Origin of the sequence: Pseudomonas massiliensis, from assembly GCF_000826105.1 — a bacterium.
GTDB classification, from domain to species: domain Bacteria; phylum Pseudomonadota; class Gammaproteobacteria; order Pseudomonadales; family Pseudomonadaceae; genus Aquipseudomonas; species Aquipseudomonas massiliensis.
The window spans coordinates 797,042-854,037 of the sequence record NZ_CCYK01000006.1 but is presented as its reverse complement, the minus strand read 5'-3'; the positions used below and the strand labels follow the sequence as shown (position 1 = coordinate 854,037).

The following is a 56,996-nucleotide window of genomic DNA, read 5'->3' as shown; positions in this document are numbered from 1 at the left end:
CACGCTGATGCCGCTGCTGTCCTTGAGCGGGCGCAGGTCGAGGATGCACTCATGGGCGACCAGGCCGTTGCTGCCGGTGTAGAGCACTGGGTAATGCTCCTCCAGGCGGCGGGCGATGTAGTTAGCGTTGAGGATGGCGACCTGGGAGGCCCGCTTGAGCCCGGCGCCGCCCATCATGCGAATGTACATCCAGGTGATCGGCAGGATACTGGCACTGCCGAACGGAGCCGCGCACACCGCGCCCTCCTTGCGAGCCAGCTGCTCGTGGCCAGGCAGGAAGGGGGCCAGGTGCGCCTTGACGCCAATAGGACCAACACCGGGGCCGCCACCGCCATGAGGAATGCAGAAGGTCTTGTGCAGGTTCAGGTGGGAAACGTCGCCGCCGAACTTGCCCGGCGCGCACAGGCCGACCATGGCGTTCATGTTGGCGCCGTCGATGTACACCTGGCCGCCGTTGTCATGGATGATCTGGCAGATTTCGCCGATGCCTTCCTCGAACACACCGTGGGTGGAGGGATAGGTGATCATCAGCGCGGCCAGGCGGTCCCGGTGCTCCTCAGCCTTGGCGCGCAGGTCGTCGATGTCGATGTTGCCGCGGGCATCGCACGCGGTGACCACCACGCGCATCCCGGCCATGTGCGCCGTGGCGGGGTTGGTGCCATGGGCCGAGGAAGGGATGAGGCAGAGGTCGCGCTGGTGATCGCCGCGGCTCAGGTGGTAGGCACGAATGGCCAACAAACCCGCATACTCGCCCTGGGACCCGGCGTTGGGTTGCAGCGACACGGCGTCATAGCCGGTGGCGGCACACAGCATGGCCTCCAGTTCTTCGGTCAAGGCCTGGTAGCCCTGGCTCTGCTCGGCCGGTGCGAAGGGATGCAGATGACCGAACTCGGCCCAGGTCACGGGGATCATCTCGCTGGCGGCGTTCAGCTTCATGGTGCACGAACCCAGGGGGATCATGGTCCGGTCCAGGGCCAGGTCCTTGTCCGCCAGCCGACGCAGATAGCGCATCAGTTCGGTTTCGGAGTGATAACGGTTGAACACCGGATGACCGAGGATCTCTCCCTGGCGTAGTTGAGCCTCGGGCAAGGCGCTGTCGGTACCGGCGCGCAGGGCTTCGAACCGGGGCAGGGTACCCTTGGCGAACAGACCCCACAGGGCTTCCACATCGGCTTGACGACTGGTTTCATCCAGGGACAGGCCCAGGCGCTGCTCGTCCACATGGCGCAGGTTGTAGCCCGCGTCGCGCGCCTTGGCATGCAAGTTGGCGGTATCGGCGCCGGTGCGCAGGGTCAGGGTGTCGAAGAAGTGGGTTTGCTCCACCACCACGCCCATCTGCGTCAGGCCCGCCGCCAGGATCGCGGTCAGGGCGTGGGTGCGCTGGGCGATTCGGCGCAGGCCCTCAGGGCCATGGTAGACGGCGAACATGCTGGCGATATTGGCCAGCAATACCTGGGCGGTGCAGATGTTGCTGGTAGCCTTCTCGCGACGAATGTGCTGCTCACGGGTCTGCATGGCGAGGCGGTACGCAGGCTTGCCGAGGCGGTCGATGGACACCCCCACCAGGCGGCCCGGCATGTCGCGCTTGTAGGCGTCTCGGGTGGCGAAATATGCCGCATGAGGCCCGCCGAAGCCCAGGGGCACGCCGAAGCGCTGGGCGCTGCCGATGGCCACGTCGGCGCCGAAGTCACCGGGTGGGCTGAGCAAGGTCAGCGCCAGCAAGTCAGCCGCCACTGCCACCAGGGCCTGGCTGCTATGGAAACGCTCAACCACCGCGCGGTAGTCCAGCAGGTCGCCATTGCTGGCCGGGTATTGCAGCAGCGCGCCGAAGAAGCCGCTGGTGTCTTCCAGAAGGTGTTCGTCGGCCACCACCACCTCGATTCCCAAAGGTTCGGCGCGGGTACGCAATACATCCAGCGTTTGCGGGTGGCAGTGCGCGGAGGCAAAGAAGGCCTTGGCTGCGCGGTTTTTCGACAGGCGCTTGCAGAAGGTCATGGCTTCGGCGGCGGCGGTGGCTTCATCCAGCAGCGAAGCGTTGGCGATAGGCAGCCCGGTGAGGTCGCTGACCATCGTCTGGAAATTCAGCAGTGCCTCCAGGCGGCCCTGGGATATCTCTGGCTGATAAGGCGTGTAGGCGGTGTACCAGGCGGGGTTTTCCAGCAGGTTGCGCAAGATGGGGGCGGGGGTGTGGGTGTTGTAGTACCCCTGCCCGATCAAGCTGGTGAGCAACCGGTTGCGGCCGGCGATGGCCTTGAGCGCAGCCAGGGCCTGGGCTTCGCTCTGGCCCTGGGTCTGCTCGAGCACGCTGGTGCCCTTGATGGTGTCGGGCACCACGGCGGCCGTCAGCGCTTCCAGGCTGTCGAAGCCCAGGGTGGCCAGAAGGGCGCGCTCATCTTCGGCGCCAGGCCCGATATGGCGGCCAATGAATTCGTTTTCGGTAGTCAGGGCAACGTTGAAAGGCATGGTGGCGGCTCCTCAGGCTTGGGCGGCGATCAGCTGATCGTAGGCGGCTTGGTCGAGCAGGCCATCGAGCTGCGCGGCGTTCGCGGGGATGAAGCGGAAAAACCAGCCATCGCCCAAGGGCGCCGAGTTCACAAGTTCAGGGCTGGCTTCAAGGGCCTGGTTCACTTCCACGATAGTCCCACCCAGGGGCATATTGATGCTGCTCGCTGCCTTTACAGACTCCAGCACAGCGACTTCAGCGTCAGCGAGATGATCGCCGGTGTCCGGCAGTTGCACGAAGACCAGGTCACCGAGGGCCTCCTGGGCGAAATCGGTAATGCCCACGGTGACGCTGCCGTCGGCTTCGGCGCGCAGCCATTCGTGTTCCCGGGTGAAACGTAAGACGCTCATGCACTACTCCTGAAGGCCGATAAAGCCAAGGCTCAAGCCAGTTGGGCAACCAAGCCCAGCGGGCGAATGAGTGCGTATTGCAATATGGCTGCCAAGCCGGGCAACCCCTTGTTTTGCTGGGGCTGGTGGACAGCTGAGGCCGCTGTGAGGCTCGGCTGTCTCGAAAGCTTTACAGCTTTGGCTGCAAAGCCCAGCGTTCTCGGTGCGTACCGCTGTATCGAATTCAATACGTCGTAAAGAAATCGTTACGGCTTCAGGCGCTGGGTGCGTGAGGAATGCCGTACTTGCGCAAGCGATTGGCAATGGCCGTATGCGAGGTTTGCAAGCGGGCCGCCAGCAGGCGAGAGGAGGGATAGTCGGCATAGAGCCGTTCCAGCAGCGCGCGTTCGTAGTCTTCGACGGCTTGCTCCAGGCTCTGAATGTCCCGCTCATGGGTCTGGGCCACGGACGTTCCCGCGATGTCCAGGTCGCCAATGTCTACCAGGCTGCCTTCGCAAATGGCCGCGGCACGGAAGATCACGTTCTGCAGCTGGCGCACGTTGCCGGGCCAGCGGTTGCCCAGCAAGGCGGGATAGGTGCCAGGAGCCAGGCGGCAAACGGGGCGGCCGATCTGGGCGCAGGCCTGGCGCATGAACCAGCGCGCAAGCAAGAGGATGTCCTGGCCGCGGTCGCGCAGAGGCGGTACGTCCAGGTTAAGCACATTGAGGCGGTAGTAAAGGTCTTCACGGAAGCGCCCTTCGCTGACCATCTTGCCCAGGTCCCGGTGGGTGGCACTCAGAATCCGCACATCGACCTTCACCTCGCGTTCGCCACCTACCCGACGGAAAGTGCCGTCATTGAGAAAGCGCAGCAGCTTGGCTTGCAGGTAGGGTGACATCTCGCCGATTTCGTCGAGAAAGACCGTGCCCTGGTGTGCCAGCTCCATCAGCCCTGGCTTGCCCCCGCGCTGGGCACCGGTAAACGCGCCAGGCGCATAGCCGAACAGTTCGCTTTCAGCCAGGTTCTCCGGAAGCGCCGCGCAATTGAGCGCCAGGAAGGGGGCTGCGTGACGTGCGCTTGCGGCATGGCAGGCCCGGGCGACCAGTTCCTTGCCGGTGCCCGTTTCGCCCTGGATCAGCAAGGGCGCGTCCAGTGTGGCGATACGCTGGGCTCGGGCCTTGAGCTGGCGGATGGCGGTCGACTCGCCGAGCAAGGCTTCGAAGCCCTCGGCATGGTCGTGATGAAGGGCTGCCAGGCGTTCGCCGATGCGGTGCGGCGGGTAGAGGGTGAGCAGCGCGCCGGCATTGGGAATGGGCGTGGCGTCCAGCAGCAGGGTTTCGCCCTGGATGGCCACTTCCCGCAAGGGCAGCCGGAAGTCCTGTTCGAGCAAGGCGGCCAACAGATTGGCATCATCGAACAGGGCTTGTACCGACAAGCCCGCGGGTTCGCTGCCATGCAGCGAGACCATTGCCGGGTTGGCCAGCAGCACCGTGCCTTGGGTATCCACCGCCAGCACCGGATCACTCATGGCGGCCAGCAGTGCATCGAGTTGCAGGTGTCGACGCTGCCCCGGCAGCATGTCCACAACGGTCACCGTACGCACCCCGGCCACGCTGAACAGCGCGTCGCGCAGCTCATCGAGCACGGCCGGGCTCAGCGTCGGCGCGTCGATGTACACGTTGGGGGGCACCATCTCGACGGCATCCAGGTTCAGGTTGCGCGCGCCCAGCAGGGCGAGCACTTCCTGGGTAATGCCGACGCGGTCTTGGAAGCTGACATGAATGCGCATGAGCGAAGAGGTGCGAAGCCGCTGAAGCCGCGAATTATGCCCGCTGGCGTCGGCCGAAGGAACCGGGCCGGGCGCTCAGGTCTTGCCCAGGTGCCGTGCATCCACCGGGTCGCCGCAATGGCGTCCGAGTTTGTGCTGGATATCGGCGAACATCTCGTCGTACTGCCTGTGCAGGCTGATGGGCACGACCTGGGTGGCAGGCAGACCATGACGACGGGCCAGATGGTCGATGCTGCTGGCGAAGTTGAAGGCCAGGTCCGCCGCCAGGTCGAAGCTTTCGTCCACCGGCTGGCCGGCGATATGACCGGTTACCTGGAAATGCATCGAGGGCCCGTCCTGGCTGCTCGCTGGGGCATAGGTGATGATGAGTTCATAGGCTACGTCCGGCGGTTGGACGGGACTGTGCTCCAGATGCAGGCGGCCGGGCTCGAACATGGTAAGGGTCCTGGATGCAGACGCCCCGGGTTGTCCGGGGCGTGTGGTGCAGCATAGACCCTTATGGGGTGGGTCAGACCTTGAACTGATCCATCAAGCGCATCTGCTGGCTGGCCAGGGCGTTGAGCTGGCTGCTCACCTGCGCCGACTCGGTGGCCTGCTCAGTCAGCGTCTCGGTCACCTGGCGAATGGCCGATACGTTACGGTTCACTTCCTCGGCCACCGCGCTTTGCTCCTCGGCCGCGCTGGCGATCTGCAGGTTCATGTCGCTGATCACGCCCACCGCCTCGCTGATTCGCGCCAGCGCCGACGAAGCCTGAAGAATCTGCGCGGCGTTCTCCTGAGCCTTGCCCTGGCTTGAATGCATGGTCGAAACCACATCGCGGGTCGCGCTCTGGATGCGCTCGATCACATGGCGGATTTCCTCCACTGAATCCTGGGTCCGCTTGGCCAGGTTGCGCACTTCGTCGGCCACCACGGCAAAGCCGCGGCCGCTGTCGCCAGCGCGTGCCGCCTCGATCGCCGCGTTAAGCGCCAGCAGGTTGGTCTGCTCGGCGATACTGCGGATGACCTCGAGCACGGTGCCGATCTGTTCGCTGTTCACCGCCAGGGTTTCCACTTCGCTCACGGCCTTGCTGACTTCCACGGCCAGGCCGTTGATGTCCTGGGTGCTGCGCTCGATGATGGTCATGCCGTCCCGGGCCGACTGGTCAGCGCCTCTGGCCGCATTGGCGGCATTGGAAGCGCTGCTTGCCACTTCCTGGGCCGTGGCGCTCATCTGGTTGGAAGCGGTGGCGACCTGGTCGATCTCGCGGAACTGTACCTGCATCCCTTCGCTGGTCTGCCGGGCGATTTCCGAAGACTGGTCCGCCGTGGAGCGCGCCTCGGTGATGCTGGTCTTGATCTGCGCGATGGTCGGCTGCAGCTTGTCCAGGAAACGGTTGAACCAGCTGGCCAGTTCACCCAGTTCATCCTGACGGCTGTACTGGATGCGACGGGTCAGGTCGCCTTCGCCACTGGCGATGTCCTTGAGCATCAGCGCCACGTTAGTGATCGGCCGGGTCACGCCAGAGGCGGTCAGCCATAGCAGCACCAGCCCAAGCAGCCCAGCCAGTACAGCCACCATGAGGGCTTGCAGGGTGCCGCTGGTTTGCGCGCTGTCGAGCATGTCCTGCAGCTTGAGGGCGTCAGCCAGCAGTACCTGGCGGGGCAGGTCGATGGCTACGCCCCAGGCAGGGGCCCCTTCCACCGGGCTCACCGGGTACACAGCGCGGATAAGGTCGCCCCGGGCGACCACCTTGGCGGTGCCGCCCTGGACCAGTTGAAGAATCTCCTTGCCTTCTTCACCCAGGGTGACGTCTATGCGCTTGGCCAGGCTATCGGCTGCATCGCTGTTGGCCGCGAGGATACCCTTGCTCGAAAGCACCATGATATGCCCGGCGCCGTCGAACAATTCGGCCTTGGCCTTGGCGGCGCTGACCTGCAGCGAGTTCAACGCCAGGTCCACCCCCGCGACGCCTACCACCTTGCCGCCTGCTCGAATGGGCAAGGCGATAGTGGTCATCAGCATGGTTTTGCCATTGATGGTATCGGCATAGGGCTCAAGCAGGCACAACTTGCCGCTTTGCAGGGCGCAGGTGTACCAAGTGTTGTAGGGCAGGCCGCTGGCGTTGATTTCACTCTTGACCAGGTCTTCTTCCTCGATCGCGGTATTGCTATCGCTACCGTCATAACGGCTCCAGTAGCTACTGAAGCGGCCGGTTTCGTTGGAGCCATGGGCCTGGTCGTTGACGAAGCTGGCGTCCTGACCATCGAACGCGTCTTTTTCGAACACAGCCCACACGCCGAGTACGTCTGGATTACGCTTGAACCCCAGCTCCAGTGCGCGATTGGCTTCCTCACGCAAGGTGGCTTTATCCAGCCCATGGCGAGCCCCGGCGCTGCTCAATTGACCCACTTGCTCGGCCATGTCCTGGGCCAGGGTAAGGTCCGCGCTGTAGGTTTTCTGCAAGGTGGCCGCCTTCTCCGCGGCCTGTGCCAGTAACAGCTTCTCCACGCTCCGAGTCAGCATCTCTTCGCTGAAGGCGCCCACCATCTGGTTGTTGGTACGGGCCTGATACAGGTTCATGCCTACCACCGTTGCAACCACGGCGATCAGGCAAAGCCCGGCCAGCAGGACGATCTTCAAGCGGATGGAGAGGGACTGGAACATGGAATGGGCTCGCGATGGGTGGCACGGCAGAGGGCCGATGGCCCTCCCAAGCCGACATTCGGCTACCTCATCGCATCGGCTGGCCAGTAAGGATCTTGAATATTTTCCGACGATCGGTCACTGGTTTTGGGATCCTTTTAACGCTTCGGGCCTTGACCAGATCCAAAGATTGACCAATACCATGCCGCCGATGGCCGCGTAGATAGCCCAGTAGTGGCGCAGCGTCAGCCACATGATGATGGCACACGCGAGCATGCTTGCCGTGGCCGCCCATTTCGCCCGGCGGGTAATGACCTTGCCGTTGCGCCAGTTCCGAATGATCGGCCCGAACACGCGATGGTTTTCCAGCCAGGCGCTCAGCCGCGGCGAACTGCGAGTAGCCGCCCAGGCGGCGATAAGAATGAATTCGGTCGTGGGCAGGCCAGGGATGAAGATCGCGACTATGCCGATGCCCACGCAGACATACGCCAGGAGTGCGTAGAGCAGGCGGGCCAGACGGGAACGGGGCACTGGAGGCTGGGTGGTCATCGACACCGGACATCGGTCAGGCCGGGCCACGCCTGAAGCGGGCCCGGTGGTGAATTCAAGCCTGTGCATCAGCATAGGCCGCTTGCAGTAAAACGGTGAAGCGTGTGAAAGCCGCTAGAGCACCGGCGTCGGCCAGCCTTTCTTCGGCTTCGGACAGGCTCAGGGCGTCCAGGGTTTTCACGAAGGCCTTCCAGCCAGCGGCACGGCCGCCTTCGGGTTCGGCCAGGTGACGCGCGCCCTTTTCCGCGCAGAGGCCCAGGGCTTCGGCCCGCTTGTAGAGGAAAGCGGCGCCGAGTTTCGACCCTTCGGAGACAAAAATCCAGCCCAGGGCTTCAGCCACGGTCAGGTCGGCGGGTGCGCCTGGCACCGCGACAGGGGGGCGCATGCCAAGGTCGGACAGGTCTGCCAGTGCCTGGTCGGCCCGGCAGCGTCGGGGCAGGCCGGGAAACAGCGCTGTCAGGCGTTCATCGTTGTAGAAGGGCGCCAGCTCGGCCTGGAACAGGTACTGCGCGCTGAGAAATCGGCCAAAGCCTTGCAGGGTGTCGAAAGCTGCCTTGGCCTTGACCAGGGCGTCGAGGGTTTCGTGGGGCGCGCGCGTGACCTGGCTCAAGCGCTGGGAACGGGCGGCGCGAGTGGTTGGGTTGGTAGCGGCTGTCAGAGCGTTCATGGCGAGTCTCGTCAATGAGGAGGGGGCCGGGGGCGGCCCCGGGTTGCGTTAGATGTTCCACACCAGGTTCACCGAGAAATTCCGGCCTGGCTGGGTAAGTCGGTCCAGGTTGGCCGGGGCGGTCACCGCCGCCTCGCCCACGCTGTCGTAGCCGCGTACGTTGTCCCACAGCCAGTATTTCTTGTCGGTAAGGTTGTAAAGCCCCGCATTGAGGGTCAGGTCTTCGCTGATCTGGTAGTAGCCGGTCAGGTCCAGGGTGCCAAAGCCGGGGGTCCTGAAAGCGCTGCCGCCGTCCGGGGCGTTGAGGCTGCTTTCGTCCACCCTGTCCTTGCGCCTGACCAACGTCCAGCTCAGCAGGCCACCATAGCGCGGCTGCTCGTAGCCCAGGCCGAGCACACCGGTGAGCGGGTTGATGCTGTTCAAGGGTTGGCCTGTGTCGTCATTGCGGCCATGGGCCCAAGCCAGGGAACCCTGGGTGTAAAGCCCTTCGGGCGCGCCGAAGCGGTCCAGGTTCAAGCGGCCCTTTGCCTCGGCGCCGCGGATGGTGGCGTGCCTGATGTTAACGCTCTGGAACGTCTGCTCGTCGTAGCCGGCCTGGAGGCGATTCTCATCGATGAAGTCTCGGTACTTGTTATAGAAGACCGCCACTTCATAGCTGCCCGCGTCGAAATAGCCGCGCAGCCCGGTCTCCAGGCTTCGGCTCTTTTCCGGTTCGAGATTCGAATTGGGTTCGACCCGGTAGCCCCCTGCGCGGTTTTCGAAGCGGCCATACAACGCCTTGGCGGTGGGCGTGCGGAAGCCTTCCGCATATTGCGCATACCAGCGCGTTTCCTCGCTCAGGGCATAGGTGAGGCCAAGCTTGGGCGACAGCCGGTGCCAGGTCTTGCGCTCAGCGCTGACAGGATCGGTGGGGTCGAGGGTGCGCAGGAATTCCTCGGTCAGGTGAGGCGTAAGCCGCGTGTAGTCGTAGCGCGCGCCTGGCAGGAAGGTCCATTTGTTGTAACGGATCTCGTCTTGTGCGAACAGGCTGAACGTGTCCACGGTAGGGTTTGGAAAATCGCTCTCCGGCGCCAGGTAATCCGCGCTGCTGCCAGCGCCTGGCGTGCACCCCCGGCCAGCGGCGACGCAGATGCCATAGCCGCTGCGCAACCCGCTGACCTTCTGCCGCTTCAAGGTAGTGCCGTAGGTCAGGTCGTGTTCAGTGTTGCCTACGGAGAAGGCCTTTTCCAATTGGCCGTCGAACAACCACTGGCGATCCTTGTAATAGGTGTCCCGGTGCCGGAGCACTTGCCGGGTGAAGGGCACATAGAGCTCGTCTGTCTGCTCGTCCGTTTTGGCCAATTGGTAGTTCAGGCTCCATTTCGCCCGGTCGGCGAACAGGCTGTCCAGTCCCATGTCCTGGGTGATGCCGAAACGTTCCCGGCTGACGCTATCGTCAATGCCTCGCCAGCGGTACATGCCCAGGCCGGTGCCGTTGGCAAAGGGGCCGCCGTAGGCGCTTTTCATGTTTCCTTCAGTGGTGCGCTGGAATTTTTCATAGGTCAGCATCAGGCGACCGTCATCCGAGTAGTTCCAGCCCGCCTTGGCCAGTACGCTGGTGCTGGTGACATCTTCCGGGTTGGCCGCCGTGCGGCTCAGCCCGATACCGTGATTGCTCCCGTAAGACTCTGTTTCATGACCATCGCGTCGGCTAAGGTGAAGCAGGCCATCGAAATCACCGTGACGGCCAGCCACGGTGGCGGACTTGAGCCAGCTATTGTCCTGGGAGCTATAGCCGGCCTTGAGGCGGGCACCGACGTCCTTGCCCGGCTTGAGGATGTCCTCGGCATCCAGCGTGTAGTAACTCACCGCGCCGCCAATGGCGCTGCTGCCATAGAGCGCAGAATTCGGGCCCCGGACGATTTCCGCGCGCTTGAGGATTTCCGGGTCGACGTAGTCGCGCTGGGTCTGGGCATAAGGGCCGAAGAAATAGCTGTCGGGCACGCTGACGCCGTCCACCTGGGTCAACACCCGGTCGCCATCGATGCCACGGATATTGAAACCGGTCAGGCCGGCGCGCTGCCCGGTGCCGCCCACGCTCACGCCCGGCTCGTAACGCACCAGTTCCTGCAACGTGTCGACGCTATCGCGATCCAGTGCCCCACGGTCGGTAACGCTGACACTGGCCGGCACCTCGCTGGTGGCTTGGGCGCGCCGGGTGGCGCTGATGCTGATCGGCGCCAGTTGCACAGCGCCTTGTCTTTCCAGAACCACGGATGCCGGGGCAACCTTGCGAAAGGAAAGACCGGTACCCGTAAGCAGCCGGGCCAGCGCTTGCTCCGCTGGCAGTCGGCCGTGCACATCGGCCGAGGCGAGGCCTTCGCCGAGTTCTGCCGGCAAGCCGAACTGCCAGCCTGTCGCACTACTGAAGGCGGTCAGCGCGGAAGCAAGTGGCTGGGAGGGAATGGCGAAATCCCGCAGGTTGGATTCGGCCACCGCCGGGGCACAGAACGCAGCCAGGCAGGCCAGGGCCGCGCTGGGAAGAAGAGAAGGGTGCATGAAAGCTCCGTCTTGATGCGAATAATTGGCATTGGCAAAAAGACGAGACGAACCAGCCTGTAAATCGCGTAAAAAAACTTGTGCCGGCGTCTAGCGGCAGGGCCTGGGTCGAGCCACGGCGAAATTGAAGAACAGCGTGCGGATCAGTTGAGGATCATCAGCGCTGGCCATTCTCGCAGGCTGGCGGAAGTGACCTGGGCAAGGGCCCGCAATACAGCAGGCGGATCCTCGACGCTGTAGTTGCCCGTCACCCGCCGCTCATCCAGCGAGGCGCGCGTATTGAGAATCCAGCCGGGGTAATAGCGGCTCAGGTCGGCCAGCACCTCTCGCAGGGGGCGGTTGACGAACACCAGGCGACCATTGAGCCAGGCCAGGTCCTGCTCCGGTTGCAGCCGCGTCGGCGCCTCGAAGCCTGAGCGGCCCAGCCCGACACTCATGCCCGCGGACAAGCTCAGGCTTTCATGCTGGTTGCTGCGCAGGTCGACCCGGCCGCGTTGGACATGCACCCGGGCCTGGCCGTCCAACCAGCGCACCGTGAACGCACTTCCATTGGCCTGTGCCAGCAGGGGACCCGCGCGCAGTTCGAGCGGGGCGCCACGGCTGGGCACGTCGAACCAGGCCTCGCCCTGCAGCAGTTGGGCGGCGCGTGCGTTGGGGCCTGCCTGGGCGGCCAGGGCTGATTCGGTATTGAGCACCACCTCGGTACCATCGGCCAGGTTGAAATGCTGACGCTCGCCGATGCCGGTCATGTGATCGGCCTCCAGGCGCAAGGGCAGTTTGACCAGGGCCGCGACCCCGAGCACCAGTACGGCAGCGAGCGCCAGTCGGCGCCAGGGCAAGCCCGACACTCGCGCCTTTCGCGGCTTGGGCAGGGGAGTTGTTGGTGGCGCCGCCAGCCGGGACGCAGCCGTTTCCATCTCTGGGGCGGACCAGGCAGCACTGACCTGGGCATAAGCGTCCAGATGACTAGGATCCTCGGCCAGCCAGGCGTCAAAGGCCTGGCATTGGGCCGGCGTTGGGCATTGCAACAGGATCATCCAGTCCACCGCTTCCTGCAGGGCCTGTTCCGCTGAAGCGGGCCGGGAGGAAGTGGGCATCAGCGAGTCCTCATGAAGATGGTTTTGAGACGGTCATTGGCTGCCGAGTGGCCTCCAGGCATAACAGCATGATCAACTTCAGTTCTTTCTGAACGGTGCTGGCCGAAACGCCCAGGGCGTCGGCGATCGCCAGGTAGCTCTGGCCATGGACACGGCTGCGCACGAAAATATCCCGCTGGCGCGGTGTCAGCCGTTGCAAGCTGGCTTCCAGGCGTTGCAGCAGGCGCTGTGCGTGGGCGGCGTCTTCCGCGCTGCTGCGTTCTTCCGGCACGGCCTCCAGGGCTTCAGGTGGCAGCGTATCGTCCAGGGTACGGGCGTGTCGACGCTGGGCGCGGAGATGATCCAGGGCCAGGTTGCGGGCCGTCTGGAAAACGAACGGCTCCAGATGCTCGATAGGGCGCTCCGTCAAGGTGCGGGACACCCGGAGCCAGGTTTCATGAAGAAGTTCTTCGGCAATGCCCCGGTTGCGGACCATGCCTTGCAAAGTGCGCAGCAGGCTCAGGCGCTGGCCTAGGAAAACGGTGTTGAAGCGGGACTGTCTCACAGAACGACCTAACCGGGGCGACGGATGATAATGCTTCTCATCCACGCCCGAGGTCAAGCCAGTGTGTGAGCCCTTTTACTTGGCGTTACAAAGGGCCAGGCAGTTGTCCAACATGCGATTGGAGAAGCCCCACTCATTGTCATACCAGGCCATGACCTTGAGCATCCGGCCGCTGACCTTGGTGTGGTTGGCGTCGAAAATGGATGACAGGGGGTTGTGGTTGAAATCGCAGGACACCAGCGGCAAGGTGTTGTAGCCCAGCACCTTGGAGCCCTCCGCGGCGGCCTTGAGCAACTGGTTCACTTCTTCGGCGGTCACGTCACGCTTGACGTTCAGGGTCAGGTCCACGAGGGATACGTTGATCACCGGAACCCGTACCGCCATGCCGGTGAGCTTGCCGGCCAGCTGCGGCAGCACCAGGCCCACGGCCTCGGCGGCGCCGGTCTTGCTCGGGATCATCGAGTGGGTGGCCGAGCGGGCGCGGAAGGGGTCGCTGTGGTAGACGTCGATCAGGTTCTGATCGTTGGTGTAGGCATGGATGGTGGTCATCAGGCCCTGTTCGATGCCGATTTCACGGTCCAGCACCTGGGCCACGGGCGCCAGGCAATTGGTGGTGCAGGACGCGTTGGAAATCACCTGGTGGGCCGCGGTAAGAATGTCGTGGTTCACCCCAAAGACCACGGTGGCATCGGCGCCCTTGGCCGGAGCCGAGATGATCACCTTGCCGGCGCCAGCCTGCAGGTGCGCGGCGGCCTTGTCACGGCTGGTGAACAGACCGGTGCATTCGAACACCACGTCGACCTTGTGGTCTTTCCAAGGCAGCTCAGCCGGATTGCGAATGGCCGATACGGCGATACGGTCGCCGTTGACGCTCAGGCCCGCCTCGTCGTGCTCGACGGTGGCATCGAAGGTGCCGTGGACAGTGTCATATTTCAGCAGGTGGGCATTGATGGCGCTGTCACCCAGGTCGTTGATTGCGACGACCTGCAGGTCCTGGCGGTAGCCTTGGGTATACAGTGCACGGAGGATGTTTCTTCCGATGCGGCCGAAACCGTTGATTGCGATGCGAATGGTCATTGGCATTACCTACTGTCAGATTGTGGAACGTCTCCGCCGAGGTCCGAATCACGAAATCTGTTTTGTTGTTGGAATTACAAGATTATTCGCATAGAAATAGAAAACAAGCCTTTTTGATGGCAGAATTTTGTTTTATCTACAACGCGTGACCGGTACGGCTCTGTCTTTTGATCGACCCCTGGCCCTGAAGTTGAAAGTTTCCACGCCAGTCGATTCACTGCGGTGCCCCAGAACGGTCCTCTCCTGAGCCTGGAGTCCTACATGCATCCCCGCGTCCTCGAGGTTACCCAACGGCTGATCGAACGCAGCCGCCCCACGCGTGAGCGTTACCTGGCCATGATTCACGCGGCCGCCACGGAGGGGCCTCAGCGCGGCAAGCTCCAGTGCGCGAACTTCGCCCACGGCGTAGCCGGTTGCGGTGCCGAGGACAAGCACCAGTTGCGCATGCTCAACGCGGCCAACGTGGCGATCGTCTCGGCCTACAACGACATGCTCTCGGCCCACCAGCCCTACGAGCGCTACCCTGAGGTCATCAAGGCGGCCCTGCGTGAGATGGGCAGTGTCGGCCAGTTCGCCGGTGGCGTGCCGGCCATGTGCGACGGCGTCACCCAGGGCGAACCAGGCATGGAGCTGTCCATCGCCAGCCGGGAAACCATTGCCATGGCCACCGCCGTGGCGCTGTCCCACAACATGTTCGACGCTAACCTTTGCCTGGGCATCTGCGACAAGATCGTGCCCGGCCTGATGATTGGCGCGCTGCGCTTCGGCCACCTGCCGACCATCTTCGTGCCCGGTGGGCCCATGCCCTCAGGCATTTCCAACAAGGAAAAGGCTGATGTACGCCAGCGCTATGCCGAGGGCAAGGCCACTCGGGAAGAGCTGCTGGAATCGGAGATGAAGTCCTACCACGGCCCGGGCACCTGCACCTTTTACGGCACCGCCAACACCAACCAGCTGGTGATGGAGGTCATGGGCCTGCACCTGCCGGGCGCATCCTTCGTCAACCCCAATACGCCCCTGCGCGAGGCCTTGACCATCGAGGCGGCGCAGCAGGTGGTGCGCATCACCAAGGCGAGTGGCAACTTCATGCCGCTGGGCGAGGTGGTGGATGAGCGTGCCTTGGTCAACGCCTGCGTGGCGCTGCATGCCACCGGAGGCTCGACCAACCACACCCTGCACCTGCCAGCCATGGCGATGGCGGCCGGCATTCAACTGACCTGGCAGGACATGGCCGACCTCTCCGAGGTGGTGCCGACCCTGTGCAATGTCTATCCCAACGGCAAGGCCGACATCAACCATTTCCAGGCTGCCGGGGGCGTGGCCTTCCTCGTGCGCCAACTGCTGGACGCCGGCTTGCTGCACGAGGATGTGAATACGGTGATGGGCAAGGGTATGCGTGCCTACACCCGCGAGCCGTTCCTGGATGACGGTCGGCTGGTATGGCGTGACGGGCCGGCGGCCAGCCTGGACGAAACGGTGGTGCGGCCAGCGACGCGGCCCTTCTCCAGCGAAGGCGGGCTGCGCGTGATGGAGGGCAACCTGGGCCGGGGCGTGATGAAGGTTTCCGCCGTGGCACCGGAGCACCGTGTCGTCGAGGCTCCGGCCCGGGTATTCGAGGACCAGCAGCAACTGGCTGATGCCTTCAAGGCCGGCGAGCTGGACCGTGACGTGGTCTGCGTGGTGCGCTTCCAGGGGCCGCGTGCCAACGGCATGCCCGAACTGCACAAGATGACCCCCTTCCTGGGCGTATTGCAGGATCGCGGCTTCAAGGTCGCCCTGGTTACCGATGGACGAATGTCGGGTGCATCGGGCAAGATCCCGGCCGCGATCCATGTATGCCCGGAAGGGGTGGACGGCGGGCCGCTGGCGCGCGTGCGCGATGGCGATATCATCCGCGTGGATGGCACCACCGGCACCTTGCAGCTTCAGGTGGATGTGGCCGAGTTCGAGGCCCGCGAAGCTGCGGTGCCGACAGTGGATAGCAGCGTGGGCTGCGGTCGTGAATTGTTCAGTTTCATGCGAGTGGCGTTCAGCTCGGCCGAGCAGGGCGCCAGCGCCTTTACCTCGGCTTTGGGAGCCCTTAAATGACATTGGCACTGGTAGGTGATATCGGCGGCACCAACGCCCGTTTCGCCCTGTGGGAAAACGACGCGCTGCGTGCGGTCCAGGTGTTTTCCACCGCGGATTTCACCAGTCCGGAACAGGCCATCGCCAAGTACCTGCGTGACCAGAACCTGGCCAAGGGCGCAGTGAGTTCCGTTTGCCTGGCGGTCGCCGGGCCAGTGGACGGCGATGAATTCCGCTTCACCAACAACCATTGGCGGTTGAGCCAGAAAGCGTTCTGCGCCACCCTGGACGTTCAGCGCCTGTTGCTGATCAACGATTTCACCGCCATGGCCCTGGGCATGACCCGGCTGCGTGACGGTGAATTCCAGACAGTGCGCCAGGGCCGCGCCGATCCCCGCCGCCCTGCCGTGGTCATCGGCCCCGGCACCGGCCTGGGCGTGGGCACCCTGCTCAACCTCGGCGAAGGGCACTGGATGGCCCTGCCAGGAGAGGGCGGCCATGTGGATCTGCCGGTGGGCACCGAGCGGGAGGCTCGGATCCGTCAGCATATCCAGAACGACATCGGTCATGTGAGCGCCGAGACCATTCTCAGCGGTGGTGGCCTGTTGCGCCTGTACGAAGCCATCTGTGCCCTCGATGGCCATGCGGCCAAGGCCAGTCAGCCTGCCCAGGTGACCGAGCTGGCCCTGGCCGGCGATGCCGTGGCGGCGCTGGCTATCGATCAGTTCTGCCGGTTCCTCGGGCGGGTGGCAGGCAACAACGTGCTGACTGTGGGAGGCCTCGGCGGGGTATATATCGTGGGCGGGGTGATTCCCCGCTTCATCGAGCTGTTCCTGGCCAGCGGCTTCAACGAAAGCTTCGCCGACAAGGGCTGCATGAGCGGCTATTTCGGTCAGGTGCCGGTGTGGGTGGTAACGGCCGAATTTTCCGGACTTATCGGTGCCGGAGTGGCCTTGCGGGAAGGGCCGCGGTAAGCGTCTAATCACCCTCGAACGGGCGATGACCCGTGCTCAGGGGGAACGACTGCTTTGACCACTGCCGGCAAAACCATTCTCCTGGTCGACGACGACCAGGAAATCCGCGAACTGCTGACCGCCTACCTGGGCCGTGCCGGCTTCCAGGTCCAGGCGGTCGGCGATGGTCGAGGTTTTCGCGAAGCCTTCAACGCTTCGAGCGTTGACCTGGTCATCCTCGATATCATGCTGCCGGATGAAGACGGCTTCAGCCTCTGCCGCTGGGCCCGACAGCATCCACGCCAGGCCCAGGTGCCCATCATCATGCTCACGGCGAGTTCCGACGAGGCTGATCGCATCGTCGGCCTGGAACTGGGCGCGGATGACTACCTGGGCAAGCCGTTCAGTCCTCGGGAACTGCAGGCGCGTATCAAGGCGCTGTTGCGGCGTGCCCAATTCGGCAGCGAGCGTGCCAGCGAACTGTTGGCCTTCGATGACTGGCGCCTGGACGTGGTCAGTCATCGGCTGTTCCATGTGGATGGCGAGGAGGTGATCCTCTCAGGCGCCGATTTTGCGCTGCTCAAGCTGTTCCTCGACCATCCGCAGCAGATCCTCGACCGTGACACCATCGGCAACGCTACCCGGGGTCGTGAACTGATGCCCCTGGACCGCATCGTCGACATGGCGGTCAGCCGTCTGCGCCAACGCTTGCGGGACACCGAAAAGCCCCCCCGGCTTATCCGCACAGTGCGTGGCAGTGGTTATCTCCTGGCGGCCAACGTTGTTACGGCTTAGGCGACCACCGCTGCCACGGTCCCTGCTGGGGCGCATGCTGCTGTTGACCCTGCTGGCGGTGTTACTGGCGCAAACCCTCTCTAGCGTGATCTGGCTGTCGCAACTGCGGGAGACTCAGCTTGAGGGCCTGGTGACCAGTGCGCGTAGCCTGGCGCATTCCATGTCCGCCAGTGTGAGCTACTTTCGCTCGCTGCCATTGGCCTATCGTCCCCTGGTGCTGGACCAGCTGCGTAGCATGGGAGGTACCCGTTTCTTCGTCTCGCTCAACGACAAGCCGCTCAGCATGCGGGTAATCGGGCCCAGCCCCCGGCGCCAGGCAGTGATCGATGCGGTCGCTGCCGTACTGCATCAGCAACTGGGCGAGCAGGTGAGCCTGACGGTGCAATTCGTGACGCCCCAGGACCTGCGGATCTTCAATAGTGGGCTGGCGCTGGACGACCTGCCACGATCCTGGGCTCACTATGCCTTGACCCTGGAACCGGTGAACCCGCCGGTCATGGTCACCCAGATTCGCCTGGGCGATGGCGAATGGCTCTATATCGCCTCCCTGCTGCCCGAGCCCTATACCAGCCTCGACGAAGAAGGCCTCCCCGCGCAGCAGCTGCTGTTCATCGGCCTGACCAGCCTGTTCCTGCTGGTGTTCATCGGGCTGCTGGTGCATTGGCAGAGCCGCCCGCTCAAGCGTCTGGCGCGCGCGGCCCGTGAGCTATCCCTGGGCGCCGAGCCGGAAAAGCCCCTGGTGGAGGGCGGCGGCAGCGAGGTCGTGGAGGTCAGCCGAGCCTTCAATGCCATGCGCGAGCGCATCAGCCGATACCTGACGGAGCGCAGTCAACTGTTCAGCGCCATCTCCCATGACCTGCGTACGCCTATCACACGTCTGCGCCTGCGAGTGGAGCTGCTGGAGGACGAAGCCTTGCACACGCGCTTCAATCGGGACCTGGACGAGCTGGACATGCTGGTCAAAGGGGCGCTCCAGTGTGTCAAGGACACGGACATCCACGAAAACATCGAGCGGGTAGACCTCAACCAAGTGCTGGACTGCCTGGTCGAACCCTACATGGCGACGTCGGGCAACGGCCGTATCACCCTCAGCGGTCAGGCCCGCCGCGCCTACCGCGGCAAGCCCCTGGCGCTGAGGCGGTGCATGGGCAACCTGATCGACAACGCCTTGAAATATGGCGAGCGCGCGCACCTGTTCGTGGAGGACTCGGCCAAGGCGTTCGTGCTGCACGTAGACGACGAAGGCCCCGGCGTACCGGCGCAGCGGCTCGAAACCGTATTCGAGCCCCATGTGCGCCTGGCTACCAACCAGCCGGGTTACGGGCTGGGCCTGGGCATCGCTCGCAACATCGCTCACAGCCACGGCGGGGAAGTGAGCCTGCGCAACCTGCCGGAGGGAGGGCTAAGGGTTACGCTGTATCTACCACGAACCTGATTCGGCCCGAGCGCATCGAGGCCTTCCAATCGTCACCGAGCGGTGACGCGGCCTTGCGCCTTCGTTACCCGGCATCCACTTGCGCTTGAGTAAACTCCTGACGCGAACAATAACAAGTTGAAGGATCCTCATGGAAAGACCTGACCCTATCTTCAACAGCTGGCTCGACTCACCAGCGCACCGCCAATGGCGTCTGGACGAAGCCTGGCGGCTGGCTCGCTTCGCCAAGACCGCGCGTCTGGACGAGGGTTTCGGCCCCTTGGATGACGAGGGGCGACTGGCCGATGACCGGGCGCAGACCCTGATCACCACCCGGATGACCCACAGCTTTGCCCTGGCCCACTTGAGTGGCCTGCCGGGTTTTGGCCCGCTGGTCGAACACGGCGTGCGGGCGCTGCTGGGAACCCTACGAGACCAGACCCATGGCGGCTGGTTCGCCCAGGCCCAGGGGGAAGGGGATGATGGCAAGGCCGCCTACCTGCATGCGTTCGTGGCCCTGGCCGCCAGCTCCGCCGCGGTGACCGGCTGCGTTGGCGCCCAGGCCTTGCTCACTGAAGCGGTGAGAGTGATCGATACTCACTTCTGGCAGGAGGGCGAAGGCGCCATGGCCGAAGCCTACGACCGCACCTGGAGCGTTCCGGAAGCTTATCGGGGCGCCAACAGTAACATGCACAGCGTGGAAGCTTTCCTGGCCCTGGCCGACGTTACCGGTAACCCGTTGTGGCTGGAGCGCGCGCTGCGTATCTGCGAGCGGCTGATCCGCGACCATGCCATGAACAACCGGCATCGGGTGATCGAGCACTTCGACCAACATTGGCAGCCTCGACTGGATTACAACCAGGCGCAGCCGGCAGACCCCTTCCGGCCCTATGGCAGTACGCCAGGGCACGCGTTCGAGTGGGCTCGCTTGCTGCTTCACCTGGAAGGCGCCCTGCAACGCCGCGGGCTGGACGCTCCGCAATGGCTCCTGGACGCGGCCCGCCAGCTGTTCGCTGCCGCCTGTGACAGCGCCTGGGCGGCCGATGGCGCGCCTGGCCTGGTGTATACCCTCGACTGGCAAGACCAGCCGGTGGTACGCCAGCGTATGCACTGGGTCCATGCCGAGGCCAGCGCGGCGGCGGCGGCCTTGCTGATACGTACGGGTGAGCGCCACTACGAGGACTGGTATCGACGCTACTGGGACTTTACCGAGCACTATCTGATCGACCGCATGCAGGGCAGCTGGTATCACGAACTGGACGAGCAGAATCGTCCCAGCGCCCAGGTGTGGGCCGGCAAGCCTGACCTTTACCATGCGCTGCAGGCCGTTCTGCTGCCTGGCCTGCCTTTGGCGGTAAGCATCGCCAGCGCTTTGGCAGCCCAGGGTTAATGTCACGACTTGGTGACATTTGAGCATCGTTTCGTTACCTGGCGCGCTAATGACCTTGCCTAAACTGCATCCAGCGCAAGCGCCAGACTTGCTACGGCATAACAACAACAAGGAATTCCGATGAACGCGATCAATCGCCTCGCCGCTGTCATTTCCCTCGCCACGCTCGCGCCTTTCGCGGCACAGGCCGCCGACGGCAAAGGCACTATCGAAGTTACCCACTGGTGGACCAGCGCCGGCGAAAGCGCGGCCATGGACGTTCTGCGCAACCAGGTTAAGGCCGATGGCTACGCCTGGAAAGACAACGCTGTGGCCGGCGGTGGTGGTGCCGCCGCCATGACCGTGCTCAAGACCCGCGCAGTGTCCGGCAACCCGCCAGGAGCCGCGCAGATCAAGGGGCCGGATATCCAGGACTGGGGCTCGCTGGGCCTGCTCACCGAAGACGGCCTGGATGACGTCGCCAAGAGCGAAGGCTGGGACAAGCTGCTGTCCCCGACCGTGGCCCGGATCGTCCAGTACGATGGTCACTACGTTGCGGTGCCGTTCAACATCCACCGGGTGAACTGGCTGTGGATCAACCCGGAAGCCTTCAAGAAGGCAGGAATCGACAAGGCGCCTGGCACCCTCGATGAACTCTTCGCCGCCGCCGAGAAGCTCAAGGCCGCCGGCATCACGCCGCTGGCCCATGGCGATCAGCCATGGCAGAACGCGACCGTGTTCGAAGACATCGTGCTGGCGGTCATGGGGCCTGAAGGCTTCCACAAGGCCTTCGTCGAGCTGGACCAGGGCACCCTGACCGGCCAGAAAATGGCCGACTCGTTCGCCGCGCTGAAGAAGCTTGCCGGCTACATGGACCCTAACCGTGGCGGCCAGGACTGGAACCAGGCCACCGCCCAGGTGATCCAGGGCAAGGCGGGCATGCAGGCCATGGGCGACTGGGCCAAGAGTGAATGGACCACTGCCAAGAAGGTGGCCGGCAAGGACTACCAGTGCATTCCGTTCCCGGGCACCGCGGGCAGCTATACCTATAACGTCGACTCCCTGGCCATGTTCAAGGTCAAGGACGCCGGTACGGTGGCGGCCCAGAAGGACGTGGCCAAGATTGCCCTGGGTACCCACTTCCAGACCGTGTTCAACCAGAACAAGGGCTCGATCCCGGTCCGTGGCGACATCGACATGAGCCAGTTCGATAGCTGCGCTCAGGCGTCGCGCAAGGACTTCGACGAAGCGAGCAAGGGTCAGGGCGCTCAGCCGAGCATGGCACATAACATGGCGACCAGCCTGGCTGTGCAGGGCGCGGTGTTCGACGTCGTGACGAACTTCATCAACGACAAGAACGGCGACCCCGCCTCGGCGGCCAAGAAACTTGGCGCCGCGATCAAGTCCGCTCAGTAATCGCTACCCGCCGAGGGGCCGTCCATGCATGGGCCGGCCCCGCGGCCTTGCCTTCAAACGAGATCGATTCAATGACTGCTGTCGCTGCGTTGCCGCGAAAGGCCCCGTCGGCCCTGGATCGCCTGCAGGCCTGGCTGCCACGGCTGGTCCTGGCGCCGAGCATGGTGGTGGTTCTGGTGGGCTTCTACGCCTACATAGGCTGGACTTTCCTGCTGTCGTTCACCAACTCCAGCTTCATGCCAAGCTATAAGTTCGTAGGCCTGGCCCAATATGCCCGGCTCTGGGAAAACGACCGCTGGTGGGTGGCCAGCAAGAACCTGCTGGTGTTCGGCGGCCTGTTCATCGCGGTCAGCCTGGTGGTCGGCGTGTTGCTGGCCGTGCTGCTGGACCAGCGCATCCGCCGTGAAGGGTTCATCCGCACCATCTTCCTTTATCCCATGGCCTTGTCGATGATCGTTACCGGCACGGCCTGGAAATGGCTGCTGAACCCGGGCATGGGCCTGGACAAGATGCTGCGCGACTGGGGCTGGACAGGCTTCACCTTCGACTGGCTGATCAACCAGGACCGCGTCATCTACTGTGTGGTGATCGCGGCGGTGTGGCAGGCCTCGGGCTTCGTCATGGCCATGTTCCTGGCCGGCCTGCGGGGGGTGGACAGCTCCATCATCCGCGCTGCCCAGGTCGACGGCGCCAGCCTGCCCACCATTTACCTTAAGATCGTGCTACCGAGCCTGCGTCCGGTCTTCTTCAGTGCCTTCATGATCCTGGCCCATATCGCCATCAAGAGTTTCGACCTGGTGATGGCCATGACCGCTGGTGGCCCGGGTTATTCCTCGGATTTGCCCGCGGTATTCATGTATTCCTTCACGTTCAGCCGTGGCCAGATGGGCATGGGGTCGGCCAGCGCCATGCTGATGCTGGCGGGGATCCTGGCGATCCTGGTGCCTTACCTGTATTCGGAGCTGCGAGGCAAGCGCCATGACTAGTGCCACCCTCAAACCGGGGCTGACGCCCAGCCGCATCCTGATCTACCTGGTGCTTATCGGTGCCTGCCTGTTGTACCTGGTACCGCTGGCGGTGATGCTGCTCACCAGCTTCAAGACCCCAGACGACATCAGCAACGGCAACCTGCTGAGCATTCCAGAGGCTTTCACCACTATTGGCTGGAGCAAGGCCTGGTCGTTGGTCAATGGCTACTTCCGCAACTCGGTGGCGATCACCGTGCCGGCAGTGGTGATCTCAACAGCGGTTGGCGCCCTGAACGGCTACGTGCTGTCCATGTGGCGCTTCCGCGGTTCGCAACTGTTCTTTGGCCTGCTGCTGTTCGGCTGCTTCCTGCCGTTCCAGACGGTGCTACTGCCGGCATCCTTCACGCTTGGCAAGCTGGGCCTGTCCAACACCACAGCTGGCCTGGTGCTGGTGCATGTGGTCTACGGGCTCGCCTTTACCACGCTGTTCTTCCGTAACTTCTATGTCAGCGTGCCGGAAGCCCTGGTCAAGGCCGCCAGGCTGGATGGGGCGGGGTTCTTCACTATCTTCGGTCGCATTCTCCTGCCGATGTCGATCCCGACCATCATGGTGTGCCTGATCTGGCAGTTCACCCAGATCTGGAACGACTTCCTGTTCGGCGTCGTCTTCGCCAGCGGGGATGCCCAGCCCATCACGGTCGCGCTGAACAACCTGGTCAACACCAGCACCGGGGTCAAGGAATATAACGTGGACATGGCCGCGGCAATGATCGCCGGGCTTCCGACACTGCTGGTGTACATACTGGCGGGCAAGTATTTCCTGCGCGGGCTGACGGCCGGCGCGGTCAAGGGGTGAGCACATGGCAACGCTTGAACTGCGTAACGTAATCAAGAGCTACGGCAGCGGCCTGCCGGACACGCTCAAGGACATCCAGCTGTCGATCGATTCCGGGGAGTTCCTGATCCTAGTCGGCCCTTCGGGATGCGGCAAGTCCACCCTGATGAACTGCATCGCGGGCCTGGAGAACATTACCGGCGGCGCCATTCTGGTAGACGGCACCGACATCAGTGGCATGAGCCCGAAAGACCGGGACATCGCCATGGTGTTTCAGTCCTATGCGCTCTACCCGACCATGACTGTCCGGGAAAACATCGCCTTTGGCTTGAAGATCCGCAAGATGCCTGCTGCGGAGATCGACCAGGAAGTGGCCCGGGTGTCCAAGCTGCTGCAGATAGAACACTTGCTGACCCGCAAGCCGGGCCAGCTGTCCGGTGGGCAGCAGCAGCGCGTGGCCATGGGCCGTGCCTTGGCCCGGCGCCCGAAGATCTACCTGTTCGACGAGCCGTTGTCCAATCTGGATGCCAAGCTGCGGGTGGAGATGCGTACCGAAATCAAGCTGATGCACCAGCGTCTGCGCACCACCACGGTATACGTGACCCACGACCAGATCGAGGCCATGACCCTGGGGGACAAGGTGGCGGTGATGAAGGACGGCATCATCCAGCAATTCGGCACGCCGAAACAGATCTATAACGACCCGGCGAACCTCTTTGTGGCAAGCTTTATCGGTTCGCCACCGATGAACTTCATCCCGCTGCGCCTGCAGCGGCGGGGGGAGGGCCTGGTCGCTGTGCTGGACAGTGGCCAGGCGCGCTGCGAGCTGCCACTGGGCCTGAGCGACGCTGGCCTGGAAGACCGCGACGTTATTCTGGGTGTGCGCCCGGAACAATTGATCGTTAACGGGGAGGCGGGTAGCGCCTTCCCAGGTGTTCGCGCGCAAGTCCAGGTGACCGAGCCCACCGGGCCGGATACCCTGGTATTCGTGACCTTGAACGACACCAAGGTGTGTTGCCGGGTGGCACCGGACGATGCGCCGGCGGTGGGGGAAGTACTGGACCTGCGTCTGGATCCGGGCAAGGTCTTGCTGTTCGACGCTGCCAGCGGCGAGCGGCTGGGGCTGCAAGCCGCCACCGCGGGGCAGCCGTATGACGAGAAGGTGGCCGACATCGGCGGCCGCTGAGCCAGGCGGATGCCAACATCCGCCGCACAACAAGAGTTCGTATAACAATAAAACGAGGGTAGCCAGGGAATGAACAAGCAAAACACCACCAAAGCGACCACACTGCGGTTGGCGCGTCAGCTGTCGGTGCTCGGCGCCATGGGCTTGGCGACCACCGCCTATGCCGCCAAGCCGTATGACGCGTCCCAATACGCCACAGGTGACTGGGGCGGCCTGCGTCATGAGCTGTACGACAAAGGCTATGACTTCATGTTCGAGTATGTTGGCGAGGCGGCCACCAACCTCAACGGTGGCTACAACGACGACCGCACCGCCCGCTATTCGGACCAGTTCGCCCTGGGCGTGCAACTGGACCTGGAAAAGATCTTCGGCTGGCATGGCGCCGAGTTCAAGCTGGCGATCACCGAGCGTAGCGGCCGCAACATCAGCAACGACCGGATCGGCGATCCGCGTGCTGGTACCTTGAGCTCGTCGCAGGAAGTCTGGGGCCGTGGCCAGACCTGGCGCCTGACCCAGATGTGGGTCAAGCAGACCTTCCTGGATGACAAGCTGGACGTGAAATTCGGCCGCTTCGGCGAGGGCGAGGATTTCAACAGCTTCCCTTGCGACTTCCAGAACCTGGCGTTCTGCGGCTCGCAAGTGGGTAACTGGATCGGCGACATCTGGTACAACTGGCCGGTATCCCAGTGGGCCCTGCGCGTGAAATACAACATCACGCCTGAGTTCTACGCGCAGATCGGCGCCTATGAGCAGAATCCGTCCTACCTGGAAACCGGCAACGCCTGGAAGCTCAGCGGCAGCGGGACCAAGGGCGCCATCATTCCGGTGGAAGTGGTATGGTCGCCATCGGTCAATGGCCTGCCGGGCGAATACCGCCTGGGCTACTACTACAGTACCGCCAAGGCCAACGACGTGTCGGAAGGCGAAGATGGCCAGTTGCAAGCCAGCAGCGGCGGCGCCTACGCTACCCACAGCAGCAAGCATGGCTGGTGGATCGTTGCCCAGCAGCAGTTGACCGCCCATAACGGTGACGCCAGCCGCGGCTTGAGCGTGTTCGCCAACGCCACCGTGCACGACAAGGCCACTACCGTGGTAGACAGCTACCAGCAGGTTGGCCTGGTCTACAAGGGGCTGTTCGACGGCCGTCCGAAGGATGACATCGGGGTGGGCATCGCCCGCATCCATGTCAACGACGACGTATCCGACAACGCTCGCCTGGCCAACGCCATCAGTGGCATCCAGGACTACGACAACCCAGGCTTCGTACCCGTACGCGGCAGTGAATACGATGCCGAGATCTACTACGGCTTCCATGTCACCAACTGGCTCACCGTGCGTCCCAACCTGCAGTACATCAAGCGCCCAGGCGGCGTGGATGAAGTGGACAACGCCCTGGTCGCAGGCCTGAAGGTACAGTCCAAGTTCTAAGTGTCGCCACGACGCCGCCTGCCTGGGCGGCGTTGGGTCGGCGCGGCTATCCCTCCTCGAGGGGATAGCGGCTGGCGTTGAGGCTTTCCTTGATCTTGCGCAGGTGAGGCTGGAAATCGGCCCCGCGGCGCAGGGTCATGCCCGTAGCAAGCACGTCCAGCACAGTCAGCTGGATGATCCGCGAGGTCATCGGCATGTAGATGTCGGTGTCTTCCGGCAGCGGAATATTCAGGCTCAGGCTGCTCGCCTGTGCCAGCGGGGAGCCCGCCGCGGTCAACCCCAGCACGGATGCGCCATTCTCCCTGGCGATGCGCGCCACTTCCACGAGCTCTCGGGTGCGCCCGGTATAGGAAATGATCACGAAGAGTTCGCCGGTGTGTGCTACCGAGGCGAGCATTCGCTGCATCAGCACATCGGCATGGGCAGACACCGCCAGGTTGAAGCGGAAGAACTTGTGCTGAGCATCCAGGGCGACGGGGGCCGAGGCGCCCAGGCCGAAGAAATGAATCTGCCTGGCCTGGATCATCATGTCCACCGCTCGGCTGATCAACTGCGGGTCCAACTGCTGGCAAGCGCTGTCCAGGGAGGCGATGGCACTGGTGAAAATCTTCTGCGTATAGGCGGCGGGGTCGTCATCCTCCGCGACGGCGCGGCTGACATAGGCCGCGCCGCTGGCCAGGCTTTGTGCCAGTTGCAACTTGAGTTCGGGGTAGCCGCTCACGCCGAACGAACGGCAGAAACGGTTGACCGTGGGCTCGCTGACCTTGGCGGCCTGCGCCAAGGCGGCGATACTGAACCGCGTGGCCTGTTGAGGGTTGCCGAGAATCACCTCGGCCACCTTCCGCTCCGCCTTGTTCAGCTCTTCGAGGCGCCCCTGGATCTGTTCCAGTAGGTTGCGCACGCGATCCATGTAATCTCCTATGGTGGCCGGCTCGCGCCGTGGGTCGATTCCCGGCACGGCTGCCGTGGTAGGTGGTCTATCGTACTGATGGGCCACGACGATCTCCAGTATCGCCGCGGTGAGCAAGGCTTTGTTGTTTTATTACTACATTTTGACTTGATCGACGGGGTAAAAACCCGTAATACTCGTCCCACTTGATAAAAGAACCCATATCATGCTGTCGATTTCCGAACCTTGCACTTTCGCTCTCTTCGGCGCCCTAGGCGACCTGGCCCTGCGCAAGCTGTTCCCGGCGCTGTACCAGCTCGAGCGCGCCGGCCTTCTTCATCCGGACACGCGGCTGCTGGCGTTGGCGCGCGAACCCGGCGACGCCGCGAGCCATCTGGCGGAAATCGACGAGCACCTGCATGAATTCGTGCCCGCCGCGGAATTGGACACCGACCACCTGGAGCGCTTCAAGGCGCGCCTGGAATACCTGCATGTGGATTTCCTCCTGGCCGAGGACTATGCCGTGCTGGCCGAGCGGGTCGGGCCAACAGCCCAGGTGATCGCCTATTTTGCCACCCCGGCGGCCGTCTATGGCGCCATTTGCGAGAACCTGGCGAAGGTCGGCCTGGCCGATCGCACTCGCGTGGTGCTGGAGAAGCCCATCGGTCACGACCTGGAGTCTTCACAGCGGGTCAATGACGCCGTGGCTCATTACTTCCCGGAAAACCGCGTCTATCGGATCGACCACTATCTGGGCAAGGAAACCGTCCAGAACCTGATTGCCTTGCGCTTCGCCAACAGCCTGTTCGAAACCCAGTGGAACCAGAACTATATCTCCCACGTGGAAATCACCGTGGCCGAGAAGGTAGGCATCGAAGGGCGCTGGGGCTATTTCGACAAGGCCGGCCAGCTGCGCGACATGGTGCAGAACCACCTGCTGCAGTTGCTCTGCCTGATCGCCATGGACCCGCCGGCGGACCTTTCCGCCGATGCCATCCGGGATGAAAAGGTCAAGGTGCTCAAGGCCCTGGCTCCGATCACGGGAGAGGGCTTGAGCACGCATGTGGTTCGCGGCCAGTACATCGCTGGCTACAGCGATGGGCGCGGTGTTCCAGGCTACCTGGAAGAAGAGAACTCCAATACCCAGAGCGACACCGAGACCTTCGTGGCGCTGCGCGCGGATATCCGCAACTGGCGCTGGGCGGGGGTGCCGTTCTACCTGCGCACGGGCAAGCGCATGCCACAGAAGCTGTCGCAGATCGTTATCCACTTCAAGGAGCCGCCGCACTACATCTTCGCTCCTGAACAGCGCCTGCAGATCAGTAACAAGCTGATCATTCGCCTGCAACCGGATGAAAGCATTTCCTTGCGTGTGATGACCAAGGAGCAGGGCCTGGACAAGGGCATGCATTTGAAGAGCGGGCCCTTGCAGCTCAATTTCTCGGATACTTACCGCAGCGCCCGTATTCCCGATGCCTACGAACGCCTCTTGCTGGAGGTAATGCAAGGCAACCAGAACCTGTTCGTGCGCAAGGACGAGATCGAATACGCCTGGCGCTGGTGCGACCAGTTGATCGCCGGCTGGAAGAAGTCGGGCGATGCGCCAAAACCCTACGCCGCGGGGTCCTGGGGGCCAATGAGCTCCATCGCATTGATCACCCGCGATGGGCGTTCCTGGTATGGCGACATCTGACAGCGGGCCCGTCTGGCGGGTCCTGTTTTTCCCACAAACCACTGGTTCAAGCCGGTGCCCCTGAGCCTAGGATCAGCCGTTATGACGCCTGAACAACAATCCCGCATGGCGGACAAGGTCAAACTCATCGATGAAATCGCCGAGCGCGCTCGGATCCTGCCGGTCATCGTCATCAATTCGGAAAGCGAGATCCTGCCTCTGGCCGATGCCCTTGCTGCCGGAGGCCTGACCTGCCTCGAGGTCACGCTGCGTTCGCAGTACGGGCTCAAGGCTATCAAGCTGCTGCGTGAGCACCGCCCCCACCTTACCGTAGGCGCTGGCACCGTGCTGGACCGGCAGATGTTCGCCGCGGTCGAGCAGGCCGGCGCCCAGTTCGTGGTTACCCCTGGGGCAACCCAGGACATGCTCGAAGCAGGTGTGGAAAGCGCCATCCCTCTGCTGCCAGGCATCGCCACGGCTTCGGAAATCATGATGGGATATGCCTTGGGCTATCGTCGCTTCAAGCTGTTCCCAGCGGAGATCTGTGGCGGTGTGGCGGCCATCAAGGCATTCGCCGGCCCGTTCGGCGATGTGCGGTTCTGTCCCACCGGCGGCGTCAACACGGGCAACGTCAAGGCGTACATGAGCCTGAGCAATGTCATGTGCGTGGGCGGTACCTGGATGCTGGACAAGGAGTGGATCAAGGCAGGGCGATGGGACCAGATCGAGCAATGCAGCCGTGAGGCCGTGGCATTGTTTGGCTGAACTCTGAAAGGTTGTTTCATGGCTTTGAGGTGCGCTTGGTCGGCGCACCTTTTTTTTGCCCGGAAATCAGCGAGGGCCTAGCTGGCCATGCTTGCGACGCAGGGGGGCCAGCAAATCGCCGAGCCCGTTATGGTCGATCTCATGCATCAGTGCCAGTAACTCTCCCAGCGAGCCGTGGGGAAAGCCTTGGCGGGCGAACCAGCCCAGGTAGGGCCCTGGCAGGTCTGCCAGTAGCCGACCTCGGTATTTGCCGTAGGGCATCTTGGTACTTATCAGCAGTTCCAGCTTGTCGAAATCCATGGCTTCCAAACTTGTACAAAAGTTGATGATGACGTGCACTTTGCAAGGGTATGACCAGGCTCATCTTGCAAAGCGAATGATGCTGCCGTTTGGCTGTTCCGTCCAAGTCATTGATTCTGAAGGTTATTCAGGAAAGGGCTGACTTGGCACGCAGCATGCTCTTATCCAGATAGCCCTTACTCACAGGAGAAGAGAATATGACCAAGTCTGGCGAAAGCGTCGTTTCGGTACTGAACCGCCTGATCGAAACCTGCAAGGACGGTGAGGAAGGCTTCAAGGCCTGCGCCAATGATGTAAAGAATGCAGAACTCAAAGCGCTACTGCTCAAGCATTCGGCCGAGTGTGGAGCAGCTGCGGGCGAGCTTCAAGCCGAAGTCACCGCTTTGGGTGGCAGCCCTGAGGATTCGACCAGCCTCAGTGGCGACCTTCATCGCCGTTGGGTAGACCTCAAATCCCTGATTACCGGTAAAAGCGAAGAGGCTGTGCTCAACGAGGCAGAACGTGGCGAAGACGTCGCCATGAAGGCCTACAAGGAAGCCTTGGCCGAGCCGCTGCCGGCCAATGTCTATGCCATCGTGGAGCGCCAGTTCCATGGTGTGCAACGTAACCACGACCAGATAAAGGCACTGCGCAATATCGCCCGCGCCAGCTGATTACGCGCTATCCCTCCCTGAAATCCCTCTTACGCCGGCACTGCCGGCGTTTTTTTTGCCTGGCCCAGGCTGCCTTGGCACACCTTGTTACGCCCCTCTCGCTTGGCCGTGTAAAGCGCGGTATCAGCCGCGCACATCAAGGTTTCGAGCGTTCGCGCAGCAGTGTCCGAAGCCGAGATGGCCGCCACCCCTATGCTGACCGTCAAGGGGCTCGTTTCGCCACCCACGCCCAGGGCTTCGACTCTCATGCGAATGGATTCAGCGAGGACACGCGCGCTTTCCAGGCTGGTTTCGACCAGGACCACCAAGAATTCTTCGCCTCCATAGCGCGCGGCGAGATCCCCTGGCCGGCTGGCTCCTTGGGCAATGATACAGGCGACGCTACCAAGCGCCTGATCGCCGCCCTGATGGCCGTGTTTTTCGTTGAAGGCACCGAAGTGATCCACATCGATCATGAGGATGGCGAGGTCGCGTCCGCTGCGTAATGCGCGTGCCCATTCCTTTTGCAGTGTCTGATCCAGAGTCCGGCGGTTGGCCAGGCCGGTCAGCGGGTCGGTCGCCGCCAGGGCGGCCAGGGACGCTTCCGAACGGCGTCCGCGCCTTAGCTCGCGACGGAACAGGATGGTAAGCCAGGCAATCCCCAGGCACAGACACAGCGTGGCAAAGCAAATGGCCAGGGCCGTTTGCTCCCAGGCGCCGAAGACATCGTCATAACCCAGCGCAACGATCACTACCAAGGGCAACCCGGCCACCTGACCATAGCTGTAGAGGCGCTTGGTGCCGTCGAGACTGGACATGGCCATGAACACATCGCCTGTTGGATCTCGCACCATCCGCTGCATATTGGGGCGGTCCATCAGGTTTTCCCCAACGATGTTGCTCCCGGCCGGCTCCGGCTCGCGCGCAAGAATGTCGCCGTACACATTCGACAGGCTCACGCTACTGTCCTTTCCGATGTTGAGAGACTTGAACAGCTCACCGAAGTAATCCAGCCGCAGCACCCCGGAGGCCATGCCACGAAAGCCGCCGTCCGGTCCGGAGATACGACGGGTGAAAGCGATGCACCAGTCAAGCTGGCCCAACTGGTCCTTGAAAGGGCGGCTGATGTGTAGCCCAGGATCCGTGGAGGCCTGATGTAGCTTGAAGTTGTCACGCGCGCTGAAGTCGATTCCAGGCAGGTCATAGCCAACCGAGCTGGCTACCGCCTGACCACGTTCGTTGATCCACAGAAGATCCCCGCGCAGGGGCATCGAGATGGTGCGCCCGAACAGGACCTGACGCTGAAGGGAGGGCGGGACCTGTACAAAGGTTGCATCCTGGGAAGCATCCACGATGCCTTGCAGGGAAAGATCGTAGAGCTCCACGTTGCGCTTGACGTCGGCTTCGATCAACTGCGCCAGGTTCTTCGCGCCCCGCAGGGCAACCTCTCGGGCATTGTCGTATTCCTTGACCAGCAGGAAAGACACGATGCCGATAATGGCCAGAATCGCCAGTAGACTCCCGGTAACCAGCTTACGCTCGGCCTGGCGGGCACGGTGTACGAAGGTTCGCGGCATTGCTCGGGCTCATGGGGGGGCGGGGCGGGGGCCATTCTAGGCGCGCAGGGTAGCCCCTACCAGCTGTCAGGGTAAGGCATGGCCAGAATCGCCAGTAGACTCCCGGTAACCAGCTTACGCTCGGCCATTCTAGGCGCGCAGGCTAGCCCCTACAAGCTGTCAGGGTAAGGCATAATGCCATCTATCGTTGCATGGCTTTAGCTATACCTGGGGAGAAAAGGAAGGATCCATTTCAGATCAAGGGTTTAGGAAAGAATGTAGAAGTTCTGTTGAAGTCGAGAACAGCGGCCGCGGCTTTATTTGCCCGACGAACCGCTGTTCATCTCCCTTAATACCGGCGTTAAAGCGCAATTTCCTACAAGAGATAGGGAAGTGCCTGATAGATATCCATGGTCAGGGCAATGGACACTCGGCACGTTCGTACCTGGAGACCTGCCCATGACCCCGACCATCAGTGTAGTTCCCGGCACTCTGCTGCTTGTACTGATCACCGGCGCGCAGCTGGTATGCCCACCTGCCGTTCAAGGGGTGGGTGCTTACCTCGTTACCCTTGGCGGCATTCTGGTGCGGCTATGAGCCAGGCGGAATGGGCTACCACCATGAATCTTCACCACCCTGTCTGTAACTGCGCGGCACCTGCGAGCACGCTACGGGCCGCCTTGATCAGGCATTCGGTAAGCTCCGGTGAGGAGAACTTGGTCAGCACGGCGTTCGCGCCGGCTTCCTCGGCACGTCTACTGTTCATGGCGCTGTCCAGGGAGGTGTGAAGCAGGATGTAAAGATCGTTGAAGTCCACGCTGTCACGCAAGGCACGGGTCAGGGCATAGCCATCCATTTCCGGCATTTCGATGTCGGATACCAGAATATTGATTTGCTCGGCCGTACCCTGCAGGTCAAGCAGGCAGGTCATGGCGTCCTTGGCGCTTCGCGCGGTGTGGCACTCGATACGCAGACTGCGCAGGGCCAGTATCGATTGCTGCAATGCCACCTGACTGTCGTCGACTACCAGAATCCGCGCCTGTGCCAGCAAGTGCGCCTGCTCGGGCGTCAGGTCATGGCCGCCTGGCTCAACGCGGGGCGGGGCGATACCATGGATTACCTTTTCGATGTCCAGTACCTGAACCAGCGTGCCGTCCACTTCGGTCACCCCGGTGATATAGGAGCGTCCTCCCGAGGCGAAGGGCGGCGGGCGGATGTCGGTGGAACGGCAGTGAATGATCCGGCTCACGCCCTGCACATGCAGCCCCTGGCGGGATCGACTGATATCGGTAACGATGAGGCACCCGCCCGAGGGGTCCGCCAGGGGCTGTTCACCAATGGCTCGGCTGAGGTCTATCACCGACAGGGTGGTACCCCGTAGCGTGGCGACCCCTTTTACGTGGGGATGGGCATCCGGCAAGCGTGTGAGCGCCGGGCAAGGGATGATTTCACTGACCTTGAGAAGGTTGATGGCCATCAACTTGCCGCTGCGCAAGGTAAACAGCAAGAGCGAAAGCGATTCGGCGCGTGGTTTGGACATGTCGACCTTCAGTAGCGATGCGGCGAACCGCAGGTTAGTACACAGTTTGTATCGGCCACAGGCAAGGCGCCTTTAATCAGCGCAGGCCCAGGCGGCGGGCCAGGCGGCTGAGGTTTGCCCGGTCCAGCCCCAGCTCCCGAGCGGCGGCGGTCCAATGATTGTCGTGGCGGCGCAGGCAATCCTCGATCATTCGCCTCTGAAGGCTATCGACTGCCTGGCGCAGGTCGCCGGCAGGCACCTCGGTTCGCTCGGTTTCCGCGCGCTCAGTGGTCACGGCGTCCAGGCGCATGACGGCGGCTTGCTGAAGCCCTGGTTCCAGCCCCAGGTCTGCCCGGGTCAGGGTAAGGATCCGCGGCCGGCTGGATAGCCGACCAAGAGCTGTCAGGGCGGAACGGCCGATCAGGTGTTCGAGCTCGCGCACGTTACCTGGCCAGGCGTAGGCCAGCAAGGCAGCCTGGGCATCCGTGTCCAGCCGGATACCGCCGACCCCCAGGCGCGAGCGATTCTGTTCGAGAAAATACCCGGCAAGCAGCAGTACATCCTTGTTCCGCTCGCGAAGCGCCGGCACCCGCAGTGGATAGACGCTGAGGCGGTGATAGAAGTCAGCTCTGCAGCGCCCGGCCGTGACCTCGGCAGCCAGGTCCCGGTTGGTGGCGGCGATCAGCCGTACGTTCACCCGATGCTCACGGTCCGAGCCCAGGCGTTGCAACTGGCCTGTCTGCAGTACTCGCAATAGCTTGGCCTGCACGCTCAGGGGCAGTTCCCCGACTTCGTCCAGGAACAAGGTGCCGCCGTCAGCCAGTTCGAACTTGCCGCGCCTGTCGGTGACTGCGCCCGTGAACGCGCCTTTGACATGGCCGAACAACTCGCTTTCCACCAAGGCATCAGGCAGGGCAGCGCAGTTCAGGCTGATCATGGCCTTTTTTGCGCGACTGGAAGCTTTATGCAATGCCTGCGCTACCAACTCTTTGCCTACGCCAGTTTCTCCGGTGATCAAGACGGTGAGCTCGCTAGGCCCCACCAGCTTCACCTGGTCCAGGAGCGCGAGCATGGAAGGGCTACGCCCGATGAGTTCCTGATTCGGCGCGCTGGCCTGTAGCAGGCCGTCCGCCCGTTCCCGTTCCAACTGTACGGTGTCGGCCAGGCGCGCAATGTGTTGCTCGACAGTGACGATAGCGGCCGCCAGGCTGGCGAAGGCCTCGAGCGTGCCGGGTTCGATAGGATCGAAGCGGGCCGGGTCCAGCGCATCCAGGGTCAGCAAACCCCACGGCTGCTGATTGATCAGTAGCGGGCAACCCAGGCAGTCATGCACTTCCAGGTGGTCATGCCGTCCACTGATCAAGCCGTCGTAAGGGTCGGGCAGAGGACTGTCCGCTGGAAAGCGGGTAGGCGAGGTTCGGCTCAACAGTGCCTGGAAGCGAGGATGTTCGCTGATACGGAAGCGGCGCCCCAAGGTGTCCTCGCTCAGGCCATCCACCGCGACGGGTATCAGCCACTCCCCATCCAGGCGCAGCAATGCCGCGGCATCGCAAGGAAGCAGGCGGCGCATGGCATTGAGCAGGCGTCGATAGCGTTCACTTTCAGGCAGTGCGAGCGAGAGGTCGGATATTAGCCCAAGCAGGGCTTGAAGCAGCGGTTTCGAGGTCATGATGACACGGCCTGGGTCAATTCGACTCCATGGGGACTCGAGTCAATCTGACTAGAGGTTCGCCAATCCATTGTTAATCAAGGCTTTTTAAGCTGGCACGGAAACTGAAATGCAATACGCATGAGAATTCTGTCGAGTTGGAGGATAGCATGTTGAGTCCCGAACACCGTGCGATTGTAAAGGCTACCGTTCCGCTGCTGGAAAGCGGGGGCGAGGCCCTGACGACCCATTTTTACCAAATGATGCTGCGGGAACATCCTGAAGTACGCCCGCTGTTCAATCAGGCGCACCAGGCCAATGGTGACCAGCCGAGGGCCTTGGCCAATGGCGTACTGATGTACGCCAAGCACATCGACCGACTGGAAGCCCTGGGCGGCCTGGTGGGCCAGATCATCAACAAGCATGTCGCCTTGCAGATCCTGCCTGAGCACTATCCGATCGTGGGAAGCTGTCTGTTGCGGGCCATCTCCGAGGTGCTGGGCCCAGACGTCGCTACGCCTGCAGTGATCGAAGCCTGGGGCGCCGCCTATGGTCAGCTGGCCGATATCCTTATCGGGGCCGAAGAGCAGCTATATGAAGAAAAAGCCACCGCGCCAGGAGGCTGGCGTGGAAGCCGAGTGTTCAAGCTGGCGCGCAAGGTTTCGGAAAGCACGGAAATCTCTTCTTTTTATCTGATACCGGAAGATGGCGAGCCAGTGTTGATCGCCGCCCCTGGTCAGTACATTGGCTTGCGACTGTTCATCGATGGCGTGGAGCACCGTCGCAACTATTCACTGTCAGCCCTGAGTGATGGCAAGGGCTACCGTATCAGCGTCAAACGTGTCGCCGATGGAGTGGTGTCCAGCTACCTGCATGATCATCTCGTGGAAGGCGACCGCCTGGAACTCTTCCCGCCAGCGGGCGACTTCATGCTTCAGGCCAGTGATGGCCCGCTGGTGCTGATCAGCGGTGGGGTAGGCATTACTCCAACCCTGGCCATGCTGGAGGCGGCATTGCCTACGGGGCGCCCCGTAACGTTCATCCATTGCGCGCGAAATCGAGAGGTGCATGGATTCGGGCAGTGGCTGGAGGAACAAGTCCAGGCCCACCCCCAACTGAAGCGTTTCTATTGTTATGCGCAAGGGGAGGGCGGCGATGCCCAGGGGCTGCTGGACAAGGAGTTGCTACGGCGTTGGCTGCCGGCCGGGCAGGACTTCGACGTGTACCTGCTTGGGCCTACCGGGTTCATGGCAGCTACACGCCGCAACCTTCTGGACCTTGGCGTGGCGCAAGGGCGAGTTCGATATGAGTTCTTCGGGCCGGCCAAGGCACTGGCCTGAGGCTTGGCATAGCGAGCTCTGGCTTAGAGGTCACAGGCGCCGCGCAATGCGCCTCGGCTTGCCAACGGCCAGGTCGAGTGGAGGCATGGCGAAGCTGGGCCCCGCCAAGGAAGGCGGGCAAGGGCACCAGGGCAGCGGCCGGCCATCCGGGTAGGTGCCGTTAGCCGAAACCGCCAGTGCGCTGAGGCACATATTCTTCAATCCAGGCTCAATGGCTTCGCGTATTTTCCTGGTCATGCCAACAGGATCGGTTCGCTAGCGTACGAAAAATTCTTGAAATATCTTTTCTCGGCTTAACTGCGGTTTAATCCGAGCTTCATTTACTGCCGGCTGGTCAAGGATGCTAACTTAGCGCCCTTGCAAACGGCCCATGCACACGCACGCCCGGTAAATCAGGAAAACCCATGCATCACACCGAAACTAGGCTGGCGCGTGAACGGCGCTATCTCGTCCTTCTGGGCATCATATGCCTGGCATTGCTGGGCGGCGCGCTCTATCTCCAGATCGCGCTTGGAGAGGCGCCTTGCCCACTGTGCATTCTGCAGCGCTACGCCTTCCTGTTCATTGCCATCTCCGCATTCCTCGGCGCTGCCATGCCTGGCAAGCGTGGGGTAACCCTGTTCGAGGCCCTGGTGGTAATCAGCGCCCTGGGCGGATTGGCCGCGGCGGGTCAGCATGCCTGGGTGCTGGCACATCCGATGGAAAGCTGCGGCGTGGATATCCTGCAGCCAATCGTCGATGGCTTGCCGCTTGCCCGGTTGTTACCCCTGGTATTCGAAGTGCAGGGGTTCTGTACTACTCCTTATCCGCCCATTCTCGGGCTATCCCTGGCGCAGTGGGCGTTGGTCGCTTTCATTGCCATCGTGGTACTGGTGCCCGTGGGTATCTGGCGCAACCGGCGGCTGTCATAAATCGTGCCTGCTGCAACGACTCGGTCACGCGACAGCTCGGGCCAGGCTTGTGATGGATCGTGTTGAATCCACGGGACACTAGGCGTCCAGCCGCTTCGGCGCAGGTGCGACATCGTGTCGCAACGGGTTGAAATACAGGGCGATTGTTGCATAATTCGCAATGTACTGTTGCTATATAAGTCATATTCATCGTGGGGCTAGCTCACTACAATCGCGGCAATTTCCGTATGGCCCCCCTCTCCGGGCCTTTGAAATCAAGGCATTCGCCTTTTTTTTCAGTCCGGCGAGGCGTCGGCGGTATCCGGTTGTCTACCCTTCACGGTGTCGTTCCGACGGGTTCACGCGAGAGTCCTGAAGGAATAAGGGCGCGATTTGGCGACTTGCCTATAATCCGACGAGTCAAAGCAATTTGAGCACTGCGACACAGGTGGCCTGCTTCAGCCATGGCTGTTCCAGGTTTCAGGTTTCGATAACGAAAAATGCTGACGCTTGGCAGGACGAAGTGTTGGCGATCACAACACACATTGCATTGAAGCAAGCTTTAGAGGTCGTGAGATGAGTAAAAAGCGTTACCCCAGACTGTTTGGCATATTGCCCTTTTTCGGCATGCTTTTTCTCAGTGGGTGCGACTGGACCCTGCTCAATCCAAAGGGACAGGTGGGCATCGACGAGAGAAACCTGATTCTCCTCGCGTTCGGCCTGATGCTCACGGTGGTCATCCCGGTGATCGTCATGGCGTTCTGGTTCGCCTGGAGATATCGCGCATCCAATCGCAATGCCACCTATACCCCTGAGTGGGCACACTCCACCAAGATCGAAGCCGTGGTCTGGGGCGTACCCCTGATCATCATCGCCATCCTGGGGTACGTGACCTACGTCTCGACTCACCACCTCGACCCTTACCGCCCGCTGGATTCCGAAGTCAAGCCGGTGCGCATCCAGGTCGTGGCGCTGGATTGGAAATGGTTGTTCATCTATCCGGAGCAGGGCATCGCCACGGTCAACAAGATCGTCTTCCCGGCGCATACCCCGGTCAGCTTCGAGATCACTTCCGACGCGGTCATGAACTCCTTCTTCATTCCGGCGCTCGGTGGCCAGATCTACGCCATGGCGGGCATGCAGACCAAACTGCACCTGATCGCCAACGAGCAGGGCGACTACCAGGGCATCTCCGCGAACTACAGCGGGGCTGGCTTCACCGGCATGACTTTCCAGGCACAAGCCACCACCCAGGAAGGCTTCGACGCCTGGGTGAGCGAAGTACGCAATTCACCGAAGAAGCTTGATTCGGCCGAATACGCAGCACTGGCCAAACCAAGCGAAAAGAACCCTGTCACCTTGTATTCCTCGGCTACGCCTGAGCTGTTCCAGACCATCATCGACAAGTATGAAGGCATGGGCGCTGGCCACGGGGCGCGCGAGAAGGGTGTGCTTGGCAAGGAAGGTAAGGAAGTAAGTGAGAATTCAGCTGCTGGGGCAGAGGAGTAAAAGATGTTCGGTAAATTAACTCTGGAAGCGATACCCTTCCACGAGCCGATAGTGATGGTGACCCTCGCCGTCGTTGCCGTGCTCGGGGCTGCGGTGTTCGCGGCGATCACCTACTACAAGAAGTGGGGCTATCTCTGGAAAGAGTGGTTCACCTCTGTCGACCACAAGAAAATCGGCGTGATGTATATCGCCGTGGCGCTCATCATGCTGCTGCGCGGCTTTGCCGACGCCATCATGATGCGTTCCCAGCAGGCCATGGCGGTGGCCGGTTCCACCGGTTACCTGCCACCTGAGCACTACGACCAGATCTTCACCGCTCACGGCACGATCATGATCATCTTCATGGCCATGCCTTTCATGATCGGCCTGATGAACATCGTGGTTCCGCTGCAGATCGGCGCTCGCGACGTTGCCTTCCCGTTCCTGAACTCCGTCAGCTTCTGGCTGTTCGTGGTGGGCGCGCTGCTGGTCAACATCTCCCTTGCGGTCGGCGAATTCGCCAAGACCGGCTGGGTGGCCTACCCGCCACTTTCGGGCCTGCAATACAGCCCTGGCGTCGGTGTCGACTACTACATCTGGTCGCTGCAGATCTCCGGCCTGGGCACCCTGCTGACCGGCGTGAACTTCATCGTCACCATCCTCAAGATGCGTGCCCCAGGCATGACCTTGATGAAGATGCCGGTGTTCACCTGGAACTGCCTGTGCACCGCGATCCTGATCGCCGCCTCGTTCCCGATCCTGACCGCCACGCTGTTCCTGCTGTCGCTTGACCGTTATCTGGGTATGCATTTCTTCACCAACGAGCTTGGTGGCAACCCGATGATGTACGTCAACCTGTTCTGGGCCTGGGGTCACCCTGAGGTTTACATCCTGATCCTGCCGGCCTTCGGCATCTTCTCGGAAGTGACCTCGACCTTTGCCAAGAAGCGCCTGTTCGGTTATGTCTCGCTGGTCTGGGCGACGGTAGCCATTACCGTGCTGTCGTTCATCGTGTGGCTGCACCACTTCTTCACCATGGGCGCTGGCGCGAACGTCAACGCGTTCTTCGGCATCATGACCATGATCATCGCGGTGCCGACAGGGGTGAAGATCTTCACCTGGCTGTTCACCATGTATCGCGGCCGCATCGAGTTCAAGACCCCGATGCTGTGGACCGTCGGCTTCATCGTCACCTTCAGTATCGGTGGCATGACCGGCGTGCTGCTGGCGGTACCGGGCGCCGACTTCGTTCTGCACAACAGCCTGTTCCTGATCGCGCACTTCCATAACGTGATCATCGGTGGTGCCGTGTTCGGCTACCTGGCCGGCTTCACCTTCTGGTTCCCGAAAGCGTTCGGCTTCAAGCTCAACGAGCGTCTGGGCAAGTGCGCCTTCTGGTGCTGGCTGGTCGGCTTCTACTTCGCGTTCATGCCGTTGTACGTGCTGGGCTTCATGGGCATGACCCGTCGCTTGAACCACACCGACAACCCGGAGTGGACCCCATGGTTCTACGTGGCCATGGTCGGTGTGCTGTTCGTCGCCGCAGGTATCGCGTTCCAGCTGCTGCAGATCTACGTTTCGATCCGCGATCGCAAGAAGAACATGGACGTCACCGGCGACCCGTGGGATGGCCGCACGCTGGAATGGTCCACCTCTTCGCCACCACCGTTCTACAACTTTGCCGAAGTACCAGCCGTTTCGGACCTGGACGCCTACTGGGGCATGAAAGAGCGTGGTGAGGCGACCGCCAATGCCGCTGACTACAAGCAGATCCACATGCCACGCAATACCGGCATGGGCTTCATCATGGCTGCGTTCAGCCTGGTGCTGGGCTTTGCGCTGATCTGGCACATCTGGTGGGCAGCCGCTGTCGGCCTGGCCGGCATGATCATCACCCTGATCGTGCGCAGCTACGACGATGACATCGACTACTACGTGCCGGCGGCCGAAGTCGCTCGCATCGAAGGCGAGCGTCAACGCGCACTGGCCAACGCCCATGCCGGCGTGGTCGGCGGTACTCGTGTGAACTCCACGTTGGAGAAGGTTTGAACCATGGCTAATACCGTTCTGCACGGTGAAGTCGCCCATAGCCACGAGCATGGGCACGACGATCACCACGATGCCGGAGGCATGACTGTCTTCGGCTTCTGGATCTACCTGATGACAGACTGCATTCTGTTCTCCTGCCTGTTCGCCGCCTACGCGGTGCTGGTAGGGAACGTTGCAGGTGGCCCATCCGGCCACGAGATCTTCGAGCTGGGCTATGTCCTGGTCGAAACCTTCCTGCTGTTGTTCAGCTCGATCACGTTCGGCTTCGCCATGCTGGCGATGCACAAGAACAACAAGAGCGGCGTGATGACCTGGCTGTTCATCACCTTCCTGCTCGGCGCTGGCTTCATCGCGATGGAAATCAACGAATTCCATCACCTGATCAAGGAAGGCTACGGCCCGGACAAGAGCGGCTTCCTGTCCGCCTTCTTCACCCTGGTGGGCACCCACGGCCTGCACGTTTCCAGCGGCCTGCTGTGGATGGCTGTGCTGATGGCTCAGATCAGCAAGAACGGCCTGACCACCACCAACCAGACCCGCATGAGCTGCCTTAGCCTGTTCTGGCACTTCCTGGACGTGGTCTGGATCTGCGTGTTCACCGTTGTTTACCTGATGGGGGCCCTGTAATGGCTAACAACCATTCCGCTGGCGGCGCGAGCCACGGCAGCTTCAAGTCCTACATGATCGGTTTCATCCTGTCGGTGATCCTGACAGTGATTCCGTTCGGGCTGGTGATGTTCCCGTCGATGCCCAAGGACACCATCCTGGCCATCATCCTGGTGTTCGCGGTGGTCCAGATCATCGTTCACCTGGTGTATTTCCTGCACCTGGATCGCTCTTCGGAGCAACGCTGGAACGTGATCGCGTTCATCTTCTCGGCCGTGATCATCGCGTTCCTGGTTGGCTTGTCGTTGTGGATCATGTTCAGCATCCATCACTTCATGCTGGCGAAGTAAGGTAGGTCGCATGTCCGTTAAGCACTTTATCCAAATCACCAAACCGGGGATCATTTTCGGTAACGTGCTTTCTGTGGCAGGCGGCTTCTTCCTTGCCGCGCAAGGGCATGTCGACCTCGGCCTGTTCCTTGCCACGGTGATCGGAACCTCGCTGGTAGTCGCCTCGGGTTGTGCGTTCAACAACTGCATCGATCGTGACATCGACGTGAAGATGGAGCGCACGCGCAACCGCGCTATCGTCCAGGGGCTGATTCCGGTCAAGGTAGCCTTGGCGTACGCGACCGTGCTGGGGCTACTGGGGCTCGGCCTGCTCTACAAGTTGGCCAACCCCCTTGCCGCCCTGAGCGGGCTCGCGGGTTTCGTCATCTACGTGGGCCTGTACAGTCTTTACCTCAAGCGCAAGTCGGTCCACGGCACGCTGGTGGGAAGCCTGTCCGGTGCGATGCCGCCGGTGATCGGCTACGTGGCGGTGACGGGGCGCTTCGACATGGCCGCGCTGACCCTGCTGGTCATGTTCAGCTTGTGGCAGATGCCGCATTCCTACGCCATCGCGATTTTCCGCTTCAACGATTACCGGGCTGCTTCCATCCCGGTACTTCCGGTGGAGCGGGGGATTTCAGTGGCCAAGCGGCATATCCTGTACTACATCCTGGCCTTCGTGCTCGCGACCCTCATGCTTACCCTCGGCGGTTACGCCGGGCTGAGCTACATGGCCGTGGCCGCTGCAATGGGCATGTACTGGCTGTACATGGCCTGGACCGGTTACAAGGCTACCGATGACCGGGTCTGGGCGCGCAAGCTGTTCGTGTTTTCCATCTTCACCATCACGGCCTTGAGCGTGATGATGTCGGTGGACTTCAAAGCGTCGGCCGACCTGCTGCTGACCTCCGCGCTGCCTTGAGCAGCGATGGGGTGAAAGAACCGGGCCTGTGAATGGCCCGGTTTTTTTATAGGCGCGCGCTGGACACACAGCGAAGCGGGACGCTATCGTTCCCCTAGGCCAGGCAATGGCCAGCGTCGCTCGGACGGTTCCGGGCGCTTACGTATATCGAGACCACCATGCCCGAACTCCGTTCGCCGCGCCGCTTTGCGCGTATAGATCGCCTTCCCCCCTACGTTTTCAACACCACCGCCGAGCTGAAGATGGCCGCGCGCCGTCGCGGTGAGGACATCATTGACCTCAGCATGGGCAACCCTGACGGCGCCACGCCGCCGCATATCGTCGAGAAGCTGGTCAGCGTGGCCCAGCGGGAAGACACCCATGGCTACTCCACGTCCCGAGGCATCCCGCGGCTGCGCCGGGCGATTTCCCGCTGGTATGCCGATCGCTACGGCGTGGACATCGATCCTGAAAGCGAAGCCATCGTTACCATCGGTTCCAAGGAAGGGCTGGCGCACCTGATGCTGGCCACCCTGGACCAGGGCGACACCGTGCTGGTGCCTAACCCGAGTTATCCGATCCATATCTACGGGGCCGTGATCGCTGGCGCTCAGGTGCGCTCGGTGCCACTCGTGCCTGGCGTAGATTTCTTCAACGAGCTGGAGCGGGCTATCCGGGAGTCGATTCCCAAGCCGAAGATGATGATCCTGGGGTTCCCGTCGAACCCTACTGCCCAGTGCGTGGAGCTGGACTTCTTCGAGCGAGTGGTGGAGCTTGCCAAGCGCTACGACGTGCTGGTGGTTCATGACCTGGCCTACGCGGACATCGTCTACGACGGCTGGAAGGCGCCCTCGATCATGCAGGTGCCAGGCGCCAAGGATATCGCGGTGGAGTTCTTCACCCTGTCCAAAAGCTACAACATGGCGGGTTGGCGGATCGGCTTCATGGTGGGCAATCCCGAATTGGTGTCAGCCCTGGCCCGCATCAAGAGCTACCATGACTACGGCACCTTCACCCCCCTGCAGGTAGCGGCCATCGCGGCCCTGGAAGGTGACCAGCAGTGCGTGAGAGATATCGCCGAGCAATATCGGCAGCGCCGGAACACGCTGGTCAAGGGGTTGCACGAGATCGGCTGGATGGTCGAAAACCCAAAGGCGTCCATGTATGTCTGGGCCAAGATTCCGGAACCGTATGCCGAGATGGGTTCGCTGGAATTCGCCAAGAAGTTGCTCGCCGAGGCCAAGGTCTGTGTATCGCCCGGGGTCGGCTTCGGCGACTACGGTGATGATCACGTACGCTTTGCCCTGATCGAAAACCAGGATCGTATTCGCCAGGCCGTGCGGGGTATCCGCCAGATGTTCCGAACCGATGGAATACTGGCCAAGTCGTCGAAGACGACAGCGTAACGCAGGGTGTACCGATGGTGTGGGGCAGGCCTCGCATCGTCGGGCAGACGCCGTTTTCGGCTTATTGTTGCCGCTTCGGTAAGGTAGTTTTCTCCCGCCTGGATTGTGCGAAGCGGCGGCGTGGCCTTACGCTTGACCCGATAAAGACTCTATATTGGGTCAATTGCCGCACTCTAGCGGCATCTACGATCAAGAGTGGGTACGCTTGCCACCACAAGGTATCCATGCATAGACACCGACTCGGCCGGCCGCGGCTGTCTTCAGCAGGATTAGAACTCGCCAGATAGAACGTTTTGAACAGGGGATAGCTATGCATACCAAGCTTTCTGGTTCACCCGCTTCTGCCTCATCGTCTGAATCCGCTTCCAGTTCGTTGCGCTTCGCTCAGCAGCTGCTTGCACGGGCCGGTATCGGCATGCATGGCGTTCAGCCCTGGGACATGACCATCAAGGACGCGAGCGTGCCGCAGCGGGCCTTGGCGGAGGGTAACCTGGGCCTGGGTGAAGCCTATATGGACGGCAGCTGGGACGCCGAGCGCCTCGACGAGTTCTTTGCCCGGCTGTTGCGAGCCGGCGTGGCGGATATGGTGAACCCCGCTGCGTTGATGTTCCACGCCGTGAAAGCGAAGCTGCTGAATCTGCAGAACCGGGAGCGTGCCTGGCAGGTAGGTGAGCAGCATTACGACCTCGGAAACGACTTCTACGAAAGCATGCTCGATGCCCGCATGACCTATACCTGTGGGTATTGGAAGGATGCGAGCAACCTGGAGCAGGCGCAGGAGGCCAAGCTGGAGCTGATCTGCCGCAAGCTGCGCCTGCAGCCCGGCCAGCGCGTGCTGGACATCGGTTGTGGCTGGGGCAGCTTTATGTCCTACGCCGCTCAACACTATGGCGTCGAATGTGTGGGAGTGACCATTTCCCGCGAGCAATGCGATTGGGCCAAGGCGCGTTATCCGGACCTGCCCCTGGAGTTTCGCCTGCAGGATTACCGAGATGTGGACGAGCAGTTCGATCACATCGTGAGCGTAGGCATGTTCGAGCATGTTGGCCGCAAGAACCATCGGGGGTACATGGAAACCGCGCACCGCTGCCTCAAGGATGACGGGTTGTTCGTGCTGCACACCATTGGCAAGAACCACCGCAACAGCACGACGGATCGATGGATCGACAAATACATCTTCCCCAACGGCGACCTGCCCTCCATTGGCCAGATCGGCGATGCCATCGATGGCTTGTTCGTGGCCGAGGACTTGCACAATTTCGGCGCCGACTATGACAAGACCCTGATGGCCTGGTGCGCCAACTTCGAAGCGGCCTGGCCCAAGTTCGCGGAACGCATGGGCGAGCGCTTCTTCCGCATGTGGCGTTACTATCTCCTATCCTGCGCGGGTGCTTTCCGGGCCCGCGACATACAGCTCTGGCAGTGGGTATTGTCCAAGCATGGCGTACTCGGCGGCTATGAGCGCGTAAGTTGATCAACGAAGGTAATGAAATGAGCAACCTGTACCCCGTCAGCCGCCCACGCCGCCTGCGCCGCTCCGAAGCCCTGCGCTCGGTGTTCCAGGAGACGGAGTTCCGCCTCGAAGACCTGGTACTGCCGATTTTCGTGGAAGAGGGCATCGATGATTTCGTTCCTATCACCAGCATGCCCGGGGTGAATCGCATCCCCGAGTCCCGGCTGGCCAGCGAAATCGAGCGCTACGCCCGCGCGGGGATTCGATCGGTGATGACCTTCGGCGTGTCTCATCACCTTGACGAAACCGGCAGCGACACCTGGCGCGAGGACGGCCTGGTGGCGCGCATGGCGCGGATCTGCAAGGACACCGTGCCGGAGATGGTGGTGATGTCCGACACCTGCTTCTGTGAGTACACCTCTCACGGGCACTGCGGCGTGGTTCATGGCGATCAGGTGGATAACGACGCGACCTTGCTCAATCTGGGCAAGCAAGCGGTGGTGGCGGCCCAGGCTGGCGCGGACTTCATCGCGCCCTCGGCGGCCATGGATGGGCAGGTGCAGGCCATTCGCGCCGCGCTGGACGCGGCCGGTTTCACCCAGACGTCCATCATGGCCTACTCCACCAAGTTCGCCTCTTCCCTGTATGGTCCGTTCCGTGAGGCCGGTGGCACGGCGCTCAAGGGCGACCGCAAGGCCTACCAGATGAACCCCATGAACCGTCGCGAAGCGGTGCGTGAATCCCTGCTGGACGAGCAGGAAGGTGCCGATGCGTTGATGGTCAAGCCGGCCGGGGCCTACCTGGACATCATTCGGGAGATCCGCGATGCCTCGCGTCTGCCACTGGCTGCCTATCAGGTGAGCGGTGAATACGCCATGATCAAGTTCGGCGCGGCTGCTGGCGCCATAGACGAGGCTCGGGTGATGCGGGAAAGCCTGGGCGCGATCAAAAGAGCCGGGGCTGACCTGATCCTGACCTACTTCGCCATGGACATCGCCCGGGACGGCCTCTGAGCAGGGGGCGGGCGCAGCTCGCGAAAGGTACGCATCGCATAGCGGTGACAGCCCCGTTCGGGAGCTTCGCCCCACTCCTACAGGGTATGCAACCTTGTGTAGGAGACGGGCGCAGCTCGCGAAGGTGTTCATCGCCATAGCGGTGAAAGCCCGTTCGGGGGCTTCGCCCGTTACACGGCGGCCCCTACAGACGGCGCTATTGCGTAGCCAACAAAGCTACAGGCTCAATGGCAGCCTGACGTGAACCCGCGCGTGGCCTTCGACGTTATCGAAAGCCACGTGCCCTCCGCAGCTCTCACAGAGCGCCTTCACGATGGGCAAGCCCAGGCCCCACCCCTTGGTATCGCTGCGCGTGGAAATGAAATAGGGGGTAGCCAGGTTGGAAAGGACTTCGTCCGGAAAGCATCCCTGGTTGCTCACGCTGAAGTGAATCTCGTTACCTTGCTGCCATTGCCGGACCTCGATAGTGTGGTCGGGCATGCCATGTTTGCTGGCATTGATCACCAGATTGTCGAGGATGCGAAGAAACGCGTTGCGGTCCCATTCGACCAGGGTGTCGATCGCTTCCAGGCGGGCTTCGATGGGCTGGGGCACCTGCAGGCGAAGGTTGTTCAGTGCCTCCTCGAACAACGGCCCTACCACCAGGGTCTCGGCGTTTAGTTTGATCCCGCCGCCCATGGCCACGTGGGAAATGTCCAGCACATTGCCAATCATGCGGTCGATGCGCTTGAGGTTGTCCTCGAGGATCTGCAGCAGCTCTTCCGTGCGCCGAGCCGGGTTTTTCTTCATCAGCCCGGCCACCATGGTCGCCGCGGCCAGTGGCGAACGCAGATCGTGGCTGAAAGAACGCATGAACCGCTCGAGCATGATCTTTTCCGCCCGCAGGCTCTCGCTGCGAGCCACCGCCACCTGGCGCCGACGCTCGACGCGTTCCAGGCGATTGTCGGATTTGACCAGGCTGGCGATGGTGGCAAGCATTTCTTCGGCGTCGATCGGATGGGTCAGATAGGCGCGCGCGCCCTTGTTCAAGCCCATGGCCTTGTCCGCGCCGCTGATGAAGGTGGCGGAAATGTTGATGATGGCCGGCACATGCTCGCTGCCCAGCTTGTTCTCGGCTTCCCGAATCAGCTCGAAGCCGCTCATGTCCGGGAGATTGATGTCCAGAATCACCAGGTCGATGCTGGCATCCATGAGTGCCAGCCCGTCGGCGCCGTTGCTCGCCTCGAGCACTTCGTAACTCGCTTCGCTGCCCAGGATCTTGCGCAGCACGTAGCGGTTGGCTTGCATATCGTCGATGATCAGTATTCGCCGAGTGCGCATCAGGCAATTCCCCCGGTAAGGCGGCGCAAATGGCGTAGCACCGATTCGGTATAGGCTGGCTGGCCCTTTTGCAAGACCCCCGCGCTCTGGCTCGCCAGGGTGGCACGCTCAGCCTCGTTCAAGGGCTTGGCCGTGTTGATCAATACCCGCGCGTGCATCGCCCAGTCCATGCTTTCCAACAAGTCCGCCCCATAGATGTCGGGAAGCTCGAGATCCAGGAAAATGATGTCCGGCCGCACCGCATGAAGTTTGTCAATGCTGTCCCCAGCCGAGTTCGCTTCGATGATCAAAGGATTATAAGGCTCGAGCAAATGCCGTAGCAGGTAGCGGTCGCCTTCGTTGTCGTCGATGATCAACACGCTGAGCCCTTCGAGTGACAGCGGAAGCGCGTCGTCTTCACCTTCCTGCAGATGACGCGCGACGCTGACGCTGAAGCGGCTCCCTTTGCCAGGCACGCTGGTGACGCGTATCTCTCCGCGCAACAGCACAGCCAGGCGCTGGGCAAGGGGCAGGCCCAGGCCGTTGCCCTGGACCTGGGTAAGGCCAGGCATGCGGATGCGAGCGAACTCTTCAAAGATGCGCCCCAGGTTTTCGTCGGAGATACCCACGCCGGTATCCTCGACCAGCAGTTCGATGGCGTGCTCGTCGGGTTGGAACACACGTACCGTGACGTTGCCCATCGGCGTGTATTTGAACGCGTTGCTGATCAGGTTCCGCATGATCTGGAACAGGCGGTTGCGGTCGGTTTCCAGGATCACGGGATGGTCGAGGGGAATGATGTCCCAGCTCAGGTGGGGGTATCGCAGGGCCAGGGCCGCGGTGAACTGGCGCAATTGCTCGGTGAAGCTCTGCAATGTGAAGGTCGTGGGCACCACTTCCATGCGCCCCGATTCGGCCTGGGCCAGGTCCAGCAGTTCATTGACCATCTCAGCCAGCTCACCCGCCGCGGCCGCGATGAAGCCAACCTGCTTGAGCTGCTCGGGGTTCAGCTCGCCATCGGTGCCATTGAGCAACAGCTTGGAAATGTTCTCGATGATGTTGATGGGGGTGCGGAACTCGTGAGTCATGTTGGAAAAGAAGCGACTCTTGGACTCGCTGGCATCCGTGAGTTCCTGGGCGGTTTTCTCCAGTTCCGAGTAAAGCGCCACCACCCCCTTGTTGGTGGTTTCCAGCTCCAGGTTGGTGGCTTCGAGTTCTTTCTGCTTGCTCTGCAGTTCCGCGGTGGTCAGCAGTAGCTCCGAGCCCTGTTCCTGCAGGGCCACGAAGGGGTCAGCGAAGCCACCACTGGCGAGGGTGCGCCGCAAGGCCTCGATCTTTTCAACATCGGGGAAGGGCAGGGCGGGGTGTACGGCCTTGCCGCCTCGGATATGGGTGCCGTTCTGCCCAGTGTCCACTTTCCAGTAGTCCAACAGCCTTTGGGCACCCAGCATGCCGACTCCCATGCCCGTCGGCGAGACGTAGCTGCCGTCGAGCACCTGGGGTAGCTGAGATATCCCCGGCCCATGGTCGATGGCATCGAACATGATCGCCACTGCCAGGCCGCGAGCGTCACGCTCCAGGTAAAAGTGAAACGCGCCGCTGCCGGCGTACTGGTAGACATTGCGTGCCAACTCCGATACCGCAGTGGCGAAGCGAATCTGGTCCAGGGGGGCAAGGCCTAGCCAGCCCGCGATCTGCTTGGCGCATTGACGGCATGCGACCACATCTGTTTCCGCTTGAATCTGTAGGCTGGTCAGCCGACGAAGCTCAGTCAATTCGGGCCACCAGTACGGTGGAGTCGTCGTTGTGACGGCGAAAGTCCCGGCTCAGCAAGCCGGCGATCACTTCCGGGTGACGCACGGCCAGGCCTGGGTAGAGATGGGTGTCCAATCGGGTCTTGATCCCGTCACTGGTGAGAATAAGCACGTTGCCGCGGTCCCAGGGGTAGGAGAAGGTATGGGTTCGACCCATGCGGTAGCCGACGGTGCCGTTCGCGGACATCATCGCGCGGTTTTTCTCCCCCAGGATCAGCCCGGCGATATTGCCCATGCCGCAATACAGTACTTGCCGCGCCTCCGGTTTGATCTCGGCGATCCCGACAGCGCCTCCGCGGGTGGGCATCAGGGCCGTATGCAGGTGCCCCATCAGCTGTTCAAGGGGGTGGGCGGGGTCATGGCCCATGAATACGTCCCGTGCCCGCGTACTGGCCGCGTTGGCGGCGTGGCCATGGCCGAGGCCATCGCAGATCATCAGCCGCCGCCCCTTCACGGCCCAGGCATCGCCCGCCACGGTTTCCCCCGGGTAGGGCAGGCATACAGCGCCATGGCTGAGGTCGGCCGGCCCGGGCCGCAGGTCGAACCCAGCGAACACCACCGTGCCTTGGTCGGGTTGGGAAAAGATGTCGAAATGGTCAGCCAGGCGCCGGACAGACCCCAACCCCACCCCCATGGTCCCGATGGAAGAATAGTGGTCGGTCAGGCACTGGCTAACATTGGCCATGCCCGCGCCGCTGTCGATGGCCAGCAGGCGCAAGCCGTCGCTACCCTGCCGATAGACCAGCTGGCCATGACCGCCGTGCAGCACCAGGTTACGCCCCAGTTCCTGTACCACCAGGGTGAGCTTGCCCAGGAGCTCTTCGTCGCCGCTGAGTAAGCTTGCCTGGCGCACGATGGCCCGGCGGGCCGCATCCACATGGGCGAGGTCGGTGACCGCAATGGCCAGGCTACAGGCCTGGCTGTCTACTTCCATTTCCACAATTCCACGGTAGTACCTGCGCCTGCGGCGCTCTGGATGCTGAAATGGTCCACCAGGCGACGCGCGCCGCTCAGGCCCAGGCCCAGTCCGTTGCCGGAGGTATAGCCGTCTACCATTGCCTGGTCCAGGTCAATGATGCCCGGCCCCTGGTCCGCCACCACCAGGCGCACGGCCGGACGGCCTTCGCGCAGGGTGCGTTCGAGCAGGCATTCGCCGCCTCCGCCGTAGATGAGCGCGTTACGCGCGATCTCACTGGCGGCGGTTACGATCTTGGTCTGGGACACCAAGCCCAGGCGGGCCTCTTCGGCGGCCTTGCGTACACGCTGGCGGATAACGACGATGTCAGTTTCCTGTTTCAGCGGGAGTGTCTCTGTCTTCGTCACTCTCGACCTCTGCGACCAGATCATCGTTCACGTTCTTTTCCAGCCAGCCCATGCCTTTCTCGACATTGAGCGCGGTGGCGATTCCGGGCAGCGATAAGCCCAGCTCCACCAGGGTGATGGCTACCGCCGGCTGCATGCCCACCACTATTACCTTGGCGTCGAGAATGCGCGACACGTTGGCGATGTGGGAAAGCATGCGGCCAATGAACGAATCCACGATTTCCAGGGAAGAGATGTCGATCAGCACGCCTCTGGCGCTGTGGCGAACGATCTGTTCGGTCAGGTCTTCCTGAAGGTCCATGGCCAGCTGGTCGTGCATGTCTACCTGGATGCTGAGCAACAGGTAGCGCCCCATCTTGAGAATCGGAATCTTGTCGACCATAGGAAACCTCAGCGTGACGTGGCGCTGACGAGGCGAACGTTCAGCTCTTTGAGGGCCAGTTGGAAGGCATCGGCCAGCGATGCCTTGGTGATGACATCGCCGAGTTCGACGCCAAGGTGCACGATGGTGGCAGCGATCTGTGGGCGGATACCACTGATGATGCAGCGCGCGCCCATCAGCTTGGCGGCGGTGATGGTCTTGATCAGGTGCTGGGCGACCATGGTGTCGACCGTAGGCACGCCCGTGATGTCGATGATGGCGATGTCCGATTCGGTTTCCACGATTTTTTCCAGCAACGCCTCCATCACCACCTGGGTACGGTTACTGTCCAGCGAGCCGATCAAGGGGACGGCCAGCACGCCCTGCCACAGCTGCACCACCGGGGTGGAGAGTTCCAGCATGCTTTCCTGCTGTTCGCGGATCACCTGTTCGCGGCCGGCCATGAAGTGTTCCATGCTGTACAGGCCAAGGCGGTCCAGCAGGCGGCTGATGAGCGGCTGCAAGGCGTTGCCCTCTGGCCCTTCCTGGTTGGCCAGGGCGAACAAAGGCTCTTTCAGCGAGAATACGAAGGTGGCGGTTTCGCTGGGCGTGAAGCCCTGGCGGCTTTGCGCCTGGGAGAGGCGTTCGAGCAAGGTGCGCACCGGGGCCCAGGCCGCCGCGGCAATCTGGTCGCCGCCTTCGGCCACCGCGCGAACGAACGCCTTGAGCAGGTCGCCGGAGTTTTCCACCATGGTGCGGTCGTCGATCAGGTCAGAGCGGATGCCGGCCTGGCGCTGGGCCGCGATCCACTGATCGAGAATGGCGCTTTCGTGCTGTTTGAGGAGTTGGGCAAGCGCAGCGACGGTCATTGAGGCCTTCCTGTTGAGGGATCGTCTGAAAAACGAGCCACAGTAACAAGAAGGCCTGGCAAACAGAAGCATCTTGGCAAAAGCCCGGGGCGAGCCCCCGGGCAAGGTTGCCTCGGGTCAGACCAGCTGGTCGCCCACGTGAAGGATTTTCATGCCATTGGTGCCGCCGATGGTGTGGTAGCTGTCACCCTTGGTCAGGATCACCCAGTCACCGGCTTCCACCAGGCCACGCTTGAGCAGCTCGTCCACCGCCGCCTGGCTCACCTTGCCCACTTCATGGGCGGAAGGGTCGAACGGTACGGTATAGACGCCACGCATCATGGCTACCCGCGCCTGGGTTTCCCGATGGGGGGAGAAGGCGAAGATCGGCACCGAAGAACGGATGCGTGACATGATCAGGGGGGTGTAGCCGCTCTCGGTCAGCGCGATGATCGCCTTCACGCCGGGGAAGTGGTTGGCCGTGTACATGGCCGCCAGGGCGATGCTTTCGTCGCAACGGTCGAACTGGGTGTACAGGCGGTGGCTGGATTTCTTGCTGGTGGGGTGCTTCTCGGCGCCCAGGCAGATCCGCGCCATGGCCTGCACGGCCTCGATGGGGTACGCACCCGCGGCGCTTTCGGCGGATAGCATCACGGCATCGGTGTAGTCCAGCACGGCGTTGGCCACGTCGGACACTTCGGCGCGGGTGGGCATGGGGTTCTGGATCATCGACTCCATCATCTGGGTCGCGACTATCACCGCCTTGTTGTTGCGGCGGGCGTGCTGGATGATCTTCTTCTGGATGGCCACCAGCTCGGCGTCACCAATTTCCACGCCCAGGTCACCACGGGCCACCATGACGGCATCACTGGCGCGAATCAGGCCATCGAGGCTTTCGTCATCGGCAACCGCTTCGGCGCGCTCGATCTTGGCCACCAGCCAGGCGGTGCCGCCGGCCGCATCGCGCAGCTCCCGGGCGTATTCCATATCGGCCGCATCGCGCGGGAAGGAAACGGCGAGGTAATCCAGCTCCATCTCGGCCGCGAGCTTGATGTCCGCCTTGTCTTTCTCGGTCAGCGCCGGCGCGGTCAGGCCGCCGCCGCGACGGTTGATGCCCTTGTGGTCCGACAGCGGGCCACCGACGATCACGATGCAGTGCAGGGCGTCGGCGTCGGCGCGCTCGACACGCATCACTACGCGGCCATCATCGAGCAGCAGCTCGTCGCCCACGCCACAGTCCTTGACCAGATCCGGGTAGTCGATGCCGACCACCTGCTGGTTGCCTTCGGTCAGCGGATGGCTGGTGGAGAAGGTGAAGGGGTCGCCTACCTTGAGCTCGATCCGCTTGTTGGCGAATTTGGCGATACGGATCTTCGGCCCCTGCAGGTCGCCCAGGAGCGCGACATGGCGGCCATGGCGGGCGGCGATGTCACGGATCAGGCGAGCGCGCGCCTTGTGTTCATCCGGAGTGCCGTGAGAGAAGTTGAGACGAGCAACGTCGAGCCCGGCGAGAATCAGTTGCTCAAGGACCTCGGGCGAATTGCTGGCAGGGCCCAGGGTGGCGACGATTTTTGTACGGCGTACGGTCATGCAGTGGCTCCTTGGTTGACGCGCGAGGAAAGGCTACTCCTCAATTGCGCTGTAGTCATGGGCAGCGTGCACTACCTGAGCACGATGCGGCGGTGCGTGGCATTGAAGAAATCCAGGCCGTGGCCGATACAGCTGACACGTTAAGGGAGGTTTCCATGCGAACGCTCATTGTGATCACTGTGCTGGCCGCCATGGCTGGCTGCACCCGCTGGTCCATGGACCAGCACCTGAACAGCGCTTACCGCGCATATGACGCCGGCGATTGCCAGAAGGTCATGCTCGAATTGTCCCAGGTAGACCGTAAAAGCAGGGCGCGTCCGTACATACGGCCGGAAAGCGCCATGCTTCGGGGGCAGTGCCTGGAGCGCCAGAACCTGTTCCCGGATGCGGCCCAGACTTACCAGTTCATCATTTATCAGTACCCGGGCAGCGAGTATGCCTTCCGTGCCAAGGCACGCCTGGACACCCTTCAACAGTTGGGCCATTACCCATCGGCGGCCGTTCCCCTGGCGCAGCCCGCTGGCCGTTGAACGGCCCTTGGACACTGGCACATGGCGATATGATATTGCACGGGTGCGCGCCGCCGCCGGCGCGCTGGCTCTGCGCGTACTTTGAGTTAAGCTGTGAACCTGAAGGCACTTTAGCCGACCCGCGTCAGTCCCAATAATAGGGCGAGGAAACAGTGAACCGGCCATGTATATCGAACGACGCATAGAGCGGCATCAGTTGCCGTACTACCTGAAGGTGTACAACCGTTATACCGATCGTCCGATCGGCTATCTCGGCAACGTTTCCGAGTCCGGCCTGATGCTGATCAGCACGGTACCGCTCTTGGTGGGCCCGGATTTCGAGCTGCAGTTGAAAGTGCCCGCCCACGACGGCGAACTGCAACTGATCAACCTCACCGGCAGTTGCCTCTGGTGTCAGGAGGATGCTACTCCCGGCTACTACGATTCCGGCTTCATGCTCTTGCAGGTGCCGGTCGAATATGAACAGTTGGTGGGCGCGCTGCGACGTTATTTCAGTTTCCTGCCCATGAGCGCCTCGGCCTGAGGCGCGGATTGTCCATTCCACTCCGCGCCCGAGGCCGTCCGGGCGTACCAACGGATGACCGCCTGGGTCAGTTGCCCGGCAACGCCGCTGTATACTTCCAGGCCCACGCTGGCCAGGCGTTCATGCGCCCTGTCTCGTTGCCCCTGAGCCTGCCTGGCCAGGCAATAAGCCTGGGCTGTCCGAGCATCGTGCAATGGTTGCTCGAGCTCTGAGGCCAGCCGTTCATCCAGCAGGTCGGCGATCAATAGCCGACGACCTGACGCCAGTTGCTTGAGCGGGGCAATCAAGGCAAGCGTATCGAAGGAGAGCCGGGTGATCCATAGCACCTGACTACCGGGCCCGCAGCGTTGCAACAGACTCTGTATGGCTGTCATCGGGTCGTTGGGCTGGGCGCTTGGCTGCACTTCGCCCAGACGGCGATACAATCGTTGCAATTGCGCCGGACCTCCGGCTGAAGCCAGGCCTGCGCGCCGCTGACCAGGATCGAGTTGCAGTCCACAACGTCCGCCCAGGCTCAGTGCCAAGTCCGCGACTGTCATGGCGATGTCCCTTGCCTGATCCAGCCCTTTGACCCCGTCCCACGCGCTGGCCAGGCTGGGCGGAGTATCCAGCCAGATCACCAGTTCGTTCGCCGACATTGTCTGCACGCCGGGCTCCGGCTCCAGGGAGGCAGTCAACGCCTGCTCGCCTCCAGCGCGGGCCAGGGTCCCCAACTGGTCCAGATCCGCGCCGACCAGGGTCCGCTGAGGCAGGCTCAGGTAACGGCGCAGGCTCCACAGGCCCAAGGGGCCGCTGACATACAACTGGCAACGATCGAACAGCAAGAGGCCGCGGCTCCTGGCCGTCAGTTGGTAGTGAAAGGTCGCGCTGTGTCCGCCAGGCACGACGATCCGCTGGGAGGCCGGCTTCAGCTCGGCCACGGCCCGGCTGGACAGCCTTTCCTGAAAATGCAGGTGCAGCCGGCTGCGCTGGGGGTTGGCCAGATGCACCTTGATCGGCGTCGGACGCTGGTGGGGGAGATGAGGCGGCAGCTCCCGACGGATTTCCGGCAGCGGATAGCGTGCCGCGAGGAGCAGATCGGCCACGCTGGCCAGCGCAACCAAGCCTGCCAGCGCTGCGGCCCAACCAGGCATGGACATCGCCCCGGCTTCGCCTGCCAGGGCCAGGCAGCCGATGGCCGCGCTTAGCAGGCAAACCCGACCCCTTGGCCGGATCATTCCGACATTCTCATGGGCGGGGTGCCGCGACCTGATCGAGCAGTTCGCTCAATACTTGCCGCAGGGACAGCCCATCCAGGCGTGGCGCGTCGGCCAGGCGGACGCGGTGGCTCAGCACTGCCCCGGCCAAGGCTTTCACGTCGTCCGCGACGCTGTAGTCTCGTCCCTGCAGCAGCGCCCTGGCCTGGGCGCAGCGGATGAGTGCGATAGCCGCGCGAGGGCTTGCCCCGGTGGCCAGCAAGGGGGCGAAGCGTGTGGCGCGAACGATGTTCGCGACATAGGTGACCAGGGTGTCCGCCACCTTCACTTCGCGGCTTCGCCTGCGCAGGGTTACCACCTCTGTAGCGTTCAGCACAGCCTCGGGCGCAGCCACCTCGAGCATGCTGTCAGCCGCCGACAGGGCAATTTCACGTACCAGACGGGCTTCTTCATCCAGGGACAGGACATCAAGCGTGATCGATAGGGTGAAGCGGTCGGCCAGGCCTTCGCTGAGCGGAAACGCGCCGGTGACGTCAGCCGGCTGACGGCTACCGACAAGCATGAAAGGCGCCTGGTTGCCGGGCCCACCTGATCGCGAGCCAGCCGCGACGCTATCCAGAGCATGACCCAGCCTGGCCTGGAGGCGCGGGCTGGCCTGGTGCAGCCCGGTCAGTAGCCTGACTTCGCCGGTCGGCGCCGAAGCGGGGCCCCAGACGCTTTGTAGGTGCGAGAGACTGTCGGCCGCTGTTTCCAGCATGGGCGCCTCGCTGAATTCAGCGCCGATGGAAGCCGCCAGGGCTTGGGCTGCCAAACGCTTGCCAGTACCTGGCGGGCCTTCCACAAGCACATGGCCACCGGCCAGCAAGGCCACGAGCAGCCCCTCCGTGGCGGCAGGCTGGCCTACTA

Annotated in this window: 51 protein-coding genes and 1 pseudogene (2 of these 52 running past the window's edge); 26 read left to right on the top strand and 26 right to left on the bottom strand. The window is 62.4% G+C overall.

Annotated elements, in window-relative coordinates; genetic code table 11:
• The 12 genes and pseudogenes from gcvP to gap all read right to left on the bottom strand — a co-directional run.
• Positions 1 to 2,463: the 5' portion of an aminomethyl-transferring glycine dehydrogenase gene (gene gcvP, locus BN1188_RS09940; protein WP_040261234.1), read on the bottom strand. It extends 396 nt beyond the left edge of the window; only the first 2,463 of its 2,859 coding nucleotides appear in the window; the start codon lies at positions 2,461 to 2,463; the stop codon falls past the left edge of the window.
• Between the two features lie 12 nt (positions 2,464 to 2,475).
• On the bottom strand, positions 2,476 to 2,853 hold the full coding sequence (gcvH, locus tag BN1188_RS09935; protein ID WP_040261232.1) for a glycine cleavage system protein GcvH: 378 nt from the start codon (positions 2,851 to 2,853) through the stop codon (positions 2,476 to 2,478).
• Between the two features lie 253 nt (positions 2,854 to 3,106).
• Positions 3,107 to 4,621 (bottom strand): sigma-54-dependent transcriptional regulator, encoded by a 1,515-nt coding sequence (locus BN1188_RS09930; RefSeq protein ID WP_040261231.1) that lies wholly within the window; start codon positions 4,619 to 4,621, stop codon positions 3,107 to 3,109.
• Between the two features lie 75 nt (positions 4,622 to 4,696).
• Positions 4,697 to 5,056 carry a DUF5064 family protein gene (locus BN1188_RS09925; protein WP_040261229.1) on the bottom strand — a complete coding sequence of 120 codons (360 nt, stop codon included), beginning with the start codon at positions 5,054 to 5,056 and terminating at the stop codon, positions 4,697 to 4,699.
• 73 nt (positions 5,057 to 5,129) lie between these two features.
• A complete protein-coding gene (locus BN1188_RS22300; protein WP_408633602.1) occupies positions 5,130 to 5,885 on the bottom strand; it encodes a methyl-accepting chemotaxis protein in 756 nt (251 codons plus the stop codon).
• Between the two features lie 102 nt (positions 5,886 to 5,987).
• Positions 5,988 to 7,025: pseudogene (locus BN1188_RS22295) on the bottom strand (PDC sensor domain-containing protein); the annotation flags it as partial.
• A gap of 360 nt (positions 7,026 to 7,385) precedes the next feature.
• Positions 7,386 to 7,796, bottom strand: a complete 411-nt coding sequence (locus BN1188_RS09915) for a YbaN family protein (RefSeq protein ID WP_040261227.1) — start codon at positions 7,794 to 7,796, stop codon at positions 7,386 to 7,388.
• A gap of 55 nt (positions 7,797 to 7,851) precedes the next feature.
• Positions 7,852 to 8,463 (bottom strand): biliverdin-producing heme oxygenase, encoded by a 612-nt coding sequence (locus BN1188_RS09910; protein ID WP_040261226.1) that lies wholly within the window; start codon positions 8,461 to 8,463, stop codon positions 7,852 to 7,854.
• A gap of 48 nt (positions 8,464 to 8,511) precedes the next feature.
• A complete protein-coding gene (locus BN1188_RS09905; protein WP_040261225.1) occupies positions 8,512 to 11,001 on the bottom strand; it encodes a TonB-dependent receptor in 2,490 nt (829 codons plus the stop codon).
• Between the two features lie 143 nt (positions 11,002 to 11,144).
• On the bottom strand, positions 11,145 to 12,101 hold the full coding sequence (locus tag BN1188_RS09900; RefSeq protein WP_408633601.1) for a FecR family protein: 957 nt from the start codon (positions 12,099 to 12,101) through the stop codon (positions 11,145 to 11,147).
• A gap of 7 nt (positions 12,102 to 12,108) precedes the next feature.
• Positions 12,109 to 12,642: an RNA polymerase sigma factor gene (locus BN1188_RS09895; protein ID WP_040261223.1), complete on the bottom strand. Its 534-nt coding sequence runs from the start codon at positions 12,640 to 12,642 to the stop codon at positions 12,109 to 12,111.
• Positions 12,643 to 12,717: 75 nt separating this feature from the next.
• Complete coding sequence (gap, locus tag BN1188_RS09890; protein WP_040261222.1) at positions 12,718 to 13,719, bottom strand: type I glyceraldehyde-3-phosphate dehydrogenase; 1,002 nt, start codon at positions 13,717 to 13,719, stop codon at positions 12,718 to 12,720.
• A 261-nt stretch (positions 13,720 to 13,980) separates the two neighbouring features.
• Here gap and edd point away from each other — a divergent pair, with 261 nt between their 5' ends.
• The 10 genes from edd (at position 13,981) to BN1188_RS09840 (ending at position 26,150) form a co-directional block, all read left to right on the top strand.
• Positions 13,981 to 15,807, top strand: a complete 1,827-nt coding sequence (gene edd / locus BN1188_RS09885) for a phosphogluconate dehydratase (RefSeq protein ID WP_040261221.1) — start codon at positions 13,981 to 13,983, stop codon at positions 15,805 to 15,807.
• A complete protein-coding gene (locus BN1188_RS09880; protein ID WP_040261220.1) occupies positions 15,804 to 16,760 on the top strand; it encodes a glucokinase in 957 nt (318 codons plus the stop codon). Before edd ends, BN1188_RS09880 begins: the two co-directional genes overlap by 4 nt.
• A gap of 54 nt (positions 16,761 to 16,814) precedes the next feature.
• Positions 16,815 to 17,534 carry a response regulator gene (locus BN1188_RS09875; protein ID WP_040261219.1) on the top strand — a complete coding sequence of 240 codons (720 nt, stop codon included), beginning with the start codon at positions 16,815 to 16,817 and terminating at the stop codon, positions 17,532 to 17,534.
• Positions 17,535 to 17,568: 34 nt separating this feature from the next.
• Positions 17,569 to 18,969, top strand: coding sequence for an ATP-binding protein (locus BN1188_RS09870; protein WP_084596194.1), 1,401 nt, complete (start codon positions 17,569 to 17,571; stop codon positions 18,967 to 18,969).
• Between the two features lie 130 nt (positions 18,970 to 19,099).
• On the top strand, positions 19,100 to 20,338 hold the full coding sequence (locus BN1188_RS09865; protein ID WP_040261218.1) for a D-mannose isomerase: 1,239 nt from the start codon (positions 19,100 to 19,102) through the stop codon (positions 20,336 to 20,338).
• A gap of 120 nt (positions 20,339 to 20,458) precedes the next feature.
• Positions 20,459 to 21,733, top strand: a complete 1,275-nt coding sequence (locus BN1188_RS09860) for an ABC transporter substrate-binding protein (protein ID WP_040261217.1) — start codon at positions 20,459 to 20,461, stop codon at positions 21,731 to 21,733.
• Between the two features lie 71 nt (positions 21,734 to 21,804).
• On the top strand, positions 21,805 to 22,719 hold the full coding sequence (locus BN1188_RS09855; protein WP_040261216.1) for a carbohydrate ABC transporter permease: 915 nt from the start codon (positions 21,805 to 21,807) through the stop codon (positions 22,717 to 22,719).
• A complete protein-coding gene (locus BN1188_RS09850; protein WP_040261215.1) occupies positions 22,712 to 23,557 on the top strand; it encodes a carbohydrate ABC transporter permease in 846 nt (281 codons plus the stop codon). Before BN1188_RS09855 ends, BN1188_RS09850 begins: the two co-directional genes overlap by 8 nt.
• Before the next feature lie 4 nt (positions 23,558 to 23,561).
• A complete protein-coding gene (locus BN1188_RS09845) occupies positions 23,562 to 24,722 on the top strand; it encodes an ABC transporter ATP-binding protein (protein WP_040261214.1) in 1,161 nt (386 codons plus the stop codon).
• 69 nt (positions 24,723 to 24,791) lie between these two features.
• Positions 24,792 to 26,150, top strand: a complete 1,359-nt coding sequence (locus BN1188_RS09840) for a carbohydrate porin (RefSeq protein WP_040261213.1) — start codon at positions 24,792 to 24,794, stop codon at positions 26,148 to 26,150.
• Positions 26,151 to 26,196: 46 nt separating this feature from the next.
• On the opposite strand, the gene hexR is transcribed toward BN1188_RS09840, so the two are convergent.
• Positions 26,197 to 27,051 carry a DNA-binding transcriptional regulator HexR gene (hexR, locus tag BN1188_RS09835; protein ID WP_187375323.1) on the bottom strand — a complete coding sequence of 285 codons (855 nt, stop codon included), beginning with the start codon at positions 27,049 to 27,051 and terminating at the stop codon, positions 26,197 to 26,199.
• 214 nt (positions 27,052 to 27,265) lie between these two features.
• Here hexR and zwf point away from each other — a divergent pair, with 214 nt between their 5' ends.
• Together zwf and BN1188_RS09825 are read left to right on the top strand one after the other, a co-directional pair.
• A complete protein-coding gene (gene zwf / locus BN1188_RS09830; protein WP_040261211.1) occupies positions 27,266 to 28,732 on the top strand; it encodes a glucose-6-phosphate dehydrogenase in 1,467 nt (488 codons plus the stop codon).
• Positions 28,733 to 28,813: 81 nt separating this feature from the next.
• Positions 28,814 to 29,476 (top strand): bifunctional 4-hydroxy-2-oxoglutarate aldolase/2-dehydro-3-deoxy-phosphogluconate aldolase, encoded by a 663-nt coding sequence (locus BN1188_RS09825; RefSeq protein WP_040261210.1) that lies wholly within the window; start codon positions 28,814 to 28,816, stop codon positions 29,474 to 29,476.
• Positions 29,477 to 29,542: 66 nt separating this feature from the next.
• On the opposite strand, the gene BN1188_RS09820 is transcribed toward BN1188_RS09825, so the two are convergent.
• Positions 29,543 to 29,776 (bottom strand): DUF3820 family protein, encoded by a 234-nt coding sequence (locus tag BN1188_RS09820; protein ID WP_040261209.1) that lies wholly within the window; start codon positions 29,774 to 29,776, stop codon positions 29,543 to 29,545.
• Between the two features lie 197 nt (positions 29,777 to 29,973).
• Here BN1188_RS09820 and BN1188_RS09815 point away from each other — a divergent pair, with 197 nt between their 5' ends.
• Positions 29,974 to 30,429 carry a PA2169 family four-helix-bundle protein gene (locus BN1188_RS09815; RefSeq protein ID WP_040261208.1) on the top strand — a complete coding sequence of 152 codons (456 nt, stop codon included), beginning with the start codon at positions 29,974 to 29,976 and terminating at the stop codon, positions 30,427 to 30,429.
• Between the two features lie 29 nt (positions 30,430 to 30,458).
• Here BN1188_RS09815 and BN1188_RS09810 read toward each other — a convergent pair whose 3' ends face one another.
• On the bottom strand, positions 30,459 to 31,985 hold the full coding sequence (locus tag BN1188_RS09810) for a sensor domain-containing diguanylate cyclase (protein WP_052469224.1): 1,527 nt from the start codon (positions 31,983 to 31,985) through the stop codon (positions 30,459 to 30,461).
• A 438-nt stretch (positions 31,986 to 32,423) separates the two neighbouring features.
• Here BN1188_RS09810 and BN1188_RS21595 point away from each other — a divergent pair, with 438 nt between their 5' ends.
• Positions 32,424 to 32,561: a hypothetical protein gene (locus tag BN1188_RS21595; RefSeq protein ID WP_157395813.1), complete on the top strand. Its 138-nt coding sequence runs from the start codon at positions 32,424 to 32,426 to the stop codon at positions 32,559 to 32,561.
• Between the two features lie 31 nt (positions 32,562 to 32,592).
• Here BN1188_RS21595 and BN1188_RS09805 read toward each other — a convergent pair whose 3' ends face one another.
• Together BN1188_RS09805 and norR are read right to left on the bottom strand one after the other, a co-directional pair.
• Positions 32,593 to 33,504: a chemotaxis protein gene (locus tag BN1188_RS09805; protein ID WP_040261207.1), complete on the bottom strand. Its 912-nt coding sequence runs from the start codon at positions 33,502 to 33,504 to the stop codon at positions 32,593 to 32,595.
• A 76-nt stretch (positions 33,505 to 33,580) separates the two neighbouring features.
• Positions 33,581 to 35,152 carry a nitric oxide reductase transcriptional regulator NorR gene (norR, locus tag BN1188_RS09800; RefSeq protein ID WP_040261206.1) on the bottom strand — a complete coding sequence of 524 codons (1,572 nt, stop codon included), beginning with the start codon at positions 35,150 to 35,152 and terminating at the stop codon, positions 33,581 to 33,583.
• Positions 35,153 to 35,301: 149 nt separating this feature from the next.
• Here norR and hmpA point away from each other — a divergent pair, with 149 nt between their 5' ends.
• The 10 genes from hmpA to hemB all read left to right on the top strand — a co-directional run bounded on the left by hmpA (position 35,302) and on the right by hemB (position 46,606).
• A complete protein-coding gene (gene hmpA, locus BN1188_RS09795; RefSeq protein WP_040261205.1) occupies positions 35,302 to 36,471 on the top strand; it encodes an NO-inducible flavohemoprotein in 1,170 nt (389 codons plus the stop codon).
• A 404-nt stretch (positions 36,472 to 36,875) separates the two neighbouring features.
• Positions 36,876 to 37,382: a disulfide bond formation protein B gene (locus BN1188_RS09790; RefSeq protein ID WP_040261204.1), complete on the top strand. Its 507-nt coding sequence runs from the start codon at positions 36,876 to 36,878 to the stop codon at positions 37,380 to 37,382.
• Between the two features lie 555 nt (positions 37,383 to 37,937).
• Complete coding sequence (cyoA, locus tag BN1188_RS09785) at positions 37,938 to 38,870, top strand: ubiquinol oxidase subunit II (protein WP_040261203.1); 933 nt, start codon at positions 37,938 to 37,940, stop codon at positions 38,868 to 38,870.
• Positions 38,871 to 38,873: 3 nt separating this feature from the next.
• A complete protein-coding gene (gene cyoB / locus BN1188_RS09780; RefSeq protein ID WP_052469223.1) occupies positions 38,874 to 40,898 on the top strand; it encodes a cytochrome o ubiquinol oxidase subunit I in 2,025 nt (674 codons plus the stop codon).
• Between the two features lie 3 nt (positions 40,899 to 40,901).
• A complete protein-coding gene (locus BN1188_RS09775; protein WP_040261202.1) occupies positions 40,902 to 41,525 on the top strand; it encodes a cytochrome o ubiquinol oxidase subunit III in 624 nt (207 codons plus the stop codon).
• Positions 41,525 to 41,854 (top strand): cytochrome o ubiquinol oxidase subunit IV, encoded by a 330-nt coding sequence (cyoD, locus tag BN1188_RS09770; protein ID WP_040261201.1) that lies wholly within the window; start codon positions 41,525 to 41,527, stop codon positions 41,852 to 41,854. Before BN1188_RS09775 ends, cyoD begins: the two co-directional genes overlap by 1 nt.
• A gap of 10 nt (positions 41,855 to 41,864) precedes the next feature.
• Positions 41,865 to 42,755: a heme o synthase gene (gene cyoE, locus BN1188_RS09765; protein ID WP_040261200.1), complete on the top strand. Its 891-nt coding sequence runs from the start codon at positions 41,865 to 41,867 to the stop codon at positions 42,753 to 42,755.
• A gap of 158 nt (positions 42,756 to 42,913) precedes the next feature.
• Positions 42,914 to 44,140 carry an alanine transaminase gene (gene alaC, locus BN1188_RS09760; protein ID WP_040261199.1) on the top strand — a complete coding sequence of 409 codons (1,227 nt, stop codon included), beginning with the start codon at positions 42,914 to 42,916 and terminating at the stop codon, positions 44,138 to 44,140.
• Positions 44,141 to 44,450: 310 nt separating this feature from the next.
• Positions 44,451 to 45,614 (top strand): cyclopropane fatty acyl phospholipid synthase, encoded by a 1,164-nt coding sequence (gene cfa / locus BN1188_RS09755; protein WP_084596193.1) that lies wholly within the window; start codon positions 44,451 to 44,453, stop codon positions 45,612 to 45,614.
• A 17-nt stretch (positions 45,615 to 45,631) separates the two neighbouring features.
• Positions 45,632 to 46,606: a porphobilinogen synthase gene (gene hemB / locus BN1188_RS09750; protein WP_040261455.1), complete on the top strand. Its 975-nt coding sequence runs from the start codon at positions 45,632 to 45,634 to the stop codon at positions 46,604 to 46,606.
• A 216-nt stretch (positions 46,607 to 46,822) separates the two neighbouring features.
• Here hemB and BN1188_RS09745 read toward each other — a convergent pair whose 3' ends face one another.
• From BN1188_RS09745 to pyk, 7 genes are all read right to left on the bottom strand, one after another.
• Positions 46,823 to 47,926, bottom strand: a complete 1,104-nt coding sequence (locus BN1188_RS09745) for an ATP-binding response regulator (protein WP_040261197.1) — start codon at positions 47,924 to 47,926, stop codon at positions 46,823 to 46,825.
• Complete coding sequence (locus BN1188_RS09740; protein ID WP_040261196.1) at positions 47,926 to 49,680, bottom strand: ATP-binding response regulator; 1,755 nt, start codon at positions 49,678 to 49,680, stop codon at positions 47,926 to 47,928. Before BN1188_RS09740 ends, BN1188_RS09745 begins: the two co-directional genes overlap by 1 nt.
• Positions 49,673 to 50,653 carry an ATP-binding protein gene (locus BN1188_RS09735; RefSeq protein WP_040261194.1) on the bottom strand — a complete coding sequence of 327 codons (981 nt, stop codon included), beginning with the start codon at positions 50,651 to 50,653 and terminating at the stop codon, positions 49,673 to 49,675. The genes BN1188_RS09740 and BN1188_RS09735 overlap by 8 nt, the downstream gene beginning before the upstream one ends.
• Positions 50,644 to 51,042, bottom strand: a complete 399-nt coding sequence (locus BN1188_RS09730; RefSeq protein WP_232430911.1) for an ATP-binding protein — start codon at positions 51,040 to 51,042, stop codon at positions 50,644 to 50,646. The genes BN1188_RS09735 and BN1188_RS09730 overlap by 10 nt, the downstream gene beginning before the upstream one ends.
• Positions 51,002 to 51,424 carry an STAS domain-containing protein gene (locus BN1188_RS09725; protein ID WP_040261193.1) on the bottom strand — a complete coding sequence of 141 codons (423 nt, stop codon included), beginning with the start codon at positions 51,422 to 51,424 and terminating at the stop codon, positions 51,002 to 51,004. Before BN1188_RS09725 ends, BN1188_RS09730 begins: the two co-directional genes overlap by 41 nt.
• Positions 51,425 to 51,432: 8 nt before the next feature.
• Entirely contained in the window at positions 51,433 to 52,272 is an 840-nt protein-coding gene (locus BN1188_RS09720) for an STAS domain-containing protein (RefSeq protein WP_040261192.1), read from the bottom strand.
• 117 nt (positions 52,273 to 52,389) lie between these two features.
• Positions 52,390 to 53,841 (bottom strand): pyruvate kinase, encoded by a 1,452-nt coding sequence (gene pyk / locus BN1188_RS09715; RefSeq protein WP_040261191.1) that lies wholly within the window; start codon positions 53,839 to 53,841, stop codon positions 52,390 to 52,392.
• A 155-nt stretch (positions 53,842 to 53,996) separates the two neighbouring features.
• Here pyk and BN1188_RS09710 point away from each other — a divergent pair, with 155 nt between their 5' ends.
• A complete protein-coding gene (locus BN1188_RS09710) occupies positions 53,997 to 54,371 on the top strand; it encodes a tol-pal system YbgF family protein (RefSeq protein WP_040261190.1) in 375 nt (124 codons plus the stop codon).
• A gap of 163 nt (positions 54,372 to 54,534) precedes the next feature.
• Entirely contained in the window at positions 54,535 to 54,894 is a 360-nt protein-coding gene (locus tag BN1188_RS09705; RefSeq protein WP_040261189.1) for a PilZ domain-containing protein, read from the top strand.
• On the opposite strand, the gene BN1188_RS09700 is transcribed toward BN1188_RS09705, so the two are convergent.
• Together BN1188_RS09700 and BN1188_RS09695 are read right to left on the bottom strand one after the other, a co-directional pair.
• Complete coding sequence (locus BN1188_RS09700; protein WP_040261188.1) at positions 54,858 to 56,111, bottom strand: DUF58 domain-containing protein; 1,254 nt, start codon at positions 56,109 to 56,111, stop codon at positions 54,858 to 54,860. The two genes, BN1188_RS09705 and BN1188_RS09700, sit on opposite strands and share 37 nt — an antisense overlap.
• Positions 56,112 to 56,121: 10 nt before the next feature.
• On the bottom strand, positions 56,122 to 56,996 hold the 3' portion of the coding sequence (locus BN1188_RS09695) for an AAA family ATPase (protein WP_040261187.1). Its footprint extends 106 nt past the window's final position; the window shows 875 of its 981 coding nt (coding positions 107–981); its start codon lies beyond the right edge, outside the window; it ends in the stop codon at positions 56,122 to 56,124.

Excerpts from the sequence above, each read along its gene's own strand:
- gcvH (WP_040261232.1), bottom strand. The coding sequence starts at position 2,853 with ATGAGCGTCTTACGTTTCACCCGGGAACACGAATGGCTGCGCGCCGAA.
- BN1188_RS09930 (WP_040261231.1), bottom strand. The coding sequence starts at position 4,621 with ATGCGCATTCATGTCAGCTTCCAAGACCGCGTCGGCATTACCCAGGAA.
- BN1188_RS09925 (WP_040261229.1), bottom strand. The coding sequence starts at position 5,056 with ATGTTCGAGCCCGGCCGCCTGCATCTGGAGCACAGTCCCGTCCAACCG.
- BN1188_RS22300 (WP_408633602.1), bottom strand. The coding sequence starts at position 5,885 with ATGCAGGTACAGTTCCGCGAGATCGACCAGGTCGCCACCGCTTCCAAC.
- BN1188_RS09915 (WP_040261227.1), bottom strand. The coding sequence starts at position 7,796 with ATGACCACCCAGCCTCCAGTGCCCCGTTCCCGTCTGGCCCGCCTGCTC.
- BN1188_RS09910 (WP_040261226.1), bottom strand. The coding sequence starts at position 8,463 with ATGAACGCTCTGACAGCCGCTACCAACCCAACCACTCGCGCCGCCCGT.
- BN1188_RS09905 (WP_040261225.1), bottom strand. The coding sequence starts at position 11,001 with ATGCACCCTTCTCTTCTTCCCAGCGCGGCCCTGGCCTGCCTGGCTGCG.
- gap (WP_040261222.1), bottom strand. The coding sequence starts at position 13,719 with ATGACCATTCGCATCGCAATCAACGGTTTCGGCCGCATCGGAAGAAAC.
- edd (WP_040261221.1), top strand. The coding sequence starts at position 13,981 with ATGCATCCCCGCGTCCTCGAGGTTACCCAACGGCTGATCGAACGCAGC.
- BN1188_RS09880 (WP_040261220.1), top strand. The coding sequence starts at position 15,804 with ATGACATTGGCACTGGTAGGTGATATCGGCGGCACCAACGCCCGTTTC.
- BN1188_RS09870 (WP_084596194.1), top strand. The coding sequence starts at position 17,569 with ATGCTGCTGTTGACCCTGCTGGCGGTGTTACTGGCGCAAACCCTCTCT.
- BN1188_RS09865 (WP_040261218.1), top strand. The coding sequence starts at position 19,100 with ATGGAAAGACCTGACCCTATCTTCAACAGCTGGCTCGACTCACCAGCG.
- BN1188_RS09860 (WP_040261217.1), top strand. The coding sequence starts at position 20,459 with ATGAACGCGATCAATCGCCTCGCCGCTGTCATTTCCCTCGCCACGCTC.
- BN1188_RS09855 (WP_040261216.1), top strand. The coding sequence starts at position 21,805 with ATGACTGCTGTCGCTGCGTTGCCGCGAAAGGCCCCGTCGGCCCTGGAT.
- BN1188_RS09850 (WP_040261215.1), top strand. The coding sequence starts at position 22,712 with ATGACTAGTGCCACCCTCAAACCGGGGCTGACGCCCAGCCGCATCCTG.
- BN1188_RS09845 (WP_040261214.1), top strand. The coding sequence starts at position 23,562 with ATGGCAACGCTTGAACTGCGTAACGTAATCAAGAGCTACGGCAGCGGC.
- BN1188_RS09840 (WP_040261213.1), top strand. The coding sequence starts at position 24,792 with ATGAACAAGCAAAACACCACCAAAGCGACCACACTGCGGTTGGCGCGT.
- zwf (WP_040261211.1), top strand. The coding sequence starts at position 27,266 with ATGCTGTCGATTTCCGAACCTTGCACTTTCGCTCTCTTCGGCGCCCTA.
- BN1188_RS09825 (WP_040261210.1), top strand. The coding sequence starts at position 28,814 with ATGACGCCTGAACAACAATCCCGCATGGCGGACAAGGTCAAACTCATC.
- BN1188_RS09820 (WP_040261209.1), bottom strand. The coding sequence starts at position 29,776 with ATGGATTTCGACAAGCTGGAACTGCTGATAAGTACCAAGATGCCCTAC.
- BN1188_RS09815 (WP_040261208.1), top strand. The coding sequence starts at position 29,974 with ATGACCAAGTCTGGCGAAAGCGTCGTTTCGGTACTGAACCGCCTGATC.
- BN1188_RS09810 (WP_052469224.1), bottom strand. The coding sequence starts at position 31,985 with ATGCCGCGAACCTTCGTACACCGTGCCCGCCAGGCCGAGCGTAAGCTG.
- BN1188_RS21595 (WP_157395813.1), top strand. The coding sequence starts at position 32,424 with ATGACCCCGACCATCAGTGTAGTTCCCGGCACTCTGCTGCTTGTACTG.
- BN1188_RS09805 (WP_040261207.1), bottom strand. The coding sequence starts at position 33,504 with ATGTCCAAACCACGCGCCGAATCGCTTTCGCTCTTGCTGTTTACCTTG.
- norR (WP_040261206.1), bottom strand. The coding sequence starts at position 35,152 with ATGACCTCGAAACCGCTGCTTCAAGCCCTGCTTGGGCTAATATCCGAC.
- hmpA (WP_040261205.1), top strand. The coding sequence starts at position 35,302 with ATGTTGAGTCCCGAACACCGTGCGATTGTAAAGGCTACCGTTCCGCTG.
- BN1188_RS09790 (WP_040261204.1), top strand. The coding sequence starts at position 36,876 with ATGCATCACACCGAAACTAGGCTGGCGCGTGAACGGCGCTATCTCGTC.
- cyoA (WP_040261203.1), top strand. The coding sequence starts at position 37,938 with ATGAGTAAAAAGCGTTACCCCAGACTGTTTGGCATATTGCCCTTTTTC.
- cyoB (WP_052469223.1), top strand. The coding sequence starts at position 38,874 with ATGTTCGGTAAATTAACTCTGGAAGCGATACCCTTCCACGAGCCGATA.
- BN1188_RS09775 (WP_040261202.1), top strand. The coding sequence starts at position 40,902 with ATGGCTAATACCGTTCTGCACGGTGAAGTCGCCCATAGCCACGAGCAT.
- cyoD (WP_040261201.1), top strand. The coding sequence starts at position 41,525 with ATGGCTAACAACCATTCCGCTGGCGGCGCGAGCCACGGCAGCTTCAAG.
- cyoE (WP_040261200.1), top strand. The coding sequence starts at position 41,865 with ATGTCCGTTAAGCACTTTATCCAAATCACCAAACCGGGGATCATTTTC.
- alaC (WP_040261199.1), top strand. The coding sequence starts at position 42,914 with ATGCCCGAACTCCGTTCGCCGCGCCGCTTTGCGCGTATAGATCGCCTT.
- cfa (WP_084596193.1), top strand. The coding sequence starts at position 44,451 with ATGCATACCAAGCTTTCTGGTTCACCCGCTTCTGCCTCATCGTCTGAA.
- hemB (WP_040261455.1), top strand. The coding sequence starts at position 45,632 with ATGAGCAACCTGTACCCCGTCAGCCGCCCACGCCGCCTGCGCCGCTCC.
- BN1188_RS09745 (WP_040261197.1), bottom strand. The coding sequence starts at position 47,926 with ATGCGCACTCGGCGAATACTGATCATCGACGATATGCAAGCCAACCGC.
- BN1188_RS09735 (WP_040261194.1), bottom strand. The coding sequence starts at position 50,653 with ATGGAAGTAGACAGCCAGGCCTGTAGCCTGGCCATTGCGGTCACCGAC.
- BN1188_RS09725 (WP_040261193.1), bottom strand. The coding sequence starts at position 51,424 with ATGGTCGACAAGATTCCGATTCTCAAGATGGGGCGCTACCTGTTGCTC.
- BN1188_RS09720 (WP_040261192.1), bottom strand. The coding sequence starts at position 52,272 with ATGACCGTCGCTGCGCTTGCCCAACTCCTCAAACAGCACGAAAGCGCC.
- pyk (WP_040261191.1), bottom strand. The coding sequence starts at position 53,841 with ATGACCGTACGCCGTACAAAAATCGTCGCCACCCTGGGCCCTGCCAGC.
- BN1188_RS09710 (WP_040261190.1), top strand. The coding sequence starts at position 53,997 with ATGCGAACGCTCATTGTGATCACTGTGCTGGCCGCCATGGCTGGCTGC.
- BN1188_RS09705 (WP_040261189.1), top strand. The coding sequence starts at position 54,535 with ATGTATATCGAACGACGCATAGAGCGGCATCAGTTGCCGTACTACCTG.
- BN1188_RS09700 (WP_040261188.1), bottom strand. The coding sequence starts at position 56,111 with ATGATCCGGCCAAGGGGTCGGGTTTGCCTGCTAAGCGCGGCCATCGGC.